General features: G+C 53.6%; 56 protein-coding genes (2 of these 56 only partly in view). 19 read left to right on the forward strand and 37 right to left on the reverse strand.

What is annotated here, in order from left to right; all coding sequences use genetic code 11:
• Positions 1-16, reverse strand: partial view of a kdo(2)-lipid IV(A) palmitoleoyltransferase gene (gene lpxP, locus NMC31_RS16540; protein ID WP_253898559.1) — the 5' end (the start) only. 917 nt of this gene lie to the left of the window's left edge; only the first 16 of its 933 coding nucleotides appear in the window; its start codon is at positions 14-16; its stop codon lies beyond the left edge, outside the window.
• Between the two features lie 693 nt (positions 17-709).
• On the opposite strand from lpxP, the gene NMC31_RS16545 reads away from it, so the two are divergent.
• Both NMC31_RS16545 and NMC31_RS16550 read left to right on the forward strand, forming a co-directional pair.
• Positions 710-1684 carry a glycosyltransferase family 2 protein gene (locus NMC31_RS16545; protein ID WP_253898521.1) on the forward strand — a complete coding sequence of 325 codons (975 nt, stop codon included), beginning with the start codon at positions 710-712 and terminating at the stop codon, positions 1682-1684.
• A 122-nt stretch (positions 1685-1806) separates the two neighbouring features.
• Positions 1807-2361 (forward strand): serine acetyltransferase, encoded by a 555-nt coding sequence (locus NMC31_RS16550; RefSeq protein ID WP_253898522.1) that lies wholly within the window; start codon positions 1807-1809, stop codon positions 2359-2361.
• A gap of 374 nt (positions 2362-2735) precedes the next feature.
• Here the strand turns inward: NMC31_RS16550 and NMC31_RS16555 are convergent, their stop codons facing one another.
• From NMC31_RS16555 to yobA, 3 genes are read right to left on the reverse strand one after another with little or no spacing between them, the layout of a single operon-like run.
• Positions 2736-3074, reverse strand: coding sequence for a YebY family protein (locus NMC31_RS16555; RefSeq protein ID WP_253898523.1), 339 nt, complete (start codon positions 3072-3074; stop codon positions 2736-2738).
• 14 nt (positions 3075-3088) lie between these two features.
• A complete protein-coding gene (copD, locus tag NMC31_RS16560; protein ID WP_253898524.1) occupies positions 3089-3958 on the reverse strand; it encodes a copper homeostasis membrane protein CopD in 870 nt (289 codons plus the stop codon).
• A gap of 1 nt (position 3959) precedes the next feature.
• Positions 3960-4334: a CopC domain-containing protein YobA gene (gene yobA / locus NMC31_RS16565; RefSeq protein WP_253898525.1), complete on the reverse strand. Its 375-nt coding sequence runs from the start codon at positions 4332-4334 to the stop codon at positions 3960-3962.
• A gap of 136 nt (positions 4335-4470) precedes the next feature.
• Between yobA and NMC31_RS16570 the strand changes: the two genes are divergently transcribed.
• The 3 genes from NMC31_RS16570 to exoX all read left to right on the forward strand — a co-directional run bounded on the left by NMC31_RS16570 (position 4471) and on the right by exoX (position 6152).
• The gene (locus NMC31_RS16570) at positions 4471-4701 is read left to right on the forward strand and encodes a DNA polymerase III subunit theta (RefSeq protein ID WP_149462806.1); all 231 of its coding nucleotides are present in this window, start codon (positions 4471-4473) and stop codon (positions 4699-4701) included.
• A gap of 99 nt (positions 4702-4800) precedes the next feature.
• Positions 4801-5469, forward strand: a complete 669-nt coding sequence (locus tag NMC31_RS16575; protein WP_149462807.1) for a carbon-nitrogen hydrolase family protein — start codon at positions 4801-4803, stop codon at positions 5467-5469.
• A 23-nt stretch (positions 5470-5492) separates the two neighbouring features.
• A complete protein-coding gene (gene exoX, locus NMC31_RS16580) occupies positions 5493-6152 on the forward strand; it encodes an exodeoxyribonuclease X (protein ID WP_253898526.1) in 660 nt (219 codons plus the stop codon).
• Position 6153: 1 nt separating this feature from the next.
• Here the strand turns inward: exoX and ptrB are convergent, their stop codons facing one another.
• Both ptrB and NMC31_RS16590 read right to left on the reverse strand, forming a co-directional pair.
• Positions 6154-8214 (reverse strand): oligopeptidase B, encoded by a 2061-nt coding sequence (gene ptrB, locus NMC31_RS16585; RefSeq protein ID WP_253898527.1) that lies wholly within the window; start codon positions 8212-8214, stop codon positions 6154-6156.
• Positions 8215-8296: 82 nt separating this feature from the next.
• A complete protein-coding gene (locus NMC31_RS16590; RefSeq protein WP_149462810.1) occupies positions 8297-8938 on the reverse strand; it encodes a tellurite resistance TerB family protein in 642 nt (213 codons plus the stop codon).
• Between the two features lie 180 nt (positions 8939-9118).
• On the opposite strand from NMC31_RS16590, the gene purT reads away from it, so the two are divergent.
• The gene (purT, locus tag NMC31_RS16595) at positions 9119-10297 is read left to right on the forward strand and encodes a formate-dependent phosphoribosylglycinamide formyltransferase (RefSeq protein ID WP_253898528.1); all 1179 of its coding nucleotides are present in this window, start codon (positions 9119-9121) and stop codon (positions 10295-10297) included.
• A gap of 165 nt (positions 10298-10462) precedes the next feature.
• On the opposite strand, the gene NMC31_RS16600 is transcribed toward purT, so the two are convergent.
• The 3 genes from NMC31_RS16600 to zwf all read right to left on the reverse strand — a co-directional run bounded on the left by NMC31_RS16600 (position 10463) and on the right by zwf (position 14661).
• The gene (locus tag NMC31_RS16600; RefSeq protein WP_253898529.1) at positions 10463-11104 is read right to left on the reverse strand and encodes a bifunctional 4-hydroxy-2-oxoglutarate aldolase/2-dehydro-3-deoxy-phosphogluconate aldolase; all 642 of its coding nucleotides are present in this window, start codon (positions 11102-11104) and stop codon (positions 10463-10465) included.
• Between the two features lie 37 nt (positions 11105-11141).
• Positions 11142-12953: a phosphogluconate dehydratase gene (edd, locus tag NMC31_RS16605; protein ID WP_149462812.1), complete on the reverse strand. Its 1812-nt coding sequence runs from the start codon at positions 12951-12953 to the stop codon at positions 11142-11144.
• 232 nt (positions 12954-13185) lie between these two features.
• Positions 13186-14661, reverse strand: coding sequence for a glucose-6-phosphate dehydrogenase (gene zwf, locus NMC31_RS16610; RefSeq protein ID WP_253898530.1), 1476 nt, complete (start codon positions 14659-14661; stop codon positions 13186-13188).
• 346 nt (positions 14662-15007) lie between these two features.
• Between zwf and NMC31_RS16615 the strand changes: the two genes are divergently transcribed.
• On the forward strand, positions 15008-15877 hold the full coding sequence (locus NMC31_RS16615) for a MurR/RpiR family transcriptional regulator (RefSeq protein WP_253898560.1): 870 nt from the start codon (positions 15008-15010) through the stop codon (positions 15875-15877).
• Positions 15878-15997: 120 nt separating this feature from the next.
• Positions 15998-17440, forward strand: a complete 1443-nt coding sequence (gene pyk / locus NMC31_RS16620) for a pyruvate kinase (protein ID WP_015964035.1) — start codon at positions 15998-16000, stop codon at positions 17438-17440.
• A gap of 127 nt (positions 17441-17567) precedes the next feature.
• Here the strand turns inward: pyk and lpxM are convergent, their stop codons facing one another.
• From lpxM to znuA, 3 genes are all read right to left on the reverse strand, one after another.
• Entirely contained in the window at positions 17568-18536 is a 969-nt protein-coding gene (gene lpxM / locus NMC31_RS16625) for a lauroyl-Kdo(2)-lipid IV(A) myristoyltransferase (protein ID WP_253898531.1), read from the reverse strand.
• Between the two features lie 131 nt (positions 18537-18667).
• The gene (gene mepM / locus NMC31_RS16630; RefSeq protein ID WP_253898532.1) at positions 18668-19978 is read right to left on the reverse strand and encodes a murein DD-endopeptidase MepM; all 1311 of its coding nucleotides are present in this window, start codon (positions 19976-19978) and stop codon (positions 18668-18670) included.
• Between the two features lie 15 nt (positions 19979-19993).
• Positions 19994-20950, reverse strand: coding sequence for a zinc ABC transporter substrate-binding protein ZnuA (gene znuA / locus NMC31_RS16635; protein ID WP_253898533.1), 957 nt, complete (start codon positions 20948-20950; stop codon positions 19994-19996).
• A 77-nt stretch (positions 20951-21027) separates the two neighbouring features.
• Here znuA and znuC point away from each other — a divergent pair, with 77 nt between their 5' ends.
• Entirely contained in the window at positions 21028-21783 is a 756-nt protein-coding gene (znuC, locus tag NMC31_RS16640; RefSeq protein WP_253898534.1) for a zinc ABC transporter ATP-binding protein ZnuC, read from the forward strand.
• The gene (gene znuB, locus NMC31_RS16645) at positions 21780-22565 is read left to right on the forward strand and encodes a zinc ABC transporter permease subunit ZnuB (protein ID WP_149462817.1); all 786 of its coding nucleotides are present in this window, start codon (positions 21780-21782) and stop codon (positions 22563-22565) included. The genes znuC and znuB overlap by 4 nt, the downstream gene beginning before the upstream one ends.
• A gap of 99 nt (positions 22566-22664) precedes the next feature.
• On the opposite strand, the gene ruvB is transcribed toward znuB, so the two are convergent.
• From ruvB to NMC31_RS16660, 3 genes are all read right to left on the reverse strand, one after another.
• Complete coding sequence (ruvB, locus tag NMC31_RS16650; protein ID WP_253898535.1) at positions 22665-23675, reverse strand: Holliday junction branch migration DNA helicase RuvB; 1011 nt, start codon at positions 23673-23675, stop codon at positions 22665-22667.
• An 8-nt stretch (positions 23676-23683) separates the two neighbouring features.
• Positions 23684-24295: a Holliday junction branch migration protein RuvA gene (ruvA, locus tag NMC31_RS16655; protein ID WP_149462819.1), complete on the reverse strand. Its 612-nt coding sequence runs from the start codon at positions 24293-24295 to the stop codon at positions 23684-23686.
• Positions 24296-24427: 132 nt separating this feature from the next.
• Positions 24428-25252 (reverse strand): hypothetical protein, encoded by an 825-nt coding sequence (locus NMC31_RS16660; RefSeq protein ID WP_253898536.1) that lies wholly within the window; start codon positions 25250-25252, stop codon positions 24428-24430.
• Between the two features lie 89 nt (positions 25253-25341).
• On the opposite strand from NMC31_RS16660, the gene NMC31_RS16665 reads away from it, so the two are divergent.
• Both NMC31_RS16665 and NMC31_RS16670 read left to right on the forward strand, forming a co-directional pair.
• Entirely contained in the window at positions 25342-25926 is a 585-nt protein-coding gene (locus NMC31_RS16665) for a YebB family permuted papain-like enzyme (protein ID WP_436650533.1), read from the forward strand.
• A gap of 55 nt (positions 25927-25981) precedes the next feature.
• Complete coding sequence (locus tag NMC31_RS16670; protein ID WP_253898537.1) at positions 25982-26977, forward strand: DUF4034 domain-containing protein; 996 nt, start codon at positions 25982-25984, stop codon at positions 26975-26977.
• 47 nt (positions 26978-27024) lie between these two features.
• Here NMC31_RS16670 and ruvC read toward each other — a convergent pair whose 3' ends face one another.
• The 4 genes from ruvC to aspS are packed head-to-tail and all read right to left on the reverse strand — an operon-like array spanning position 27025 to position 30580.
• Complete coding sequence (gene ruvC / locus NMC31_RS16675) at positions 27025-27546, reverse strand: crossover junction endodeoxyribonuclease RuvC (RefSeq protein WP_006176048.1); 522 nt, start codon at positions 27544-27546, stop codon at positions 27025-27027.
• Positions 27547-27579: 33 nt separating this feature from the next.
• Complete coding sequence (locus tag NMC31_RS16680; RefSeq protein ID WP_015964020.1) at positions 27580-28320, reverse strand: YebC/PmpR family DNA-binding transcriptional regulator; 741 nt, start codon at positions 28318-28320, stop codon at positions 27580-27582.
• A 27-nt stretch (positions 28321-28347) separates the two neighbouring features.
• The gene (nudB, locus tag NMC31_RS16685) at positions 28348-28791 is read right to left on the reverse strand and encodes a dihydroneopterin triphosphate diphosphatase (RefSeq protein ID WP_253898538.1); all 444 of its coding nucleotides are present in this window, start codon (positions 28789-28791) and stop codon (positions 28348-28350) included.
• Position 28792: 1 nt separating this feature from the next.
• A complete protein-coding gene (aspS, locus tag NMC31_RS16690; RefSeq protein WP_253898539.1) occupies positions 28793-30580 on the reverse strand; it encodes an aspartate--tRNA ligase in 1788 nt (595 codons plus the stop codon).
• Positions 30581-30824: 244 nt separating this feature from the next.
• Here aspS and NMC31_RS16695 point away from each other — a divergent pair, with 244 nt between their 5' ends.
• Genes NMC31_RS16695 through cmoB form a run of 5 tightly spaced genes read left to right on the forward strand, consistent with a single transcriptional unit; the run spans position 30825 to position 34402 of the window.
• Positions 30825-31391 carry a hydrolase gene (locus tag NMC31_RS16695; protein ID WP_253898540.1) on the forward strand — a complete coding sequence of 189 codons (567 nt, stop codon included), beginning with the start codon at positions 30825-30827 and terminating at the stop codon, positions 31389-31391.
• A complete protein-coding gene (locus NMC31_RS16700) occupies positions 31388-32206 on the forward strand; it encodes a DUF72 domain-containing protein (protein ID WP_253898541.1) in 819 nt (272 codons plus the stop codon). Before NMC31_RS16695 ends, NMC31_RS16700 begins: the two co-directional genes overlap by 4 nt.
• Before the next feature lie 52 nt (positions 32207-32258).
• Positions 32259-32654, forward strand: coding sequence for an MAPEG family protein (locus NMC31_RS16705; protein ID WP_113857109.1), 396 nt, complete (start codon positions 32259-32261; stop codon positions 32652-32654).
• 39 nt (positions 32655-32693) lie between these two features.
• Entirely contained in the window at positions 32694-33437 is a 744-nt protein-coding gene (cmoA, locus tag NMC31_RS16710; RefSeq protein ID WP_253898542.1) for a carboxy-S-adenosyl-L-methionine synthase CmoA, read from the forward strand.
• Positions 33434-34402, forward strand: a complete 969-nt coding sequence (cmoB, locus tag NMC31_RS16715; RefSeq protein ID WP_149462828.1) for a tRNA 5-methoxyuridine(34)/uridine 5-oxyacetic acid(34) synthase CmoB — start codon at positions 33434-33436, stop codon at positions 34400-34402. The genes cmoA and cmoB overlap by 4 nt, the downstream gene beginning before the upstream one ends.
• 182 nt (positions 34403-34584) lie before the next feature.
• Here the strand turns inward: cmoB and NMC31_RS16720 are convergent, their stop codons facing one another.
• The 4 genes from NMC31_RS16720 to NMC31_RS16735 form a co-directional block, all read right to left on the reverse strand.
• Positions 34585-35280: an RES family NAD+ phosphorylase gene (locus NMC31_RS16720; RefSeq protein ID WP_253898543.1), complete on the reverse strand. Its 696-nt coding sequence runs from the start codon at positions 35278-35280 to the stop codon at positions 34585-34587.
• A complete protein-coding gene (locus NMC31_RS16725) occupies positions 35277-35678 on the reverse strand; it encodes an MbcA/ParS/Xre antitoxin family protein (protein ID WP_253898544.1) in 402 nt (133 codons plus the stop codon). Before NMC31_RS16725 ends, NMC31_RS16720 begins: the two co-directional genes overlap by 4 nt.
• A 195-nt stretch (positions 35679-35873) precedes the next feature.
• Entirely contained in the window at positions 35874-36617 is a 744-nt protein-coding gene (gene cutC, locus NMC31_RS16730; RefSeq protein ID WP_253898562.1) for a copper homeostasis protein CutC, read from the reverse strand.
• Between the two features lie 75 nt (positions 36618-36692).
• Complete coding sequence (locus NMC31_RS16735; protein ID WP_253898545.1) at positions 36693-37259, reverse strand: VOC family protein; 567 nt, start codon at positions 37257-37259, stop codon at positions 36693-36695.
• A 232-nt stretch (positions 37260-37491) separates the two neighbouring features.
• Here NMC31_RS16735 and argS point away from each other — a divergent pair, with 232 nt between their 5' ends.
• A complete protein-coding gene (gene argS / locus NMC31_RS16740) occupies positions 37492-39225 on the forward strand; it encodes an arginine--tRNA ligase (RefSeq protein WP_253898546.1) in 1734 nt (577 codons plus the stop codon).
• A gap of 150 nt (positions 39226-39375) precedes the next feature.
• Here argS and bglB read toward each other — a convergent pair whose 3' ends face one another.
• The 11 genes from bglB to tar form a co-directional block, all read right to left on the reverse strand.
• Positions 39376-40515, reverse strand: coding sequence for a beta-galactosidase BglB (gene bglB / locus NMC31_RS16745; protein ID WP_253898547.1), 1140 nt, complete (start codon positions 40513-40515; stop codon positions 39376-39378).
• 5 nt (positions 40516-40520) lie between these two features.
• On the reverse strand, positions 40521-42104 hold the full coding sequence (locus tag NMC31_RS16750; RefSeq protein WP_253898548.1) for an MFS transporter: 1584 nt from the start codon (positions 42102-42104) through the stop codon (positions 40521-40523).
• Between the two features lie 252 nt (positions 42105-42356).
• Positions 42357-42749 carry a flagellar protein FlhE gene (flhE, locus tag NMC31_RS16755; RefSeq protein ID WP_253898563.1) on the reverse strand — a complete coding sequence of 131 codons (393 nt, stop codon included), beginning with the start codon at positions 42747-42749 and terminating at the stop codon, positions 42357-42359.
• A complete protein-coding gene (gene flhA / locus NMC31_RS16760; protein ID WP_149462836.1) occupies positions 42749-44827 on the reverse strand; it encodes a flagellar biosynthesis protein FlhA in 2079 nt (692 codons plus the stop codon). Before flhA ends, flhE begins: the two co-directional genes overlap by 1 nt.
• Entirely contained in the window at positions 44820-45968 is a 1149-nt protein-coding gene (gene flhB / locus NMC31_RS16765) for a flagellar biosynthesis protein FlhB (protein WP_253898549.1), read from the reverse strand. The genes flhA and flhB overlap by 8 nt, the downstream gene beginning before the upstream one ends.
• Before the next feature lie 133 nt (positions 45969-46101).
• Entirely contained in the window at positions 46102-46746 is a 645-nt protein-coding gene (gene cheZ, locus NMC31_RS16770; protein WP_253898550.1) for a protein phosphatase CheZ, read from the reverse strand.
• Between the two features lie 10 nt (positions 46747-46756).
• Positions 46757-47146 carry a chemotaxis response regulator CheY gene (gene cheY, locus NMC31_RS16775; RefSeq protein ID WP_253898551.1) on the reverse strand — a complete coding sequence of 130 codons (390 nt, stop codon included), beginning with the start codon at positions 47144-47146 and terminating at the stop codon, positions 46757-46759.
• Between the two features lie 14 nt (positions 47147-47160).
• Positions 47161-48210: a protein-glutamate methylesterase/protein-glutamine glutaminase gene (locus tag NMC31_RS16780; protein WP_149462839.1), complete on the reverse strand. Its 1050-nt coding sequence runs from the start codon at positions 48208-48210 to the stop codon at positions 47161-47163.
• The gene (cheR, locus tag NMC31_RS16785) at positions 48207-49061 is read right to left on the reverse strand and encodes a protein-glutamate O-methyltransferase CheR (protein WP_149462840.1); all 855 of its coding nucleotides are present in this window, start codon (positions 49059-49061) and stop codon (positions 48207-48209) included. The genes NMC31_RS16780 and cheR overlap by 4 nt, the downstream gene beginning before the upstream one ends.
• Before the next feature lie 20 nt (positions 49062-49081).
• Positions 49082-50683 carry a methyl-accepting chemotaxis protein gene (locus NMC31_RS16790; protein WP_253898552.1) on the reverse strand — a complete coding sequence of 534 codons (1602 nt, stop codon included), beginning with the start codon at positions 50681-50683 and terminating at the stop codon, positions 49082-49084.
• Positions 50684-50722: 39 nt separating this feature from the next.
• Entirely contained in the window at positions 50723-52366 is a 1644-nt protein-coding gene (tar, locus tag NMC31_RS16795) for a methyl-accepting chemotaxis protein II (protein ID WP_253898553.1), read from the reverse strand.
• 243 nt (positions 52367-52609) lie between these two features.
• Between tar and NMC31_RS16800 the strand changes: the two genes are divergently transcribed.
• Entirely contained in the window at positions 52610-53881 is a 1272-nt protein-coding gene (locus tag NMC31_RS16800; RefSeq protein ID WP_253898554.1) for a dicarboxylate/amino acid:cation symporter, read from the forward strand.
• A 162-nt stretch (positions 53882-54043) separates the two neighbouring features.
• Here the strand turns inward: NMC31_RS16800 and cheW are convergent, their stop codons facing one another.
• The 3 genes in view from cheW to motB are tightly spaced (at most 17 nt apart) and all read right to left on the reverse strand, a layout consistent with a single transcriptional unit that may run on beyond the window.
• Positions 54044-54547: a chemotaxis protein CheW gene (gene cheW / locus NMC31_RS16805; RefSeq protein WP_015963995.1), complete on the reverse strand. Its 504-nt coding sequence runs from the start codon at positions 54545-54547 to the stop codon at positions 54044-54046.
• 17 nt (positions 54548-54564) lie between these two features.
• Positions 54565-56502 (reverse strand): chemotaxis protein CheA, encoded by a 1938-nt coding sequence (gene cheA, locus NMC31_RS16810; protein ID WP_253898555.1) that lies wholly within the window; start codon positions 56500-56502, stop codon positions 54565-54567.
• Positions 56503-56506: 4 nt separating this feature from the next.
• A protein-coding gene (gene motB, locus NMC31_RS16815) for a flagellar motor protein MotB (protein ID WP_253898556.1) crosses the window boundary here: on the reverse strand, positions 56507-57190 show its 3' portion. Its footprint extends 237 nt past the window's final position; 684 of the gene's 921 nt are visible here — the last part of the coding sequence; its start codon lies off the right edge, out of view — the gene reads right to left on this strand; its stop codon occupies positions 56507-56509.

A 57190-nucleotide genomic window follows, 5' to 3' on the forward strand; every position in this document is an offset into this window, starting at 1 on the left:
CAAATTCTTTAGACATCATTTTTTCCTGAAGCATGAAAAAGTAACGCGTAAGGGAAAAATGAATCCTTCATTTGTCTTTATGCGTACGTATAAGAGTTTGACAGTAATACGTTCGGCAAATTCACTTTCAGGACAAGACTTTACAAAAAAGTACCTGAATCGGAATAAAACTTACTGGAAGGCTGTAACTTAACTCAAGGCAAGCATGCGCTATTTTCAGCAAAATTGATAGTGAGATTTGTACCCACCACACGATTACCTTAAAACCTGAACCCCGCGCAGGACGGGGCCTGCATCGATTTTACCCATCCCACAGATGATTAATCAGGCATTTCCGAAAACTGTGGCCTGAGCCTATTCCAATAAAGCTTAGGACACATTCACAAAATAAATATTCGATAATTTCAGTATAATCTTAGACAACCACTAATAACGTGGGTTATGACAGCGATAAGGTTCTTTTCCGATGACGTTCCAGGCTGTGACGTTGATAGAAACTAACGAACGATACAAAATAATAACAGGCTAATAATTAGCTATGAAACCGAATGCATCAAGAACTGGTTACATCGATATTTCTCTGATACGATTCAGTTAATCGAGATTTTCATTAGTGTAAGAATGAATTCCCTGAAAACTCCGAGGGAAAGAAGTTGCAACATCACTTACACATTAAATTAACACTACAATAACCATTGTGAATTTCATTATGCTCGACAAGCCAACAGTTTCCATTATCATACCCGCTTACAACTCTGGCACGTTTATCCATATCCTCCTTGATTCTTTAATTGTTCAAACCTATAAAAATTTTGAAGTTATAGTTGTGAATGATGGTTCCTCGGATAACACCATAGAGGTGGTCGAAAATTATTCGAGAAGTAGTCAACTTACTGTCAATCTCATCACGCAAAATAATGCGGGTGTATCAACTGCGAGAAATGTCGGGCTTGATAATGCGCAAGGCGAATTTTGTATATTTATCGATAGCGACGACCATGTCGCCCCTCAATTCCTGGAAAAATTACTCCATAAGCAAAAAGAAACATCCGCTAACATCGTGTATTGTGGATGTAATCAGGGAGGAAAAAACTGCGTCAGGCCGCAGCCTGCAGCATTCCAGGACGGCGATTTATTACGTCAGCGCATTGCGCGAGAATTACTTTTCCATCTTGGCGGCGTACTGATCAGAAGAGATTTTTTAATACGTGAGAATATAAGATTCAACACAGAACTTGCGTTAGGTGAAGATCTGCTTTTCACCTATACGATTCTTGCTAAACAACATCTGCATGCTGTTCCTGAATATTTATACAACCAAACCTACCGTGAAGATTCCGTAATGAATAGCGCATGGTCGAAGGAAGATTATGAACATAATGCGCATGCAATGGACATTATTTACAGCACGATGATAACACTATGTCATGACTCACAAAAAGAGACTGTAGCCCCACTCCTTAAAAATATGGCTATTACTGCCAAAATTAAATTTTTATGGGGATTATTACAATCAGGCAAATACGATCAGACGCTAAAATATCTCAATAGTACATATCTCACCTTGTCTCAGTCAGACATTGCATCTTTAAAATCTAAAGAAAGAAAAAAATATCGTGTAATTATGTCAAAGAATACATTTTTATGGAGGCTGTACTTTTTATTCCGCAAGAAAAAATTTTGAATTCCGATAGTTAACCCGTAAAATCTGATTCTCAGAACCCTCTGCCCTTACTTACACATGGCGTGACACACCTGTGATAGGGCAGCTCGTAGCCATACCGTTCGACGTTTGAGGATTTGCTGGTGCATTACACATTTTTGAAAGAGTGTCTTAGGGTTGAAGTGATAGGCGGGAAAGATAAAAAATTCTCCTGGCCTCGCGCTATCCGTCATGCGTGGCGCCAACCCAAGCGCCGCTTTCTGTTTTGGTGGCGCATTGCATCACATTTGCACGCTGTCGGTGGCAAAAATAGCAAGAAATTCGCGGCTTATCTCAACAGACGCCTGATCAGAAATTATCACACTGAAATAGGGCTGGCCGCCAGGATTCAGCCTGGGTTATTTATCGCCCACTATAATGGAATCGTGGTCACATCCTATTGTGAGATAGGCAAAAATTTTACGCTACGCCAAAACACCACTATTGGGATTAAAACCCTGGGTAAACGTGATGATGAATATAAAATCATCATCGGCGATAATGTAGCCCTTGGCGCAAACAGTTGCATCATTGGTGATAATCTCAGCATTGGTAGCAATGTCATCGTTGGGGCAATGTCTTTTATTAGCAAGGATATCCCGGATAACTGTACCTATTACACCAAAAAAGAGAACGTCATCGAGCGGTATGAAGTATAGCCCCCTGTCTTCATCATGGTTCAATAACGATACGTGTGAAAGATAGAGTTGTAAGATAATTGTTAATGCATTTTTGTTGTGGTATAACCAACAGGAATGGCCCGGATGCCACATAAAAAGAGACCGAATACGATTCCTGTATTCGGTCCAGGGAAATGGCTCTTGGGAGAGAGCCGTGCGCTAAAAGTTGGCATTAATGCAGGCTAAGTCGCCTTGCACTATAAGAATAGATGACCGTGCCAGGTTTTCCAGTCCGCGACGAAAGCGGTCAGAAAATTTCGGCGTCAGAAAACGGCAGCCCCTAAAAAAACCGCTCGCACATTCACAGAATGGCGGCGGTTTTTTATTTGGAATCAATTAGATATTTTTGACAATCAGCAGAGCTTTTCGGCGCGTTCGATAAACGGCGCCAGGCTCATTTTCTCTCCCGGACGCGCTGGATCATCAATTTGTATGATGCTCAAAGGCTGAGCGGTGGTCTTCCCGGCCTTGACCTGCTCTTCAGCAATGGCGTTCAGCGGATACTGGACCAGGGTACTTGGGTTAATCACATACAGCGCATTGCCCGGACGACAGGTCAGCATCACCTCTTCCCTATTAAACGCCCAATTTTCCTTCCCCACCTCAAAGCGGCTCACGGTGATAATTTGCGGGGCGGCCAGCGCGGAACCCGCCGCCGTTAACAATAAAAGAGTCAGAACGATTTTTTTCATATCTTCGCCATTGTTTAAAAAGGTTCCCAGGTGGCAAACAGACTGACACAGGCCAGTACCAGCGCCCCAAGAACAAGTTCTACCTGCGTTGCTCGCAGGAAAAAGCGTTGCGTGGCGGGCTCTGCCATCACCATTCGCGGCACGACAACATAGCGGTTCACCAGCGCGATAACCACCATCATGGCGACCAGCGCACATTTTAGCAGTAGCATACGGCTATAAGGTGTATCCAGCGGCCAGCCATGCTGAATCAATAATGCGTTAACGATCCCCGTCAGCACGACGCCCGCCACTGCGAGGTGCCCGTACCGCGAAAAACGCATCATGGTATAGATTGCTGCCTGCCGCCAGCGCCCCTTTGCCAGCCTCAGGCAATAGAGAAACGGCAATAAGCCGCCAAGCCAGGCTGCCGCCAACAGCAAATGCAGCGCATGATTCCCGCGCTGTAGCGCACCGATAGCACCGTCACGCATTGCGGAATGTCCGGTGCCTGCCAACAGGATAAACTGCGCCGCCGTCAGGAACAGCAGCAACCGCATCATCTGACGCGGTTTCACCCAACCAATGGTGAGCGCCACACCCGCCAGAATGATTTGCCACAGCCAGACACCGCCAAATTGCGTCGCCGCCACCGCTAGCCAGACTTCAGGCTTCCAGACGTCGCGCCAGCCATCGCCCATCAACCCACCCTGCACCATCAGCATCAACAGTGCCGATGCAGCGCAGGCCAGCAGCGAGAGATGAATCAGCGGAGTAAAGCGCTGGCTGAAAAGGCGACGCAGCGGTCGTGGTGCCCACCATCCGCCATAAAGCGCACATCCCAGTACCGCCATCAGCGCGGCAAAATGCACGAATCGCAGCCCGACATAGAGCGTCGTCAGCATCTTATTTCACGCGGAACTGGTACTGGCCCTGGGTTTTATGCCCATCCACTGACACCACGTGCCAGTTAACGGTATAGAGCCCGGATGCCAGCGGTTGGTTAATCGGTACCATCAGTTCCGTTTTGTCGGTTTCACTGCGTACCGCTTTGCCCGTTTCGACTTTTTTAGCATCTTCTCCGATCACTGTGACGCCGCTGAAGCGCGATTCGACGCCTTCAGAGAAATGCAGCGTGATAGATTGCGGTGCGGGGCTCACTTCACTTTCCGCGGCAGGCACCTGTTGTTTGAGGTGGGCATGCGCCCAGACAGCCGGAGCAGAGAGGGTGCAGGTTAAAAACAGCGAAGTGCAGAGTATGCGAACGATGTTGGATCCCATATTCTTCATTCCCTTTTGTTATGGATGTAGCTGAAAGAATAACCTTGTATAATTCCTGAGTCGAGATGTGCCGCCATTAAGCTTGCCATTCTACGAGACTCTTAGTAACGTTGCGCCCTGAAAAGGAGAGAATCTGATGCAGACTAATCTGGCTAAACTACCTCAAGACGAAATGGATAAAGTTAACGTCGATCTTGCCGCGGCGGGCGTCGCTTTTAAAGAGCGCTATAACATGCCGGTGGTGGCCGAAGTCGTGGAACGCGAACAGCCAGAACACCTTCGCGACTGGTTCCGCGAGCGTTTAATTGCCCATCGTTTGGCCTCGGTATCCCTGTCTCGTTTGCCTTACGAACCGAAACAAAAATAATCCTTACGGATTGATACACTTCCTTACGGCAATCGGTGTAAACTTCTTCAGGAAAATCTGAAGTGACGACCCACTGACCTCTTGTTGAAGGAAGCAACTATGCTGGCATGGTCTATTGCAGCGGCGCAATTCGCGCCGCAGAACGGCAGCCTCGCCGAAAATATTATCCACCATCTGCGTTTTATCCGCGCCGCGGCAAAACTGGAATGTAAGGTATTAATTTTTCCAGAACTCTCCCTGACAGGCCTGACGGGCGAGCCCGGGCTCCCCTCACCGCCCAGTAACGACCAATTGCAACCGCTCACCGATGCCGCCCGCCAGCATCAGATAACCATTGTGGCCGGCTTACCCGTTGAGGAAAACGGTCAACGCAGCAAAGGTGTGGCCATATTCTCCCCCGACACGGCGAAACCGTATACCTGCGCGCAGGGCAACGGCACCTGCCTGACGCCGGAATCGCGCTATATCAGTGTATTGAATCTGAATAACGATGGCTGCGATCTTTCGCCTCAGGCGTCGCTGTTAGCCACGCTCACCAGCACCGCAGAGTCACAGCAGAGCCTGAATACCCAACGGTTACAATGGTTTGCCCGCAAGCATGCCATCGCGGTACTCAAGTCGAATTACAGTTGCGATGACTTTTCCGGCGGCAGTGCCTTATGGGATGAAACCGGGCAACTGATCGTCCGGGCGGACCAGGGTGAACTCCTGGTTACCGGCAGAAAAAGCGCTCAGGGTTGGCAAGGCGACATCATTCCATTACGCTAGCTTCTTTTGGCCGGGAGTATGCCATGTTACGCGTGATCGATACCGAAACCTGCGACCTTCAGGGGGGCGTCGTTGAAATAGCGTCTGTCGATGTCGTGGATGGGAAAATCACCAACCCAATGAGCCACCTCGTGCGCCCCGATCGCCCGATCAGCGCACAGGCGATGGCAATTCACCGCATTACGGAAGAGATGGTTGCCGATCAGCCGTGGATTGAAGAGGTGCTGCCGTTTTACCAGGGAAGCCCGTGGTATGTCGCGCACAACGCCAGTTTCGACCGTCGCGTTCTGCCAGAAATGAACGGTGAGTGGATTTGCACCATGAAGATGGCGCGTCGGTTATGGCCCGGTATCAAATACAGCAACATGGCGCTATATAAGTCACGCAAACTGAGCGTCGCTACGCCGCCGGGGTTGCATCACCACCGCGCGTTGTATGATTGCTATATCACTGCCGCATTACTGATTGATATCATCGATGTTTCTGGCTGGTCGCCCGAACAAATGGTCGATGTCACCGGACGCCCGGCGCTGCTGCGCACCTTTACCTTTGGTAAATATCGCGGCAAAGAGGTTTCGGAAGTGGCGGAGAACGATCCAGGTTATTTACGGTGGTTGTTCAACAACCTGGATCGAATGAGCCCGGAATTGCGCCTCACGTTAAAGCACTATCTGGGCGAATAACTTAGCGGACGCTTCTGCCGGGTAAGGTACCCTGAGCCAGCGCAATCAAAAACGTGAATTCGAGCGCCACGCCTTCATAACTTTTGAAGCGCCCCGACTTCCCACCATGCCCGGAGTCCATATCCGTACACAGCAGCAGAAGGTTATCATCCACCTTCTGCTCGCGCAGTTTGGCCACCCATTTCGCGGGCTCCCAGTACTGTACCTGAGAATCATGCAACCCGGTGGTGACCAGCAAATGCGGATAGGCGTTCGGCTGCACATTGTCGTAGGGGCTGTACGACTTCATGTAATGATAATAGGTCTCATCCTGCGGATTTCCCCACTCCTCAAACTCCCCGGTGGTCAGCGGAATAGACTCGTCCAGCATCGTCGTGACGACATCAACAAACGGCACCTGCGCCACCACGCCGTGGAACAGCTCAGGACGCAGATTAATGGCGGTCCCCATTAACATCCCGCCCGCGCTGCCGCCCATGCCGTAACACAGTTTGGCATCACCATACCCCTGAGTCAGCAGCGCATCGGTCACATCAAGGTAATCATTGAAGGTGTTCATCTTCTTAAGGAATTTGCCGTCTTCGTACCACTGCTGCCCCAACTCACCGCCGCCGCGAACGTGGGCGATAGCATAGACAAAACCGCGATCCAGAAGACTCAGGCGGCTGCTGCTGAAGTCGGCGTCCATACTCGCGCCATAAGAACCATAGCCATACACCAGTAGCGGATTTTTCCCTTTGCGGAAGTGTTCACGGTGATACACCAGCGAAACGGGGACTTCCACGCCATCGCGCGCGGTGATCCACAGGTGTTCGCTCTGATAATGCGAGGCGTCAAAGCCTTTGACCTCCTGCTGCTTCAGCACCTTACGCTCCCCGGAATCCATATCCAGTTCAAACAGCGTATCCGGCGTGGTCATGGACGAATAGCCATAGCGCAGCCGCGACGTTTCCGGCTCAGGATTATAGGCCACCCAGGTGACATAGGCCGGGTCATCAAAGGCAATTCCGCTCTCTTCACGCGTATGGCGATTAATTTGCCGCAGGCTGGTCAGACCGTGTTGACGCTCCTCGAGCACCAGCCAGTCGGTAAAGAGTGTGAAGCTCTCCAGCATCACATCATTGCGTGCTGGAATTAGCGTTTGCCACTCTCTCTCATCGCGTACGCTACTGCGATAAAGACCAAAGTTTTTACCTTCGCGGTTGGAGCGAATATAAAAATGATGCTGGAAATGATCGATGCTGTATTCATGATCTTTGCGACGTGGCAGGAACACGATCGGTTCGGCATCCGGCAGCTCAGCATCGAGCAACCGCATTTCGCTGGTTGTGGCGCTCGAGAGCGCAATCACTACATAGTGTTTCGAGGACGTTTTATGCAGGCTGACGTAAAACGTATCATCTTTCTCTTCATAGACCAGCGTATCCTGCGCCGCAGGCGTGCCAATGCGATGTCGCCACACCTGCCACGGCAGAAGCGTCGTGGGGTGCTTGCGAACATAATAGAGCGTTTGTGAATCATTGACCCAGACAATGCCAGGAGAGACATTCTCCAGCACTTCAGGGTACCAGTTCCCGGTACGCAAATTGCAAAATCGCAGGCCGTACTGACGACGCGAAAGATAATCTTCAGTGATCGCCAACAGATCGTTGTCCGGTGAAACCGTCAGCCCACCGAGTGTGTAAAATTCACTGTGCGCAGCGCGCTGATTGGCGTCGAGTAACAGATCCCAGGGTTCCCACTCCCCCTTCTGCACCGATTGACGCTGATATATCGCGTACTCGCAGCCCGGCTCATAAACCTGGCGATAGCGATAACCTTTTTTGGTATAAGGCGCGGACTCTTCTCGCTGGGGAATACGGTCGACTATCTCCTTTAGCACGCGCTCCTGAAGGGCGTGCTGAGAGTCCATCACACTTTTTCCGTAATCATTTTCCTGATGCAGATAATCGAGGACCTCTGGCGCTGCGCGATTGTCGTCGCGCAGCCAGAAATAGTTATCAATACGCGTATCGCCATGAAGCGTCATGGCGTGAGGAATTTGTTTCGCTTTTGGCGGCATGTCATTGTTCTTCTGTATTAGTCACACCCTATAAGGGTGGACAAATTAAACGACGATGCAAGCGAAACCTGTGACAAGACGTTTAAAGTTGCTGTTTTTGTTGCTGCAAATCCTGCTCGATGCCTTCTCGCACTTCCGGCGGCAGCTTCAGCGCATCACCCAGGGCATTAAGATAACTGCGCTCCATAAAGTGGTCGATATCTATCGCCGCGCAGCTCACAAAGTAAAGCTCTAAAGCCTCTTCTTCGTTATGCACATCACGCGCCAGACGCTGGGGATCGAGCGGCTGCTCGATAGCCTGCGCGATCAGCGCACGTCCCTGCTCTTCAACACCCGCTTCACGCAGTTGCTGTTCTATCGCCGCCTGCTCTTTGGCATCAATATGCCCGTCGCTCTTCGCGGCAAACACCAGCGCCAGAATCAGTCGCTCTGTACGCACATCCAGCGGAGCGGCAGGTTCACCGTATTTCTGTTCTGTATGCGGATTACCCTGAAGCTTTCCTTTATATTTGTTCCACAACACGCTACCCGCCACCGCGCCGCCGCCGACTAACAACGCTCCGGTGCCGTATTTCGCCAGCATTTTGCGCGAGGATTTACTGGCGACCAGCAAACCCGCCAGCCCGCCCAGCGCGCCAGGCACCAGCATTTGGCTGAGATCTTTCTTTCCCTCACCCGATTTTTGCCCCAGCAGCGATTGCAGTTGATTAAGCCAGCCAGACATATAACCTCCGATAGATTTGTACCAGTTAATCAGCCTAGGCGAACCGATGTCAGGATATGTCTGCTCTGCATAAAGATGCGCAAATTTAACGTGATAGCGCCGCATTAACGTCGACAGCAAGACAGACGCAAACGTTTTCGTTTATAATGCGCGAAATTTTGACAGACGATGGAAAATGCAATGACTTTACTCGGCACAGCCCTGCGTCCTGCGGCGACGCGCGTAATGCTATTAGGTTCCGGCGAACTCGGAAAAGAGGTTGCCATTGAGTGTCAGCGACTGGGAATTGAGGTGATTGCTGTCGATCGCTATGCCGATGCGCCTGCCATGCACGTCGCTCACCGCTCTCACGTCATTAACATGCTGGATGGTCAGGCGCTGAAAGCACTGGTAGAAGCGGAAAAGCCAGATTTCATCGTGCCGGAAATTGAAGCCATCGCGACCGACATGCTGGTTGAGCTGGAACATCACGGCCAAAACGTGGTGCCCTGCGCGCGTGCCACGCAGCTGACCATGAACCGTGAAGGCATTCGTCGTCTGGCCGCCGAAGAACTCAAGCTCCCCACCTCGGCATACCGCTTCGCCGACAGCGAAGCCACATTCCGCGATGCCGTCACGGAAATTGGCCTGCCCTGCATCATCAAACCCGTAATGAGTTCATCCGGCAAAGGCCAGAGCTTCATTCGCAGCGAAGCGCAGCTTACTGACGCCTGGCAGTATGCCCAACAGGGCGGTCGTGCGGGAGCGGGTCGCGTCATCGTCGAAGGGGTGGTGAATTTTGATTTTGAAATCACTCTGCTGACTGTGAGCGCGGTGGATGGCGTTCACTTCTGTGCGCCGGTCGGTCACCGTCAGGAAGATGGCGATTATCGTGAATCGTGGCAACCCCAGCAGATGAGCCCGCTCGCCCTGGAACGTGCGCAGGCTATCGCACGCGACGTCGTGCTGGCGCTGGGCGGTCATGGTTTATTCGGTGTGGAACTGTTTGTCTGTGGTGATGACGTTATCTTCAGCGAGGTTTCCCCACGCCCGCATGACACCGGAATGGTGACACTGATTTCACAAGACCTCTCCGAGTTCGCCCTGCACGTTCGCGCTTTCCTGGGCCTCCCGGTTGGCGCAATTCGTCAGTATGGCCCGTCTGCCTCAGCGGTTATTCTGCCGTGTTTACAGAGCCAGAACGTCACCTTTGATAACGTAAATGGTGCGGTAGGTGCGGGTCTGCAGGTTCGTTTGTTTGCTAAACCGGAAATCGACGGTACGCGTCGAATGGGCGTGGCGCTGGCAACCGCCGATTCGGTTGATGACGCCATCGAGCGGGCAAAAGTAGCTGCCGCCGCGGTGATTGTGAAGGGATAAAAAAAGCGGGCCGTTGGGCACGCTTCTGGTTGCTTGCAAAGTGCGTTTTGTTCTTGCCGGATGCGGCGTAAACGCCTTATCCGGCCTACAATTTATGCAAATTCAATACATTGCAGATGCCTTATAGGCCGGGTAAACACAGTGCCACCCGGCATAGTTACGCACTTACAGCGTTGCAGCTTCTACTGCTTCACGAGCCAGTTTGGTGATACGATCGTAATCGCCAGCTTCCAGCGCATCCGCCGGAACCAGCCAGGAACCACCGACGCACAGAACGCTTTTCAGCGCGAGGTAGTCGCGGCAGTTTTTCAGTGAGATACCGCCAGTCGGGCAGAAACGAATATGAGAGAACGGACCTGCAATCGCCTGCAGCGCTTTCACGCCACCGTTAGCTTCCGCCGGGAAGAATTTGAATTCTTTCAGACCGTGATCCATACCCAGCATCAGTTCAGAAACAGAGCTGATACCCGGGATCAGCGGGATAGTGCCTTCGGTAGCCGCTTTCAGCAGAGAGTCAGTCAGGCCCGGGCTGATGGCGAACTGTGCGCCAGCTTCGGTGACTTCTTTCAACTGCTGCGGGTTGGTTACGGTACCCGCACCTACGATAGCGTCCGGCACTTCTTTCGCAATAGCGCGGATAGCGTCCATTGCGCACGCGGTACGCAGGGTCACTTCCAGCACGCGTACACCGCCTGCAACCAGCGCTTTTGCCATCGGCACAGCGTGTTCCAGCTTGTTCACTACGATAACCGGTACAACAGGACCAGTCGTCAGGATTGCTTCTGCAGTGGTTTTCCAGTTTTTCATCAGATTATTCTCTCGCCAGGTCTAAAAACGTATCATCTTAAAAAGTAATGCAGGTTGCGCCCTGCTCTGCGCCGGAGAGTTTCTCACGCAGCGCGCTGAACATTTCGCGGCCAGTACCGACACGGGAGGCGCTCATATCAGGAATGTGCGGTTGACGTGCGGCCAGCTCGGCTTCATCGACCAGCAGCGTTAATTCGCCGGTCTGCCCGTTGACACGGATCATATCGCCGTCACGTACTTTTGCCAGCAAACCACCATCATAGGCTTCCGGGGTGACATGAATTGCTGACGGCACTTTACCTGATGCACCAGAGAGTCGTCCATCGGTGACTAACGCAATTTTGAAACAGCGGTCCAATAATACACCAAGTGGCGGCATGAGTTTATGTAATTCTGGCATTCCGTTCGCTTTTGGCCCCTGATGGCGCACTACAACCACGCAATCTTTGTCCAGAAGGCCCGCTTCGAAGGCTGGCAGAACGTCATGCTGGCTCTCAAAGACCACGGCTGGCGCTTCAATAACCTGGTTTTCTACCGGCACGGCAGAGGTTTTCATCACTGCGCGGCCAAGGTTTCCGCTCAGTACTTTGGTGCCGCCATGTTTGGAGAACGGTTTGTCGAAGGAGGCGATGATGTTTTCATCCAGAGACGCGGTTGCGCCTTCACGCCAGTCCAGCTTGCCGTTATTCAGCCACGGCTCCATGGTGTAGTGAGACAGACCGAAGCCCGCCACGGTGTTCACGTCTTCGTGCAGCAGACCGCCTTTCAGCAGTTCGCGCACCAGAACCGGCACACCGCCCGCCGCCTGGAAGTGGTTAATATCTGCAGGGCCGTTCGGATACAGACGCGCCATCAGCGGTACAACGTCGGAGATTTCAGAGAAGTCATCCCAGTTGATGATGATACCCGCAGCACGCGCCATAGCCACCAGGTGCATGGTGTGGTTAGTTGAGCCGCCCGTTGCCAGCAGGGCGACGATACCGTTGACCACAACCTTTTCGTCGATCATCTGACCGAGCGGCATCCATTCGTTACCGTTACCGGTCATGCGGGTCACCTGACGTGCGGCAGCCGCCGTCAGTTCTTCACGCAGCGGCGCATCCGGGTGAACAAATGAAGAGCCCGGCAGCTGCATCCCCATGAATTCAATCACCATCTGGTTAGTGTTCGCGGTGCCGTAAAACGTACAGGTACCTGGCGCATGGTAAGAAGCCGCTTCGGATTCCAGCAGCGCGTTACGATCAACTTTACCTTCCGCATACAGCTGACGAATACGGACTTTTTCTTTATTCGGCAGGCCGCTTGCCATCGGGCCTGACGGAATGAAGACGGACGGCAGGTGGCCGAAAGAGAGCGCCGCCATAGCCAGCCCCGGGACGATTTTGTCGCACACGCCGAGATAAAGCGCGCCATCAAACATGTTGTGAGACAGGCCCACCGCGGCAGACATGGCGATCACTTCACGGCTCAGAAGGGAAAGTTCCATCCCGTCCTGGCCCTGCGTGACTCCATCGCACATTGCTGGTACGCCGCCCGCAACCTGACCGACCGCGCTGACGCTGTGCAGGGCTTTACGAATGATATCAGGATAGTGCTCATACGGCTGATGGGCGGAGAGCATGTCGTTATAGGAGGTGATGATCGCAATATTGTTACGCAGCATGCTTTTCAGCGACGCTTTATCCTCTGCGCCGCAAGCCGCAAAACCGTGCGCCAGGTTACCGCAGGCCAGCTGGGAGCGATGCACGGTTTCGGTCTTCGCACGCTTGATGCGTTCAAGGTAGGCAGAACGGGTATCGCGTGAGCGGTCGATAATGCGATTTGTTACGCGTAACAATACAGGATTCATAAAAGCTCCTCAAAAATTTTCTGTCCAGGCTCCAGCGACATAAGGTTTTGATTAGCATTTTCTGCCACAAAACCCCCGTATTCTGTAGCTTAGGGGCAAACATCTGAAGATAGTGTAATAAAAAAAGCCCCGGGGGTGAATCCACCCGGGGCTTAAATGCGTAAAAATAGCACTACATGCTGTGTTAGATCATGTTACCGGTAAAATACCCCAATGGGATTACCGTCATACGTTACTCAAACTCGTTCCAGGAACGGCCATCGCGGGTGATCATCGCAACGGACGCTACCGGCCCCCAGATGCCAGCCTGGTACGGTTTCGGCGGGTCCTGATCGGCGGCCCACGCTTCAGTGATGGAGTCGACCCACTTCCACGCTTCTTCCACTTCATCGCGGCGCACGAACAGCGCCTGAATTCCGCGCATGGTCTCCAGCAGCAGGCGCTCGTAAGCATCCGCCAGGTGCGTTTGATTGAAGGTTTCGGAGTAGCTCAGATCCAGCTTGGTGATCTGCAGGTTATGTTTGTGGTCCAGACCAGGTACTTTGTTCAGCACCTGGATATCCACACCTTCATCTGGCTGCAAGCGGATCGTCAGTTTATTCTGCGGCAGCTCCTGCCAGGACTCTTTAAACAAATTGAGTTCCGGGTTTTTGAAATACACCACCACTTCAGAGCATTTAGTCGGCAGTCGTTTACCGGTGCGCAGGTAGAACGGCACGCCCGCCCAGCGCCAGTTATCGATATCCACGCGAATAGCGACGAAGGTTTCCGTATTGCTCTGCTTGTTGGCGCCCTCTTCTTCCAGGTAGCCCGGCACTTTTTTGCCCTGCGCAAAACCTGAGGTGTACTGACCGCGTACGGTTTTTTCGCGAACGTTAGAACGGTCGATACGACGCAGAGATTTCAGTACTTTCACTTTGGCATCGCGAATGCTGTCGGCAGTCAGATCGGATGGCGGCGACATCGCAATCATGCACAGAATTTGCAGCAGGTGGTTCTGAATCATATCGCGCATCTGACCGGCCTGATCAAAGTAGCCCCAACGGCCTTCGATGCCGACTTCTTCTGCCACGGTGATTTCGACGTGATCGATAGTGCGGTTATCCCAGTTGTTCACAAACAGGGAGTTGGCAAAACGCAGCGCCAGCAGGTTCAGCACCGTTTCTTTACCCAGATAGTGGTCGATACGGTAAACCTGGCACTCTTCGAAGTATTCGCCCACCTGATCGTTGATTTCACGCGAGGTCGCAAGCGAGGTACCCAGCGGTTTTTCCATCACCACGCGCGCAGGCTTGGCGTTCAGTTTCGCCTCACCTAACCCTTTGCAAATCGCGCCGAACGTATTAGGCGGCATCGCGAAGTAGTTGATGGTGACACGGTTTTTCTGATCGAGCATGTCGCCAAGGCGGCTAAATGCGCTGGTGTCGTTGACATCCAGATTACAGAAATCCAGGCGGCCGCTCAGCGTTTCCCACAAACCTTCATCTATTTTCTCCTTCATGAAGGTTTCGAGCGCCTCGCGCACCACTTTGGTGTAGGCTTCTTTGTCCCAATCCGCACGTCCTACCCCGATAATACGGGTGTCCGGATTGATCTGACCGGCTTTTTCAAGCTGATACAGGGAAGGCAACAATTTACGACGCGCCAGGTCACCTTTCGCGCCGAAAATGACCAGATCGCATGCCTGGGCCGTTTGCGTTACCGCCATGTCATTCTCCTCAGTTGTATTTCCTGGTTCTTATGCCAGGCTACAGTTGTAATTTTATTACACCGCACTGTACTGTGTTTACTAACTTACCGAAACCTTTTACCGCCTTAGACCGCACAAATGGAAATATATGCGGCTTAACGCCTGGGCAAAGCGCTAATTTTGTTCGTTCTTTCGCCCTGAACGGGTTTGCAAAAATTCGACGTTGATCATGTAATGAAAAAAAACAACATTTTTTGCTGTTGTTTGTCCCCTTTCATCAACCTTGAGGGGTATATTCTTGCTAAAACGCCTGCAGATTTCACCCATTAATGGAATCGTTTCAATCAATGAGCGCCCCATCACGATGAACATGCTGGAAAAAATTCAGTCGCAACTGGAAAACCTTAGCAAATCCGAACGTAAAGTGGCGGAGGTGATCCTCGCCGCACCAGAGCAGGCTATCCACTCAAGTATTGCGGCGCTGGCGCTGGAAGCTGAGGTCAGCGAGCCGACGGTCAACCGTTTTTGTCGCAGTCTGGAAACGCGTGGCTTCCCCGATTTTAAGCTTCATCTTGCCCAAAGTCTGGCCAACGGTACACCGTATGTTAATCGTAATGTGGATGAAGATGACAGTGTAGAAGCCTATACCGGGAAAATATTCGAGTCGGCGATGGCAAGCCTGGCGCATGTCCGCCAGTCGCTGGAGATGTCGGCGGTCAATCGGGCGGTCGATCTCCTGACTCAGGCTAAACGTATCGCCTTCTTCGGATTGGGCTCATCCGCCGCTGTCGCCCATGACGCCATGAACAAATTCTTCCGATTCAACGTTCCGGTGGTCTATTCCGATGACATCGTCCTGCAACGGATGAGCTGTATGAATTGCAGCGAGGATGACGTTGTGGTGCTCATTTCACACACGGGCAGAACCAAAAGTCTGGTGGAACTGGCACAGCTGGCACGTGAGAACGATGCCATGGTGATTGCGCTGACGTCGGCAAATACGCCGCTCGCGCGCGAAGCCACGCTGGCCATTACACTCGATGTTCCCGAGGACACCGACGTTTATATGCCCATGGTTTCCAGGCTCGCACAGTTGACGGTCATTGACGTGCTGGCCACCGGTTTTACGCTGCGCCGGGGCGCGAAATTCAGGGATAACTTGAAGCGAGTCAAAGAAGCGTTGAAGGAATCGCGGTTTGATAAAGAACGTATTACACACAGCGATAACCATTAAAATTTGTAAAAGCACTATTGATGAGACATTCGGCGTTATCACTGCACAAGCGGTGCTACCTTAAAGGAGCCGAATCCATGTTCACGCAACACCTGGTTGTTTAAGTTAACGGAGTATTACATGTCCAGAAGGCTTCGCAGAACCAAAATCGTTACCACGTTAGGGCCAGCCACTGACCGCGACAATAATCTTGAGAAAGTCATTGCCGCCGGCGCCAACGTTGTACGAATGAACTTCTCCCACGGCACACCGGAAGATCATAAGCTTCGCGCTGATAAAGTACGCGAAATCGCGGCAAAACTGGGTCGTCATGTAGCTATTTTAGGCGATCTCCAGGGTCCCAAAATCCGTGTTTCAACCTTCAAAGAAGGCAAAGTTTTCCTCAACATCGGCGACAAATTCCTGCTCGACGCCAACCTGGGTAAAGGTGAAGGCGATAAAGAAAAGGTCGGTATCGACTATAAAGGCCTACCTGCTGACGTCGTTCCAGGCGACATTCTGCTGCTCGACGATGGTCGCGTACAGCTGAAAGTGCTGGAAGTTCAGGGCATGAAAGTGTTCACCGAAGTGACCGTCGGTGGCCCGCTTTCTAACAACAAAGGTATCAACAAACTGGGCGGCGGCCTCTCTGCTGAAGCCCTGACTGAGAAAGACAAAGCAGATATTGTCACGGCGGCAAAAATTGCGGTGGACTATCTGGCGGTCTCCTTCCCGCGCTGTGGCGAAGACCTCAATTACGCTCGTCGTCTGGCACGCGAAGCAGGCTGCGACGCGAAAATCGTCGCTAAAGTTGAACGTGCGGAAGCCGTTTGCAGCCAGGACGCGATGGATGACATCATTCTGGCATCTGACGTGGTAATGGTTGCGCGTGGCGACCTGGGTGTTGAAATCGGCGATCCGGAGCTGGTGGGAATTCAGAAAGCGTTGATTCGCCGCGCGCGTCAGCTGAATCGTGCCGTGATCACGGCAACCCAGATGATGGAATCGATGATCACCAACCCAATGCCAACACGTGCGGAAGTTATGGACGTGGCGAACGCCGTGCTGGATGGTACCGATGCGGTGATGCTCTCTGCAGAAACCGCCGCGGGCCAGTATCCGTCTGAAACCGTCGCGGCAATGGCGCGCGTGTGCCTGGGTGCGGAAAAAATCCCCAGCATTAACGTTTCTAAACACCGCCTGGACGTACAGTTCGACAACGTGGAAGAAGCGATCGCGATGTCGGCGATGTACGCGGCAAACCATCTGAAAGGTGTGAGCGCCATCATCACCATGACCGAATCTGGCCGTACCGCGCTGATGACTTCACGTATCACCTCCGGTCTGCCGATTTTCGCCATGTCTCGTCATGAGCGCACCCTGAACCTGACCGCGCTGTATCGCGGCGTGACGCCGGTGCATTTCGATAGCGAAAGCGACGGCGTTGCGGCAGCCCATGAGGCCGTTAATCTGCTGCGCGACAAAGGCTATCTGGTTGCCGGCGACCTGGTGATTGTGACTCAGGGCGACGTGATGGATACCGTGGGTTCCACCAACACCACGCGTATTTTGACTGTCGAATAAAAAATATCTTTTATCAGAACAAAGGCCTCTTCATAGGAAGAGGCCTTTTTTTTGGCAACGAACTGGCGGTAAATTGCCTGATGGCGCTTCGCTTATCAGGCCGACGGGATAGGTTACGTGTGTAAAACTACTCCGGATATCTCTCGCTGGGTTTATACGGCTTAATATCACCCGGTTTACGCGTTTTGAGCAGTTTCAGGATCCAGGTGTATTGTTCCGGATGCGGGCCGACAAAAATCTCCACCTCTTCATTCATCCGACGCGCAATGGTGTGATCGTCGGCTTCCAGCAGATCGTCCATCGGCGGGCGCACCAGGATGGTTAAACGATGTGTTTTGCCATCATAGACCGGGAACAGCGGCACCACGCGTGCACGGCACACCTTCATCAGACGACCAATCGCCGGGAGCGTGGCTTTATAGGTCGCGAAGAAATCAACGAATTCGCTGTGCTCCGGGCCGTGATCCTGATCCGGCAGATAGTAGCCCCAGTATCCCTGACGCACCGACTGGATAAACGGCTTGATGCCGTCGTTACGCGCATGCAGGCGACCACCAAAACGACGGCGCACGGTATTCCACACGTAGTCGAATACTTTGTTGCCCTGATTATGGAACATGGCGGCCATTTTCTGCCCCTGTGACGCCATCAGCATGGCCGGGATATCCACCCCCCAGCCGTGCGGCACGAGGAAAATGACGTTCTCGCCCTTCTCGTGCATTTCGTCGATGATCTCTTTGCCCTGCCAGTCGACGCGCGGCAGAATTTTCTCTGGCCCGCGAATCGCCAGTTCAGCCATCATCGCCATCGCCTGCGGCGCAGTGGTATACATACCATCGATGATAGACTCGATTTCCGCATCGCTTTTTTCGGGGAAGCAATAGCGCAGGTTAATCTGCGCGCGGCGACGAGCACTTTTACCCAGACGCCCGGCTAAGCGGCCAAGCGTCCCCAGTAACGGGTCGCGAACTTTCGCGGGTAAACACGCGGCTCCCGCAAAGGCGAACACGCCCAACCACGCGCCCCAGTTCTGCGGGCGGCGAAACTCTTTTTCGAATTCAGGAATGTATTCACTATTCTTTTTGTTTGTTTCCATGCTTATTCCATGAAGAGCACTACTGGTGCGAAACGATTACCGATAGTGTAGCGAGGCGCTCAGTTTCACACAAAAGAAAAAGCCGGCGACACTGAGTGCACCGGCTTTAATTGTCTATAAGTTAAGCGAAATTAATCAAAGCGCAGTTGCGGAAGGACCTGCTTAACCTGTGCCAGATAATCCGTACGATCGGAACCGGTCAAGCCTTCCGTACGTGGCAATTTCGCCGTCAGTGGGTTGACTGCCTGCTGGTTAATCCACACTTCATAGTGCAGGTGCGGGCCAGTAGAACGTCCGGTATTTCCGGAAAGCGCGATACGGTCACCACGTTTGATTTTCTGCCCTGGCTTCACGAGGATTTTGCGCAGGTGCATGTAACGGGTGGTGTATGTACGACCATGGCGAATCGCCACATAGTAACCTGCCGCACCGCTACGCTTCGCCATCACCACTTCACCATCACCCACCGCCAGTACTGGCGTACCTTGTGGCATCGCGAAATCTACGCCACGGTGTGGCGCGACGCGACCGGTAACCGGGTTCAGACGACGCGGGTTAAAGTTAGATGAGACACGGAACTGACGCGCGGTTGGGAAACGCAGGAAACCTTTTGCCAGCCCGGTACCGTTACGGTCGTAATACTTACCGTCTTCAGAACGAATTGCGTAATAATCTTTTCCTTCTGTCCTGATTCGTACGCCAACAAGTTGGCTCTGCTCGCGTTTGCCATCCAGCATTTCGCGCGACATCAGTACAGCGAATTCATCATCTTTTTTCAGCTTGCGGAAGTCCATCTGCCACTGCATCGCTTTGATGACCGCGCTCACTTCTGTGCTGGTAAGGCCGGCATTGCGCGCGCTGGTCACAAAGCTGCCCCCAACGGTACCTTTCAGCAGATTGTTCACCCACTCGCCCTGCTGCGTTTCCGCGCTCATTTTAAAGCCGTTAGCAACGCGGTCATAGGTACGGGTTTCGCGACGGGACATTTCCCAGGTGAGCTGTTGTAAATCGCCATCCGCCGTCAGCGTCCAGGAGAGCTGCTGGCCGATTTTCATATTACGCAGGTCTTTATCTGCCGCCGCAAGACGACTGATATCACCCATATCGATACCATACTGATTGAGGATGCTGCTGAGCGTGTCACCTGTCGAGACGACATATTCATGCTGATTATCAGTTTTTTCGTCCAGCTCATCCTGTGGGATAGCTTCATCTTCCTGTGCTGCCTGGTCGATAGGCTCGCTTGCTTCCGGCAACAGGGAACGTATTTCTTTCTGTTCCAGCTCGATGGTGCGCACAATCGGGCTAGATGTTGGGTGATAAACGTATGGTCGCCATACGGCGACCGCTAAAGTCAGGACTGTCAACGACCCCAGCATAACGCGGTGGGGTCGCGGCAAATTGTTAAACGCCAGGGCGACAGAGCGGGCTATCTGTTGCACGTATTCACTTCCTCATTAATCTCCTTTCAGGCAGCTCGAATATTGGTTCGCGAGTTGACGAAGAAACGTCGCGTAACTCTCTTTGCTCAGTTGAATGTTTGTCCCCAGCGGATCTAACGTGCCCATACGCACAGAAGTTCCCCGGGCCACCGCTTCAACGACCGCTGGCCTGAACTGTGGCTCAGCAAAAACGCAGGTTGCTTTTTGCTCAACCAACTGTGTTCTGATTTGATGTAAACGCTGCGCACCGGGCTGGATTTCAGGGTTTACGGTAAAGTGGCCAAGCGGCGTTAAACCGTATTGTTTTTCATAGTAGCCATAGGCGTCATGAAAAACGAAATACCCCTTCCCTTTCAGCGGTGCCAGCTCGTTGCCAACCTCTTTATCGGCTGTGGCTAATTGTGCCTCAAAATCCTTCAGGTTGGCGTCGAGTTTGGCTCGACTCTGCGGCATAAGTTCCACTAATTTGTCATGGATTGCAACCGCTGACAGCCGCGCTATCTCTGGCGAGAGCCACAGATGCATGTTGTAGTCGCCGTGATGGTGATGTGCGTCACCTTTTTCACTCTCATGGCCTGCGTGATCGTGGTCACCTTCATGGTCATGGTCATCATCATCGCCACCTTTCATGAGCAATGGTTTCACACCGTCAAGCTGGGCAATGGTGACTTTATTTTTGTCAGAAATACTTTGCGTTGACTTATTCATGAACGCTTCCATTTCCGGCCCAATCCAAACGACTAAGTCCGCGTTCTGTAAGCGTTTTACATCCGAAGGGCGTAAAGAATAATCATGTTCAGACGCACCGTCAGGCAGTAAAACCTGCGTGTCGGTGACGCCATCGGTGATAGCTGAAGCGATAAATCCAAGCGGTTTTAATGAGGCGACCACAGCCGCGTCAGCGTGCTGAACGGCGGCACCGCTGAACGCAATCGATAAAGCAGCGAAAAGAAGCGTATTTTTCTGTAACATAATGCGTCTGATAATCGTAATGAATAAGTGGAGTGTGATATTATAACATTCACTCACTTGTGCAACCCTTAATTGCTATGACGAATCTTGTAACACTGGAAAATGTTTCGGTCTCATTCGGCCAGCGCCGCGTGCTGTCTGACATTTCACTGGCCCTGAAGCCAGGACGCATTTTGACGTTACTCGGGCCGAACGGTGCGGGTAAATCCACGCTGGTACGCGTGGTTTTAGGCCTGGTAGCACCCAATGAAGGCGTGATCAAGCGCGAGGGCAAACTGCGCATTGGCTATGTGCCGCAGAAATTACACCTGGACGCGACACTGCCGCTGACGGTTGAGCGTTTTTTACGTCTGCACCCGGCAACCAAAAAAGCGGATATCCTTCCGGCGCTGAAACGCGTGCAGGCAGGTCATTTGCTTAACGCGCCAATGCAGAAACTGTCTGGCGGCGAGACGCAACGCGTCCTGCTGGCGCGCGCGCTGTTGAACAGTCCGCAGTTGCTGGTGCTGGACGAACCGACGCAGGGCGTTGATATTAACGGTCAGGTCGCGCTCTATGATCTGATTAACCAGCTACGACAGGAACTGGACTGCGCGGTGCTAATGGTTTCGCACGACCTGCACCTGGTGATGGCAAAAACTGACGAAGTTTTATGTCTGAATCATCACATCTGCTGTTCCGGCACGCCGGACGTTGTGTCAATGCATCCTGAATTTATCTCGATGTTCGGCCCGCGCGGCGCTGAGCAACTCGGTATCTACCGCCATCAGCATAACCATCGCCACGATTTACAGGGTCGTATTGTTTTGCGTCGGGGAAATGGTCACTCATGATTGAATTATTACTGCCCGGCTGGCTGGCCGGGATGATGCTGGCGTGCGCCGCGGGCCCACTGGGTTCGTTTGTGGTCTGGCGTCGCATGTCCTATTTTGGCGATACCCTGGCCCATGCGTCATTGCTGGGTGTCGCCTTTGGCCTGCTGCTGGATGTCAATCCTTTCTATGCGGTTATCGCCGTTACGCTCTTCCTGGCCGGCGGGCTGGTATGGCTGGAAAAACGCCCTCACCTTGCGGTCGATACCTTGTTAGGGATTATGGCGCACAGTGCGCTGTCGCTGGGTCTGGTGGTCGTCAGCCTGATGTCGAATATCCGCGTGGATCTGATGGCGTATTTGTTTGGCGACCTGCTGGCGGTGACGCCGGAAGATCTGGTTTCCATCGCGATTGGCGTGGTGATTGTGCTGGCCATTCTCTTCTGGCAGTGGCGTAACCTGCTGTCGATGACCATCAGCCCGGATCTGGCGTTTGTTGATGGCGTGAAACTTCAGCGCGTGAAGCTGCTGCTGATGCTGGTGACGGCGTTAACCATCGGCGTGGCAATGAAGTTTGTGGGGGCGCTTATCATCACATCATTGCTGATTATTCCCGCCGCGACGGCACGTCGTTTTGCCCGCACGCCGGAGCAAATGGCGAGCATCGCCGTTGGTGTAGGGATGATCGCGGTTACCGGTGGCCTGACCTTCTCGGCGTTTTATGACACACCCGCTGGCCCGTCAGTCGTTCTGTGTGCAGCGGTGCTGTTTATTTTCAGTATGATGAAAAAGCAGGCTCAGTGAGCCGTTGAGATGCCGGATGGCGGCTTCGCCTTATCCGGCCTACGAATACGGTTTTGTCGGTCGAATAAGATGCGTAAGCATCGCCATCCGACACGGTTCTCAGGGCATTTCCGGCGGCGTAATGCCGAAGTGATTCCACGCACGCACCGTCGCCATACGTCCACGCGGCGTACGTTGCAGGAAGCCCTGCTGAATCAGGTAGGGCTCCAGCACATCTTCAATGGTTTCCCGCTCTTCGCCAATCGCCGCCGCCAGGTTATCTAACCCCACCGGGCCGCCGAAGAATTTGTCGATAACGGCAAGCAGCAATTTGCGATCCATGTAATCAAATCCTTCCGCATCGACGTTAAGCATATCCAGCGCCTGCGCGGCGATCTCCGCTGAAATGGTGCCATCGTGCTTTACTTCCGCGAAGTCGCGTACGCGACGCAGCAGGCGGTTGGCGATACGCGGCGTACCGCGTGCGCGGCGAGCAACTTCCAGCGCGCCCTCTTCGCTCATCTCCAGCCCCATATAGCGGGCGCTTCGGCCAACGATATGTTGCAGGTCAGGCACCTGATAAAATTCAAGACGCTGAACAATACCGAAACGGTCACGCAGCGGCGAGGTTAACGACCCCGCGCGCGTGGTCGCGCCAATCAGGGTAAACGGCGGCAAGTCGATTTTAATCGAGCGCGCGGCCGGGCCTTCGCCAATCATGATATCGAGCTGATAATCCTCCATCGCCGGATAGAGCACCTCTTCCACCACCGGTGACAGTCGATGGATTTCATCGATAAACAGCACGTCGTGCGGTTCGAGATTCGTCAGCATTGCCGCCAGATCGCCCGCTTTCTCCAGCACCGGGCCAGAGGTTGTGCGTAAATTCACACCCATTTCATTGGCTACAATATTAGCCAGCGTGGTTTTACCAAGCCCCGGCGGGCCAAAAATCAGCAGATGGTCGAGCGCATCACCACGCAGCTTCGCAGCCTGGATGAAAATCTCCATCTGCGAGCGCACCTGCGGCTGACCAATATACTCCTCCAGCAATTTTGGCCTGATGGCGCGGTCTGCCACATCTTCTGGCAGTGTGCTTTCTGCACTAATCAGGCGATCTGCTTCAATCATCCTCTACCTCACAGCGCAGCGCGTAACGCTTCGCGGATCAATGTTTCGCTATTGGCATCCGGACGCGCGATTTTGCTGACCATCCGGCTGGCTTCCTGAGGTTTATAGCCCAGCGCCACCAGCGCAGCAACCGCTTCCTGCTCTGCATCGTCCGTCGCCGGGCTTGCCGGAGAGGTGAGCACCAGATCGGCAGCAGGTGTAAACAGGTCACCGTGTAGCCCCTTGAAGCGGTCTTTCATTTCGACAATCAAACGCTCGGCGGTTTTTTTACCAATACCCGGCAGTTTCACCAGTGCGCCAAGTTCTTCACGCTCAACGGCATTAACAAACTGTTGCGCCGACATGCCAGAGAGGATCGCCAGCGCCAGCTTCGGACCAACGCCGTTGGTTTTAATCAATTCTTTAAACAGGGTACGTTCCTGTTTGTTATTAAAGCCGTAGAGCAACTGTGCATCTTCGCGTACCACAAAGTGGGTGAAGATGATGGCTTCCTGCCCCGCTTCCGGCAGCTCATAGAAGCAGGTCATCGGCATATGCACTTCATAGCCGACGCCGCCCGTCTCCAGCAGTACTAACGGGGGTTGTTTTTCAATGATGATGCCTCTGAGTCTGCCTATCACATGACGCTCCTGCGTTAATGGCTCTGATACAAAGGTGTATCATAAAAAAATGCTGGATAGATATCCAGCGAGGGATGAAACAAAAGTTGATGTGTGGTGGTTTTTCTGGATAGCCGATAGTCAAGATGAATGCTACTCACCCACTCCCTGCACGTTAAATTTTTTCGGAGTAAGTCCATTCTCAATTCGCCATTGATACGCCTGTGTATGTTCTAAATCGTTACCATCAAGAGTAATCGAGGCCTGGTTTGAGTAAATAAAATATTCTTCCCCCCTTTTAGCAGGTTGAGTGCCAGACAGAGCATAAGTCCCCGCCAGCAAATCCCCCTCTGACACCATTTCATAACTTTTTAACACGTAGCCATATCGCCAGTTAATCAAATTAAAAAGTATTCTTTCAGCCGCCTCTCTTGCAAAAATATCATTCCCAACTTTGATGGAAAAACTGCTTGAGTTAATTTTATAATGATGTTTCCCGGGTAAGAATTCAAAAGCCTGAGTCAGTGAAAACGATCTCTTATAATGCCCACCCGGCGGAATAACTTGCCAGCCATCGACACCATCATAAATTCCACACATCCCATCAAGGACAATATTACTCGTTGAAACGTTAAATGCAGCGTTGCAGGGTAGCAATCCACCTTTAAATATATAAGCAGGTTGATTATTGCGATTGTAGAAATCCAGAAATGCATTCACCACGCGTCCTTGCTGTATGACGCCAAGCCTCACGGCTACTCCACTTTTGGCCATTCTCGCATTGTTGATACTCGTACCAACTTCACCCACGCCGTAGATGTCATCACTTATATGAATGATTCGCGGAACAATTTCCCCTTTATCATTTAAAGAAACGCGTCCATAGCGATAGGGGTAGCGAATAACATTGTCATTAGCGAATGCATTCACACAATAACTTATTAAAAGTAAACCCATCACCTTCATTAAGGATTTCATAAAACTTGCCTTGTTATTAACCTAATACAATGTTAATTCTTTATTCTTAGAAAAGAAAGATTATAGATTATATATAAACAATGGATTAAATGGTGAAAATAAATTACCCAACCAAATATGAAACCGGCGATATTGTCTTCACCTGCATCGGCGCTCGCCTGTTTGGGCAAATCTCCGCTGCCTCACAGTGCTGGAGCAACCACGTCGGCATTATTATCGGTCACGATGGCGAAGACTATCTGGTCGCCGAAAGTCGCGTACCGCTCTCAACGGTGACAACGCTGGCACGCTTTATTCAGCGCTCGACCGATCAACTCTACGCCGTCCGTCGCCTGACAGGGGGATTAACCACGGAACAGAAGCTTGCGCTGGTCGAGAAGGTCCCTGGTCGCCTGCTTAAACTCTATCACACCGGTTTTAAATATGACTCCGCGCGTCAGTTTTGTTCGAAGTTCGTCTTCGATATTTATAAGGAGGCGTTATGTATTCCTGTCGGGGAAATTGAAACGTTTGAAAATCTGTTGCGCCGCAACCCTAACGCAAAACTCGCGTTCTGGAAGTTCTGGTTTTTAGGTTCAATTCCGTGGAATCGCAAAACTGTGACACCAGCCAGCTTGTGGCATCATCCGAGCCTGGATCTTATTTTCAACAGCAGTAATCAGAACATAAAGTAAACCCCAATTATTCGACTGCAAATCAAGCTACTTTCGTTAGAGAAAAGGATGTTCTATGAATATTAAGAAATTTATATTTTCAGCATTAATACTTTCCCCGGTTATTGCTTCAGCAAGTACTACAACTGAAATGACAGAGCGTGGAGTTATTGAACAACAAGTAATGGACCTTACCTATAAAAAAGACTGGGTACAGTTGGAATCAATAATTAAAGAATATAATACTAATTTCCCTGCAACCAGCGGAGGAACGCAAAAACTAGAAATATTTTGGGGAAGCATGTACGACATCTATAAGAATGATGTCAGCGATGGTGGTTTTACTGATGAGACAATTAATGAATGGCTGAAAGCAGTACCCAACTCTTCCGGTGCAAGGATACTTAAAGCATTTAAATATAATGCTCAGATTGTCGAACTCCGGGGTGAAGGTCCGGCGGACTCTGTTGATCCCAGCGTATGGCCAAAATATAAAAAACTTGTCAACCAGCAAAAAGAATATCTACTAAAAAACAAGGACCTGGCTGATAAAGACGCTGAATGGTATCCCATCATGATGATGGTTGCCAGAAACCTTGAAGATAAAGACTTATTATATAAAACCTTTTATGAAGGAATCGAAAAATACCCTACTTATCAGGATAATTATTTACAGGCAATGGAGGGTCGATTACCTAAGTGGGGCGGCAGTTATGAAGAAATAGAAAAGATCGCGCGAATTGCTGCGGATAAAAATAAAACACAATCTGGTTTATCTATGTATGCTTACATCTGGCATAATGCTTTCTTCTTTCAACCAGATAGCATGAATTTATTGCGAAATAAAAAAATAGTCTCCTGGAACGACCTTCTACAAGGTTGGAGAGACCGCTACGTGCAATACCACTCTACAAGAACGCTGAATGGTGTATTGATCGCCTCTTGCATAGCTGATGATAAAGAGACGTTTACCCGTGCAAATGCCATGATTGATGGTCAAGTCGAACGCCAAAGCTGGCCAATGGGGGTAACATGGCAACAATGCAAAGACTATTTTAAACAGCAGAATTAATATCAAAACGATAATGCCTCTTTCTGAGTCAGTAGAGGCATTCAAATTTAACGCAGTCGCCCTCTCGCCAGATTCAGCCGCGATTCGCTCATTTGCATCGCGTTCTGGCTGACATGGCAGTGGGTGATGGCAATGGCCAGCGCATCGGCGGCATCGGCCTGTGGATTCGCGGGGAGCTTCAGCAGCGTGCGCACCATGTGCTGCACCTGGCTTTTCTCCGCGCTACCAATGCCCACGACGGTCTGCTTGACCTGACGGGCGGCATATTCAAATACCGGGAGATCCTGATTCACCGCCGCGACAATTGCCACGCCGCGCGCCTGCCCCAGCTTTAACGCGGAGTCGGCATTCTTCGCCATAAAGACCTGCTCAATGGCAAAATAATCAGGCTGGAACTGGGTGATGATTTCGCTGACGCCAGCGTAGATTAGCTTCAGACGGGACGGCAGATCATCCACCTTAGTTCGAATGCAGCCGCTACCGAGATAGGTAAGCTGCCTGCCAACCTGGCGGATGACGCCGTAACCGGTGATGCGTGAGCCGGGGTCAATCCCGAGAATAATCGACAACACGCACCTCCGGTTGTTGAGTGAACGGCTCCATTACAGAGTCGCTGCTACCTCATCAGAGATCTCACCGTTATGGTAGACTTCCTGCACATCGTCGCAGTCTTCCAGCATATCGATCAGACGCAGCAGTTTCGGCGCAGTTTCTGCATCCATATCTGCCTTGGTCGATGGGATCATGGAGACTTCTGCTTCGTCGGCTTTCAGGCCAGCCGCTTCCAGCGCATCACGTACCGCGCCCATCTCTTCCCATGCGGTGTAGACGTCAATGGCACCATCGTCGAAGGTCACAACGTCTTCGGCACCCGCTTCCAGCGCCGCTTCCATGATCGCGTCTTCATCACCTTTCTCGAAGGAGATCACGCCTTTTTTGCTGAACAGGTAGGCAACGGAACCGTCAGTGCCCAGGTTACCACCGGTTTTGGTGAACGCATGACGCACTTCCGCTACGGTACGGTTACGGTTGTCAGACAGACATTCAACCATCACCGCAGTACCGCCAGGGCCGTAACCTTCATAAATGATGGTTTCCATGTTCGCATCATCATCACCGCCCACGCCACGTGCGATAGCGCGGTTCAGGGTGTCACGCGTCATGTTGTTAGACAGCGCTTTATCAATTGCCGCACGCAGACGCGGGTTGGAACCAGCGTCGCCACCGCCCAGACGCGCAGCCGTTACCAGCTCACGAATGATTTTGGTGAAGATTTTACCGCGCTTGGCATCCTGTGCCGCTTTGCGGTGTTTGGTGTTGGCCCATTTACTATGACCTGCCATAAATATTTCCTCAAAAAGCGCGCCCTATCAGGCGGCGTTAATTACAAACTCTTCAATCGCCTGCCGGTTGCTCCACGACTTGGTTAAGGCCGCGGCGTCCACAGCATTAACCCAGCGGTAGGTCAGATGTTCAGTGAACACGATCTCCCGTTCGTGAGGGAGCGCAAGGCAAAACCAGGATTCGGTATTGCGCATGACCCCCGGCGCATAGCGATGACGTAAATGACTAAAAATTTCAAACTCCACCGTACGCTGACAATCCATAAGATTCAGACGCTCTGCGATAATATCGACAGAGACCTCTTCCTTTACTTCACGCGCGGCAGCCTGCGGCGCGCTTTCACCCTCTTCCACGCTGCCGGTAACCGACTGCCAGAAATCAGGATCATCACGCCGCTGTAGCATCAGCACCCGCTTCGTGTCCTCGGCATAAATCACCACGAGAATCGACACGGGACGCTTGAATGACATATTACTTGTTCTCCGCAGACTCTTTTGCTTCCTTCGCCACGACCTGAATGTTCAGTTCAGCCAGAGAAGCCGGATTCGCGAAGCTTGGCGCTTCAGTCATCAGACAGGCTGCTGCCGTGGTTTTCGGGAAGGCGATAACGTCACGGATGTTATCGGTGCCGGTCAGCAGCATGGTCAGACGGTCAAGACCGAATGCCAGGCCTGCGTGCGGCGGCGTACCGTATTTCAGTGCGTCGAGCAGGAAGCCGAATTTCTCACGCTGTTCCTGTTCGTTAATGCCCAGAATGCCGAACACGGTCTGCTGCATTTCACCACGGTGAATACGCACGGAACCACCGCCCACTTCATAGCCGTTGATAACCATGTCGTATGCGTTCGCTACCGCGTCTTCCGGTGCCGCTTTCAGTTCGTCAGCGGTCATGTCTTTCGGCGAGGTGAACGGGTGGTGCATCGCGGTCAGGCCGCCTTCACCGTCGTCTTCAAACATCGGGAAGTCGATAACCCACAGCGGCGCCCACATGGACTCGTCGGTCAGATTAAGGTCTTTACCCAGTTTCAGGCGCAGTGCACCCAGCGCGTCGGCAACCACTTTTTTGTTGTCCGCGCCGAAGAAGATCATGTCGCCGTCTTGTGCGCCGGTGCGCTCAAGAATCGCTTCTACGATTTCTGCATTCAGGAATTTCGCTACCGGGCTGTTGATGCCTTCCAGACCTTTTGCACGTTCGTTGACTTTAATATAAGCCAGACCTTTCGCGCCGTAGATCTTCACGAAATTGCCGTATTCGTCGATAAGCTTGCGGGTCAGTGCCGCACCACCAGGAACACGCAGCGCCGCAACGCGACCTTTCGGATCGTTTGCCGGGCCAGCGAAGACCGCGAACTCAACATCTTTCAGCAGATCAGCAACATCTACCAGTTCCATCGGGTTACGCAGGTCCGGTTTATCGGAACCGTAACGGCGTTCGGCTTCGGCAAAGGTCATGATCGGGAAATCACCCAGGTCCACGCCTTTGATTCCCAGCCACAGCTGACGAATCATCGCTTCCATGATTTCACGCACTTGCGGTGCGGTCATGAAAGAGGTTTCGACATCGATCTGGGTGAATTCCGGTTGGCGGTCAGCACGCAGGTCTTCGTCACGGAAGCATTTTACGATCTGATAGTAGCGGTCGAAGCCGGACATCATCAGCAGCTGTTTGAACAGCTGTGGAGACTGCGGCAGCGCGTAGAATTTACCTTTATGTACGCGAGACGGTACCAGGTAGTCGCGCGCGCCTTCCGGGGTCGCTTTGGTCAGCATTGGGGTTTCGACATCGAGGAAACCGTGATCGTCCATAAAGCGACGCACAAAGCTGGTGATTTTCGCACGGGTTTTCAGGCGTTGCGCCATTTCCGGGCGACGCAGGTCGAGGTAGCGGTACTTCAGACGCGCTTCTTCGGTGTTAACGTGGTTTGAATCCAGCGGCAGTGATTCTGAACGGTTGATGATGGTCAGATCAGACGCAAGCACTTCGATTTCACCGGTGGCCATGTCGGCGTTGACGTTCTTCTCGTCACGTGCACGCACGGTGCCGGTTACCTGAATGCAGAACTCATTACGCAGTTCGGAGGCCAGCTTTAATGCGTCGGCACGATCCGGATCGAAAAACACCTGCACGATGCCTTCGCGGTCACGCATATCAATGAAGATGAGGCTACCGAGATCACGACGACGGTTGACCCAACCACACAGAGTCACCTGCTGCCCAACGTGGGACGGTCGAAGCTGTCCGCAATATTCTGTACGCATGAGATATCCCTTAACTTAGCCGCAGGCACAACTGTCGCAGCTTTAGCTGAATGTCACTACTGGATGAAAAAAGGGGGCTATTATACTGGAAATTCTCGCTGGCGATAAGCCCGGCGCGCTTTATACGCACGTTTGCTGAACGCTTATTGCGCAGACTCACAAAAATTAACAAAATAGATCCCGCTGATAACCGTTCAGGCGTCGTAAGGTATTGCTCTGTTTGCCTGTTTAGATGAGAAACGTGATGTTGAATATTGACGTGAAAAAGACCGCACTGGTGATTATTGACCTGCAGGAAGGCATTTTACCCTTCGCGGGAGGCCCCCATTCTGCGAGTGATGTCGTCACTCGCGCCGCCCACCTCGCGGACAAATGCCGGGCAGTGGGTGCTCCGGTGGTGATGGTGCGCGTGGGCTGGTCTGCGGATTTCGCCGAAGCGCTGAAACAGCCGGTTGATGCGCAGGCTGGCGCACACGCGTTGCCGGACAACTGGTGGACCTACCCGCAGGCGCTGGGCAAACAAGAGCGCGACATTGAAGTCACTAAACGCCAGTGGGGCGCATTTTACGGCACCGACCTGGAGTTACAGCTACGTCGTCGCGGCATCGATACCATTATCCTGTGCGGTATTTCCACCAACATTGGCGTGGAATCCACCGCGCGCAACGCCTGGGAACTGGGCTTTAATCTGATCATCGCTGAAGACGCGTGCAGCGCCGCCAGTACGGAGCAACACCAGGGCAGCATGACGCATATTTTCCCGCGCATCGCCCGCGTGCGCAGCACTGAGGAGATAGCTCAGGCGCTATGATTTATATCGGTCTGCCGCAGTGGTCACATCCCAAATGGGCGCGCCAGGGCATTAGCGGGCTGGAGGATTACGCCCGTTACTTTAACTGCGTCGAGGGGAATACCACGCTCTATGCCCTGCCGAAAGCGGAAATCGTCACCCGCTGGCGCGAGCAGACCGGCGATGATTTTCGCTTCTGTTTTAAATTCCCGGCGACCATTTCCCACGAAGCAAAACTTCGTCACTGCGATGACCTGACTACGGAATTTTTTCAGCGGATGTCGCCGCTGGAAGACAGGATTGGGCAATACTGGCTCCAGTTGCCCGCCACCTTCGGCCCCCAGGATCTTCCCGTTTTATGGGCTTTCCTCGACGGCCTGCCGAAAAATTTCACCTATGGCATTGAAGTGCGCCATCCGCAGTTTTTCGATAAAGGTGCAGCCGAACAGCAACTGAATCGTGGATTGATTGAACGCGGCATCAATCGCACGATCCTCGACAGTCGACCGGTGCATGCCGCCATGCCACACACCGAGGCTATCGTTGACGCACAGCGTAAGAAACCGAAAGTGCCGGTTCACGCTATTGTTACCGCCGGTAATCCGATGGTCCGGTTTATCGGTAGTGATGATATGACGCAGAATCAGTCATTTTTTGCCGCCTGGCTGAAGAAACTTCCCGAGTGGGCAACCACCACAACGCCGTATCTGTTCTTGCACACACCGGATATTGCACAGGCGCTGGAGCTGGTGAACACCCTCTGGCATGACCTGCAAATCGCACTGCCGGAAGTGGGTTCTGCGCCCGCGATCCCACAACAATCTTCTCTTTTTTGATATTCCTACCTATCATAGTGAATGCCATCTGCCAGCGAGAAAGGGAGTTTGTATGGTAAGTGCGCTTTATGCCGTACTGGCCGCACTGTTGTTGATCAAGTTTTCCTTCGACGTCGTTCGTCTGCGCATGCAATATCGCGTTGCCTACGGTGACGGCGGTTTTAGCGAACTGCAAAGCGCGATTCGTATTCACGGTAATGCGGTGGAATATATTCCCATCGGCGTCATTTTATTGCTGTTTATGGAAATGAACGGTGCGGAAACCTGGATGGTTCACCTGTGCGGCATTTTGCTGCTGGCAGGCCGCCTGATGCATTATTACGGTTTTCATCATCGCCTCTTCCGCTGGCGTCGCTCTGGCATGAGCGCGACCTACATTTCGCTTCTGCTCATGGTACTGGCAAATCTGTGGTATCTGCCGTGGGAGTTGGTTTTCTCACTCCGTTAGCGCACAATACGCCGTTTTCGTTTTTTCGGATTTTACGTTATGTCTCACCGCGACACGCTTTTTTCTGCGCCAATTGCCCGTCTCGGCGACTGGACCTTTGATGAACGGGTAGCCGAAGTCTTCCCGGATATGATCCAACGTTCCGTCCCCGGCTATTCCAATATCATCTCGATGATCGGTATGCTGGCGGAACGTTTTGTCCAGCCAGCAACCCATGTCTACGATCTCGGCTGCTCGCTGGGTGCGGCAACGCTCTCCATTCGCCGAAATATCGCCCATGAGAGCAGCAAAATTATCGCGGTGGATAACTCCCCGGCGATGGTGGAACGCTGCCGTCGCCATATTGACGCCTATAAAGCGCCAACGCCGGTTGAGGTGATTGAGGGTGATATCCGCGATATCGAGATTGAGAACGCCTCGATGGTAGTCCTCAACTTTACCCTGCAATTTCTTGAGCCCGCTGAACGTCAGGCGCTGCTGAATAAAATCTACAAAGGGTTAAATCCTGGCGGTGCACTGGTGCTGTCGGAGAAATTCAGCTTCGAAGACGCCACCGTCGGCGAACTGCTGTTTAATATGCATCACGACTTCAAGCGGGCCAACGGTTATAGCGAACTGGAGATCAGCCAGAAACGCAGCATGCTGGAAAACGTGATGCTTACCGATTCTGTCGAAACCCATAAAGCGCGCCTGAGCCAGGCTGGTTTTGAACACAGCGAACTGTGGTTCCAGTGCTTTAATTTTGGTTCGCTGGTGGCATTGAAAGCGGGAGCGGCGGCATGATCGAATTCGGCAATTTTTACCAGCTGATTGCGAAAAATCACCTCTCCCACTGGCTGGAAACGCTACCCGCGCAAATTGCCACCTGGCAGCGCGATCAGCACGGTTTGTTTAAGCAGTGGTCCAACGCCGTTGAGTTCCTGCCGGAAATCACCCCGTGGAAACTCGACCTGCTGCACAGCGTAACCGCCGAGAGTGAAACGCCGCTCAGCGACGGGCAAATCAAACGCATTGATACGTTGATGCGCAATCTGATGCCATGGCGCAAAGGCCCCTACTCCCTTTATGGCGTGAATATTGATACCGAATGGCGCTCCGACTGGAAATGGGAACGCGTACTGCCGCACCTTTCCGACCTCACCGGACGCACTATTCTGGATGTCGGCTGCGGTAGCGGTTATCACATGTGGCGCATGATTGGCGCCGGCGCGCATCTGGCGGTCGGTATCGACCCCACACAGTTGTTCCTGTGCCAGTTTGAAGCGGTGCGTAAATTGCTGGGGAATGACCAGCGTGCACACCTGCTGCCGCTCGGCATTGAACAGCTTCCAGCGCTGAAAGCCTTTGATACCGTGTTCTCAATGGGCGTGCTGTATCATCGCCGTTCGCCGCTGGAACACCTCTGGCAGTTGAAAGATCAACTGGTGAGCGAAGGTGAGCTGGTGCTGGAAACGTTGGTGGTTGAAGGTGACGAAAATACGGTGCTGGTGCCGGGCGATCGCTACGCGCAGATGCGTAATGTTTACTTTATTCCTTCCGCCCCGGCATTGAAGAACTGGCTGGAGAAGTGCGGCTTTGTTGATGTGCGTATCGTGGATATGTCCGTCACGTCCACCGAAGAACAGCGCCGGACCGAATGGATGGTAACCGAGTCACTGGCCGACTTCCTCGACCCGAATGACCCGACAAAAACGATTGAAGGTTACCCGGCCCCGCTGCGCGCAGTATTGATTGCAAAAAAACCTTAATTTCTTCACAACGCCTGATGCGCTTCGCTTATCAGGTCTACAAATCACCGTAGGTCGGATAAGGCGAAGCCGCATCCGACAATGCACCGCCTGCTCCATGCCTGATGTGCTTTGCTTATCAGGCCTACAAAACACCGTAGGTCGGATAAGGTGAAGCCGCCATCCGACAATTGCTCCCACCACTAATCCCCGTACAACCGGATGCTGAGAATGTTGGAAATCGATCTGCCGTTCCAGTGATACTCCAGGTGCTCGGTCTGGAGGATCTTCGTTACCAGACAAGGCCTGTACAGCACATAGCAGGTATGTCCGGCGTGGCGAACGGAGCAATAGTGAATGCCGTCAACGTTCAGCGCCTTTTGCTGCTGCGCAAACGCCTTCGACTGGCTGTAATCCGTGGCATGATAAATCGAAGAAGAGAGGTAAGGTTCCTGCGTGATATCCACCAGCGTGGCATCAAACTCGGTGTAAAGCACCCGCATCTGAACTTTCTGAGCCGGTTCGTTGGTGTAACCAAAAATGCGCTCCTGATGATACACCGTCTCTTTCACCGCCGTATCAAGCTGCGGCGCACAGTAATAACCGCCAAAATCTCCCGTCGTGAAACGTGCGCCCTCAGGATTCACATGCGTAAAAGCCGCCATGACATAGCTACAGCCATTAAGCCCAACAAGCCAGTCTTCTTTTGGCACTCGGGATAACGTGCCTACTTGCTCCTGTAACCGCTCATTGGTGATGGCTTCAACCGCCCATACGGCTTCTAATTCATCGCTACTGGCGACATCTTCGAATAAATCGATAGTGGGATAGCGGCTGGGGATAATGCGATAAGCCGTTGCACGTTCAAAGGGGATGAGGATGGGCGCATCATTCTTCACGCCATTCCCCCTCTCCACGCCTGAAGTCGCGTGGCAACTTCGTAAAGGTCGGCAACGCGACCGCCGCTCATCACGTCCATTGCTGAGCGCCCGGCGAAGAAAGGATGATTATTCGGTTTGCGCACCCAGCCGTAGATGCTGTCATCGGCAGTGAACAACACGCGCAGGCACTTATGAATGTTAAGGATGTAGCTCATCCGCTCAAGCGTATCTGCACTGAGGCGGATGCCACCGCTCACCTCTTTATATTTGTTCAATGTTGAACGCGAACTCACACCCAACAGTTTCAATTGTTCATCAGTACTGCATTGCCATTTATCCAGAATACGGAAGACAACGGGCAGCGCCTTACTGGTATCAATCGCATTATCTTCATGCTGTTTATTGACGATTGCCATCGTCCCCCCTCGCCTGTGCGGCTGCAACGCATATTTCATATACGAACAATAATAGTTCATTCGTTCATTTATGTACACTATCGAATATACCAGCGTTACACCGTCCGTGAGATAAAAAAAGGCCCCTGTTGAATTGGCAGGGGCCTGGTACAAGCAAACATCACATTGGGCGACATGATGCGCGGTAAAAATCGGTTATTCGGCGCGGCGCGCGATAATCGCCTTCATTTGCGCAACGGCGGTTGCGTCGACGGCATAGCGCGAATATTCATCCGCGTCCGGGTCTGTTGACATGGAGAGCCCCGGATTACGGTAACGCATTGCCGACGGGATCCACTGCCCGGCAGAGCTATGAACTTCCTTCACACCTGCCTCAAGAAACAGTTCAAGGTTGCTGGCCCTGACTCCTGCCCCCGCCATAATGATTGGAGCATCGGCACGAGCAATAAGTTCCCGAATTAATGAAAGACCTTTTTCCGCTGACGCTTTTTGCCCGGATGTCAGTACCCTTGCCACGCCCAGTTTTGCCAACGTATCAAAAGCTTGCTGAGGATCCGCGCACATATCAAAGGCGCGATGAAAAGTCACCGCCAGCGGGCCCGCCGCTGCCATAATTTGCTGCATCCGCGCGTTATCGACGTTACCATCTTCATCCAGCACGCCGATCACCAGACCAGGAAAACCCAGTTCTCGGACGGTGTGCACATCGTTGAGCATCGTCTGAAACTCACCGTCGGTGTAGCAAAAATCACCACCGCGCGGGCGAATAATTGGATGAACCGGAATCGACACCTGCTCTCGGGTGGATTTCAACACACCATAAGAAGGCGTCAGCCCGCCTTCCAGCGGCGCGGCACACAATTCGATGCGATCGGCACCGTTTTTTTCTGCGCTCAGCGCGCATTCCATGCTGTAACAGCATATCTCCAGCACTGCCATTCGATTCTCCATCACTCAAGCCTGTGCGGATCATGCCACGGTTAGTGGCTGTAGACCCCGCGTTACTTCACATTGTTACACTGCCTGCTCGCTGGCAACGATCGCTTCAATCGTCCAGGGGTGAAATTTGATGGTCACGTTACCGTCGGTAACGGCCAGAGTCGGATTAGGCAGACGCTCCTTCTCCCCTTTCGGCGAACTGGTTTTGACAAAAATTCCCGGCTGGCTTAGCCCGTCATCGCTCAATAATGCCAGGGCGCGGGCATTCAGGCTCTCTGGCTCTCCCGGCAGCACGATTTCAATATGCTCCCAGCCTTCGTGGGGATAGCGCTTTTCACCCGGCCAGGGAAGCTCGACCACGCTGAACTGCCAGTGCGCCACACAAACAGGCTCACGCAGTTTAAACAGGCAGATGGGGCGGCCATTGATGGTATTCTCTGAAAGCAGTTCACCGCACTGCTCCAGCCCGCGACGCCAGCGCTCAGCGGTGGCATTTTGGTGACAGCGGAGCGAAATATGGTCGGCATCGAGCGGGGCAATATGTAAACCCAGACGAGTGGACAGTTCTGTTAACGCCTGAATGAAACGCGGGAGATCCGCAGAAATATCCTTCAGTTCTTCAATTGTCTGCCAGTTAGCCATTTTCCCACTCCCGTTTGCAATAAAGGCGCTAATCTACCCTGTTGTTCGCAGTGAACCAAGACCGTCGACAACATGAGTGGTTATTCATTAATCGTGCAGGCGCATCTGGCGGTTTGTAACGCGTCCCTGATGCTGACGCCATCAGGCAAATGCAGTATACTCCCGCCTTAATTTATCCACACCCGACGCGGCTCTTAACGCGATGCCACGTCTTTCAATGTAAGGTATTTCGGTGAATATTCAGGCTCTTCTCTCAGAAAAGGTTAGCCAGGCCCTGATTGCGGCAGGCGCGCCTGCCGATTGCGAACCGCAGGTTCGTCAGTCAGCAAAAGTACAGTTCGGCGACTATCAGGCTAATGGCGTGATGGCGGTTGCGAAAAAACTGGGCATGGCGCCGCGACAACTGGCAGAGCAGGTCCTGTCTCACCTCGACCTTACCGGTATTGCCAGCAAAGTTGAAATCGCCGGCCCGGGGTTTATCAACATCTTCCTCGACCCGGCATTCCTGGCCGAGCACGTCAACAACGCGCTGGCCTCCGATCGTCTGGGAATTACCCAGCCCGCACCGCAAACCATCGTGGTGGACTACTCTGCGCCTAACGTCGCAAAAGAGATGCACGTGGGTCACCTGCGTTCCACCATCATCGGTGATGCCTCTGTTCGTACCCTGGAACTGCTGGGCCATAAAGTCATCCGCGCAAACCACGTTGGTGACTGGGGTACCCAGTTCGGCATGCTGATCGCGTGGCTGGAAAAACAGCAGCAGGAAAACGCCGGTGAAATGGAACTGGCTGACCTCGAAGGTTTCTATCGCGATGCTAAAAAACACTACGACGAAGACGAAGCGTTTGCCGAGCGCGCGCGTAGCTACGTGGTGAAACTACAGGGCGGCGATGAATATTTCCGTGACATGTGGCGCAAGCTGGTCGATATCACCATGACTCAGAACCAGATCACCTACAACCGTCTGAACGTCACCCTGACGCGCGACGACGTTATGGGTGAAAGCCTTTACAACCCGATGCTGCCGGGGGTTGTTGCTGACCTCAAAGCAAAAGGCATGGCTGTAGAGAGCGAAGGCGCAACCGTGGTGTTCCTTGACGAGTTCAAGAACAAAGAAGGTGAACCTATGGGCGTCATCATCCAGAAAAAGGATGGCGGCTACCTCTACACCACTACCGATATTGCCTGTGCGAAATACCGTTATGAAACCCTGCATGCCGATCGCGTGCTGTACTACATCGACTCCCGTCAGCATCAGCACCTGATGCAGGCGTGGACCATCGTGCGCAAAGCGGGTTACGTGCCGGAATCCGTTCCGCTGGAACACCACATGTTCGGCATGATGCTGGGCAAAGACGGCAAGCCGTTCAAAACCCGTGCCGGCGGTACCGTTAAACTGGCGGATCTGCTGGATGAAGCACTGGAACGCGCCCGTCGCCTGGTTGCCGAAAAGAACCCGGATATGCCTGCCGATGAGCTGGAAAAACTGGCCAATGCGGTCGGTATCGGCGCGGTGAAATATGCGGATCTCTCTAAAAACCGTACCACCGATTACATCTTCGACTGGGACAACATGCTGGCGTTCGAAGGTAACACTGCGCCGTATATGCAGTATGCCTACACCCGCGTGCTTTCCGTGTTCCGCAAAGCGGGCATTGAAGAGAGCGAACTGCTGAACGCAACGGTTGAGATTAAAGAAGATCGTGAAGCCCAGCTGGCTGCGCGTCTGCTGCAATTCGAAGAAACCCTGAACGTGGTTGCCCGCGAAGGCACGCCGCACGTCATGTGCGCTTACCTGTACGATCTGGCAGGTCTGTTCTCTGGCTTCTACGAACACTGCCCGATCCTGAGCGCAGAAAGCGAATCTGTTCGCAACAGCCGTCTGAAACTGGCGCTGCTGACCGCGAAAACGCTGAAAACCGGTCTGGATACGTTGGGTATTGAGACGGTAGAACGGATGTAATAATGAAACCCGGCATCAGCCGGGTTTTTCAATTGCAGCCATGGTGCGCGTTGTTCTTGCCGGATGCGGCGTAAACGCCTTATCCGGCCTACAAATTATGCAGAGACTCTGTAGGTCGGATAAGCGAAGCGCATCCGGCACGTTGCACCATCAAAAATACTTACGCAAATATTCCGTCAGACACAGAATCGCCATCGCCTGGCCATATGGCATAGAGGTCAGCGGGATCTCCCGATAGAAATCGAGATTCGAACCCATCCCGGTACCAAATGAGGTTTGCAGCAATTCCCCTTCCGGCGAGATGTGTTTCACAATTCCTTTAATCGCTTTTTCCGCCACTTCCGCATACTCCGCCCCGACGTAGCGCTTACGCACAGCCTTGAGAATCCCATAGGCAAATCCCGCTGTTGCAGAGGCTTCCAGGTAAGAGTTTGGATCGTCGAGCAGCGTGTGCCACAGGCCGCTTTCATCCTGGCATTTCGCCAGCGCGGCAATCTGCGCATTCAGTACCTGCACCAGATAACGACGCACAGCGTTGTTTTCCGGCAGATCCACAAGTTCCAGGAAGTCAGGGATCACAATCGTCAGCCAGCTATTGCCTCGCGCCCAGCGAGCGTTGGCAAAGTTATGCTGACCGTCATAGGTCCAGCCGTGGAACCAGAGACCGGTCTCCCGGTCCATCAGGTTCTGTACGTGGAGCAGGAACTGATATACCGCTTCTTCAACATATTCCGGGCGATTGAGCAATTTGCCAATTTTCGCCAGCGGCAGAACCGTCATCATCAGTGTGTCATCCCACATCTGTTGATGGTTTTCCTCCGCCAGCGTAATGTGCTGCATGCCGCCGTGATTAGTGCGTGGCATTTCGTTCATCGCCCACTCAGCCCAGCTATCCAGCCACGGCAGATACGCGGCGTTACCGGTCTCTTCGTAGCGATACGCCAGCGTCAGGAACGGCGCCATGGTGTTGACGTTTTTGGTGGTTGCGCCCTCGGCAAAGCGGTCAGCGAACCAGTTGTCGATGATGTCGCGCATCGCCACATCGCCGGTCTGCTGGAAGTACTGGTGAATACCGTACAGGCCGACGCCGTGCGTCCACTCCCAGCCCGCCCAGCCTTTGGTGTCAATCACTCGGCCATCGTCAAGGCGCAGCAGGAACTGACCTGTTTCATCCTTAATGTTGACCAGATTGTTGGTCACCGTCTGGATCAAACCCTTCAGTTCTTCCCGGGAGATAAAACGCTCCGGTTGACGTAATAACGCGCTGTGTTTTACCGGCCAAACTTTCATATCCATTAACCTCTGTGATAAGTCGAATTTAATGTGACACCCTGCTGAAGTGATGGCGCAGCAGGTTTGTTACGATTCAGATAACCAATATTGTTGTTGCCCCACAGGGATTCATACGGCATCCCTGCCAGCATTTCGACCGTGGCGCGGGCAGCCGGGGTGATGCTTTCCGGCATCGCGCGGCCCGACTCACGCATTTTCGCGGTCTCTTCACGCAGGACGCTGTGGGTTTTCAGATTCAGTTTGAAACGCAGGGAGACCAGGAAGCCGAAGGCCAGTACCAGAATGGTGCCGAAGCTTAAGATCATCAGAATAGTGTGGCTCACTTCCGGTGGCTGAACTTTCTGGCCAGAGACAAAGCCTGACATCTGCATGATGATACCCACCATCATAACCGCTCCCGCCTGAGACGCTTTACGTGTCAGGGTCATGATGCCCGCAAAGATACCTTCACGGCGCTGGCCGGTAATCACTTCATCGACGTCAGAAATATAGGTGTAGGTGTTCCACGGCACATAGTTGATACCACCGCGTCCCAGACCGGCAATGGCTGAAATCAGCAGCAACAGGGAATAAACATCGCTCATGCCCGCGTAATACAGCATCGCATAGGAGAGTGAACCGAGGCCAAACAGTATCACCACCATGCGGTAAGACGGCGCGGGCCCAAAGCGGATACACAGCGGGATCATGGCGATAACCGCGATAAACTGGAAGATAGCCATAGTGCCCAGCAGATTAGACGCCATGGAGGCTTCCTGCATCAGCACGAAGACCACGTAGTAGGTAAACACTGCGTTAAAGACGTCTTGTGCAATATAGCCACCGAGGTACATTCCCAGGTGCTGGCGGAAAATTTTAATCCGCAGTGTGGAGGTCAATTCGGTAATTAACCGGCTCATGCTCTGCGCAAATGTCAGGTGCTTTTTCTCTTCTTCCGCACGCAGCGCCGCCTCCGTCCACTCCTCACGCGGGCGCTCCCAGGTGAAGAACCAGACAAAGGTCAGCATCATCGCGCACAGCACCGAGAAGACCAGGCTTGCGTAGAAAAAGGAGATAGCGTTGTCTTTGCCGAAAGTGGTCAACAGAATGCCCGGCAGGAAAGAGGCCAGAATCGCCGACATCTGCGCCATAGAAATACGCGCGCCGGAGAACTTGGTTTTCTGTTTGAAGTCGTCGGTCATTTCCGGCACCAGGGTTTCATACGGCACCAGAATCATGGTGTAGACGATATCGAAGATCAGGTACGTCAGCAGGTAATACCAGAATCCCATGTCTCCGACCCACATGAAGGAGTAGCTGAAGACGCAGGGAATACCGAGCAGAATAAAGAACTTACGGCGACCAAAGCGCTTGCCAAGCCAGGTCGAACCGAAGTTATCGGTCAAGAAGCCCATCAGTGGACTGACAACGGCATCCAGCACGCGTGCCGTCGCGAAAATGAACGTGGCTTCAATCGGCGTTAAGCCGCAGAAGGTCGTGTAGAAGTAGAGCAGCCAGGCTGCGGTTAACGCAGTCGTGCCTGCGCCGAGAAAATCCCCTGACCCGTAAGCAAGGTAATTAGCCAAACCTATTTTTCGTGTTTTCATCGCCGTGGATCCTGTGTTTTTTACGGCCCCTCTCAGAAGACAAGAGAGGACTGACACGGCTACAGTAAAATCATGCAAAGCTTGATACCTTTCCATTATTGCCAGCGGAATCCATTCACTGGCAAAAATGCAAAGAGTGGTGGCACGTGCTTCACTGATTTATAAAACAACGTTTCTTTTCAATCAAAAGAAGGGACCGAAAATGCGAGGCGCGCTACAGATTAACGCGGCATACGGCGAAAGAAAGTACAACTAGCGGTAATTCGCAATCACCTCATAACGGCGGATCTTCAACGCCGGCACCAGTCTACCGCCCCCCGGCACTTGCCAGATAAAACGTAGTGATTCCCTGGCGGATATGCCACTGAACGCGTGCGTCGTTCCGCTCTGACCGTCCAGCTCGATGCAGCGCGCAGAAGTGCACAAGCGTGTTTGTAACCCGGCGGGCGTCGGGCCGATAAGCTCGTAGCGCCACGCGACCAGCGTCATTTTACCCGTGACCGACTGAGTCGCGCTCAGCGGTAAAGATGATGCCGACTCACCGCGATAATTCAGCGTCATCCCCGCGCGACTGGCCTGCCAGGCCCCCTCTCCCGCCGCATGAACGGTGAGGGGAAAACACAATAACAGCAGAAACTTAATCATCATTTACCGCCAATCGTCGCAGTCATGCGGATGTTACGGTTGTCTGACAGTTCCAGGCTGGAGAGCACCACTAATTGCGGCAGACTACGGCGTAAGAAGCGCGACAACAGCGGACGCAATGCATGATTCACCAGCAGCACCGGCGGCGCACCGAGCATCTCCTGACGCGCCAGCGCCTCCTGGGTTTGCGCCAGTAATCTGTCCGCCAGCCCCGGCTCCAGCCCCCCTCCACTCTGCAAGGCCTGCAACAATAAGCGTTCCAGCGGCGCATCCAGGCCAATCACCTGCACTTCATCACTGCCAGGGAACCAGCGCTGCGTGATAGCTCTACCCAGCGCCACGCGCACCACCGCCGTCAGTTCATTCGGATCGTGTTGTATCGGCGCGTGTTCCGCCAACGTCTCCAGGATGGTACGCATATCGCGAATCGGCACTTTCTCATCAAGCAGATTTTGCAGCACTTTATGCAGCGTAGTGAGCGTGACCACGCCCGGCACCAAATCCTCCGTCAGTTTTGGCATCTCCTGGGTGACGCGATCCAGCAGTTGCTGCGCTTCCTGACGCCCAAACAGCTCTGCCGAGTGCTGGCTTATCAAATGGTTAAGATGTGTGGCGACGACGGTACTGGCCTCCACCACCGTAAAGCCCTGAATTTGTGCCTGCTCTTTTAGTGCATTCTCAATCCAGATTGCCGCCAGCCCAAACGCGGGATCGACCGTCACTTCGCCGGGCAGCGTCCCCGCCGCCGTACCGGGATTAATCGCCAGCCAGCGCCCCGGATAGGCTTCACCGCTGCCAATCTCTACGCCTTTGAGTAAGATGCGATAGCGCGCGGGCGGCAAATCCATATTGTCGCGGATGTGCACCACTGGCGGCAGGAAGCCCATCTCCTGGGCGAATTTTTTACGGATGCTGCGAATACGCCCCAGCAGCTCGCCATCCTGCTGGAAATCCACCATTGGGATCAGGCGATAGCCGACCTCCATGCCCAATGTATCTTCCAGTTGTACGTCATTCCAGGTAGCTTCGACCGCCTGTGTATTCTCCACAGGTTTGGTTTGCGGTGCTGGTTCCGGGGCTTTCATTTCACGCCCGCGCAGCCACCAGGCAAGCCCAAGCAGCGCAGCAGTAAACAGCAGGAAAACAAAGTTTGGCATACCTGGCACCAGCCCAAGCAGGCCCAACACAGCGGCACTCAGCATCATCACGCGCGGGTTGCTGAACAGCTGGCCGACCATCTGCTGCCCCACATCCTGCTCGGTGCTGACGCGGGTCACAATCACCCCCGCAGCGGTAGAAATAACCAGCGCCGGGATCTGCGCGACCAGGCCATCACCGATAGTCAGCAGCGTGTACGATTCCGCCGCTTTGCCCATCGGCAGCCCGTGCTGTAAGACCCCCACCAGCAGGCCACCGATGATGTTTATCACCATTATCAGGATCCCGGCAATGGCGTCGCCACGCACAAACTTACTCGCCCCGTCCATCGAACCGTAAAAATCGGCTTCCTGCGTCACTTCGGTACGACGCTTTTTAGCCTCCTCTTCGCCGATGATCCCGGCGTTGAGATCCGCGTCAATCGCCATCTGTTTACCCGGCATGCCGTCCAGCACAAAGCGTGCGCCCACTTCGGCAATACGCCCGGCACCTTTGGTGATCACCATAAAGTTGATAATCACCAGGATGATGAACACCACAATCCCGATAGCAAAGTTACCGCCGACGAGGAAGTGGCCGAAGGCCTCCACGACTTTCCCCGCCGCCGCGCCGCCGGTATGCCCTTCCATCAGGATGATACGCGTGGATGCCACGTTGAGCGCCAGACGCAACAGCGTCGTGAAGAGCAGAATAGTGGGGAATGCGGCAAACTCCAGCGTCCGCTGGGTGAACATCGCCACCAGCAGCACCATAATCGATAGCGCAATGTTGAAGGTAAACAGCAGGTCGAGAACAAATGCCGGTAGCGGCAGCACCATCATCGACAAAATCAGCAGGATCAGCACCGGCCCGGCGAGAACCTGCCATTGGGTTGATTTAAAATTGTCGGGCAGACGCAGCATTGCAGCCAGATTAGCCATCAGAGTCCTTCTCATTCAAAAAATCCAGCGCCTCAGGCACCGGCAGGTTATCAGGTTTTTTCGGGGGTGTTCCGCCCGCCAGACGCCAGCGTTTAAGCTGCCATACCCAGGCGAGCACCTCCGCAACCGCGGCATATAGCTGGCCGGGAATTTGCTGCCCCACTTCCGCGTGACGATACAGCGCACGCGCCAGCGGAGGGGCTTCCAGCATCGGCACGCGGTTTTCTTCGCCCAGTTCACGAATACGCAGCGCCACCAGCCCGGCGCCTTTTGCCACCACGCGCGGGGCGCTCATTTTGTTTTCGTCGTATTGCAACGCCACCGAATAGTGGGTCGGGTTATTGACGATAACGTCGGCTTTCGGGACGTCGGCCATCATGCGTCGACGCGCCGCTGCGCGCTGCATCTGGCGAATTCGCCCTTTCACATGCGGGTCGCCCTCGCTCTGTTTAAATTCATCACGAATGTCCTGGCGCGACATGCGTAGTTTTTTCAGGTGGCTATAGATCTGCCAGAAGACGTCAAACCCGACCATCGGGATAATCGCCAGCACCACCAGCAGGGCGCAAAAACCGACCATATTTAGTGCGTTACCCATCGCCACCAGCGGGGATTCGCTGATAAGCCGCATCATATCCGGCCAGTGCAGCCATAAGAACAGCCCGGCCATACTGCCAATCAGTAGCGATTTCATCACCGCTTTCATCAGTTCCGCCGCCGTTTGCGCCGAGAACATGCGCTTAATGCCCGGCAACGGGTTAAGTTTGTCGAGTTTGAATGCCAGCGATTTGGTGCTGAACACCAGCCCGCCGAGCATCACCGGGGCCACCAGCGCCACCACCACCACGCCAACAATCAGTGGCATCAGCGCCAGCATCGCCTCTTTCAGCAGCAGGATTATCTGCCCCAGAATGAGATTGGGATCGTTGATAATTGAGTGGTCGAAGCGTAGGCCGGAAGAGAGCAAGCTGGCTAAACGTCGGGCGAGCGATTCCCCGCCAAGCCAGATGACGCAGACGCCCACCAGCAGGATCAACAGCGACGTTAATTCTCGGGAACGCGGAATTTGCCCCTCTTCCCGGGCTTTCTCTAACCGTTGGGGTGTGGGGTCTTCTGTTTTGTCGTCGTTTTCTTCTGACACGCGGTGGCTCTCGCAGACTCATCCACGGTCATTATTACGCGAGGTGAAAAGAACAATCGGAGGAAAAGCGGCGTAAAACGGGGGGAACTCCCCCGTTTACGCTACGGTCAGTACACCGACCGCCCGGCATCAATCAGAACCCTAAACTGTCCAGCAGGTCATCCACCTGATCCTGGCTTGCGACCACGCCCGCTTTTGAGGTGTCCACTTGTGGGCCATTGAGCAGGCTTTCGTTTTCGCGTTTAGCGCGTGATGCAGGTTCAGGCATATTCTCCAGCAGCACCATTAACAGCTGGCGCTCGATCTCCTGGATAACATCCATCATCCGCTTGATAACCTGCCCGGTCAGATCCTGGAAATCCTGCGCCATCATAATTTCCAGTAGCTGGGCATTGGTAAAACGGGTGTGTTCGGGCACGTCGCGAAGATACTGGCGCGTGTCGGTGACCAGCTCACGCGCATCCGATAGCGCAATCGGATTGTCAAACCACGCATCCCAGCGCGTACTGAGCGCGTTAGCATTTTTCTCCAGCGCGTCCTGGTGAGGCTGCGATGCCTCGACGCTATTCAGCGCGCGCTCGGCTGCCTGCGCGGTCATCTGCACCACATAGTCCAGACGATCGCGCGCATCAGGAATCGCTTCCGCCGCTTCAGCAATCGCTTGATCAAGCCCCAGTTCACGCAGGCTGTCGCGCAGCATGCGGGTCAGGCTGCCGATACGCGCAATGATATCAGCAGCAGAATGTTCGTCATCGGGCTTAATGGGGGGGTGTATCATGGTCATCTCCTCACATGCCCAGCTTCTCGAAAATCTTATTCAGCTTTTCTTCGAGCGTCGCTGCGGTAAACGGCTTCACCACATAGCCGCTGGCGCCGGCCTGTGCAGCAGCAATAATGTTCTCCTTTTTCGCTTCTGCGGTCACCATCAGCACCGGCAGTGCGGACATAGCGCCATCGCCGCGAATCGTTTTCAGCAGATCCAGTCCGTCCATATTTGGCATGTTCCAGTCAGAAATCACAAAGCCAAAGCCGCCCGCCTGCAGTTTATTCAACGCATCAACACCGTCTTCCGCTTCTTCGACATTATTAAACCCCAGCTCTTTAAGCAGGTTTCGCACAATGCGGCGCATGGTGGAAAAGTCATCCACAACCAAAAACTTAAGCTCTTTATCCGCCATTCACTTCTCTCCTGTTATATACGTATTGCCTGTCCGGCACTGATTTTCGCCAGCATTTGCTGGCTTATCTGACTGAGATCGACCACTTCGCTGACGCCACCCATATTGATGGCTTCGCGCGGCATGCCGAACACCACACAACTGGCTTCGTTCTGGGCGATGGTCCACGCACCCGCCTGGTGCATCGCCCGCATTCCTGCCGCGCCGTCGTTGCCCATCCCGGTGAGGATCACGCCAACGGCATTGCGCCCTGCGTGCTGAGCAACGGAATGAAACAGCACATCCACCGACGGCCGGTGGCGATTTACCGCCGGCCCGTCGTGAATTTTGATTTGATAGTTCGCCCCGCTACGTGCCAGCTCAAGATGACGATCGCCCGGCGCGATATAGGCATGCCCCGGCAGGACGCGTTCACCGTCTTCCGCTTCTTTCACGCCAATCTGGCACAGCTTATTGAGCCGATCGGCAAAAGATCGTGTAAACCCTGGCGGCATATGCTGGGTGATCAACAACGCCGGGCTGGTCACCGGCAGCGGCTGCAACACATGGCGAATCGCCTCGGTTCCGCCGGTCGACGCGCCAATGGCAATCAGCTTTTCCGAGCTCAGCAATGGCCCGCTTTTTAAGGTGACCGGTGCAGCTACCGTTTTATGCGCGGAAATTTGCGCCCGTGCTGCCGCGCGCACTTTGTCGGCAATCATTTCGCTGTAGGCCAGCATCCCTTCGCGGATACCCAGTTGTGGCTTGGTGACAAAATCCACCGCCCCCAGTTCCAGCGCCCGCAGCGTCACTTCCGACCCTTTTCCCGTCAGCGAAGAAACCATCACCACCGGCATCGGGCGCAGGCGCATCAGCTTCTCAAGAAAGTCGAGGCCATCCATGCGCGGCATCTCAACATCCAGCGTCAGGACATCGGGGTTAAATTTTTTGATCAGATCGCGCGCCACCAGCGGATCTGGCGCAGTGGCAACCATTTCCATATCGCTGTGGCTATTGATAATCTCGGTCATGATTTGCCGCATCAGCGCCGAATCATCCACCGACAGCACCCTGATTTTACTCATGTGTTTTCCTTACCCAGCGCGTAAACCGTTTGCCCCCGCAGGCTGAATTCATGCACGAGGTGGCTAAAGTTCTCCGAATGCCCGGCAAACAGTAATCCGCCGGGTTTAAGCAGCGGAATAAAGCGGCGGAGGATCGCCTGCTGGGTCGCTTTATCAAAATAGATCATCACGTTACGACAGAAAATCGCATCGAATGGCCCCGGAACGTTGTAGTGTCTTTCCAGCAAATTCACGTTAGAGAAATCCACAAAATTGCTCAGTTCCGGACGCACTTTCACCAGCCCGGTATGCGGGCCAGTACCGCGCATAAACCAGTTTTGTAGCTGCTGTTGGGTCAGTGTTTTCAGCTCTTCCTGACGATAGATACCGTTCCGTGCTTTATTCAGCACTTCCGTATCAATATCGCTGGCATGCACTTTCCAGCGCCCCGGTGCATTACCCAGCGTATTGGCGAGCGTCATAGCGATGGAATAAGGCTCCTCACCCGTAGAGGCCGCGGCACTCCAGACCCGGTATTCACCGCGCCGCTTTGCGGCGTGCTCGGCTAGCGTCGGGAAATGGTGCGCCTCACGAAAGAAGGCCGTGAGATTGGTGGTGAGTGAGTTAATAAACGCCTGCCATTCGGTGCTTTCGGTATCCCCTTCCAGCAACGATAAATAGTGACCAAAGTCATCCAGCGCCAGCGTGCGCAAGCGCCGTACCAGGCGGTTGTAGACCATATCGCGCTTGTGATCCGCCAGCACAATACCTGCACGCTGGTGGATCAATTGGCTTATCCGACGGAACTGCGCGTCGGACAGCTCAAGGCGCTGCGTCATCGATGTAGTTAACGACGAGGGAATAGATGTCATAGCGCCTTCTTTCATTACTTTCAGGAAACCGCAGGCTGTGCGTTCTGCACAACTCGCTCAGGAGAAACAGAAGTCAGTTCTTCAATCTTAAATACGGAGACCAGGGCAGTGAGCGTATCCGCCTGCCCGGTCAATTGCTCCGTTGCGGCGGCGCCCTCTTCAACCAGCGCGGCGTTCTGCTGCGTCACCTGATCCATCTGGCTGACGGCAAGCGCGACCTGCTCAATGCCGCGACGCTGTTCATCTGACGCCGAGGCAATCTCGCCCATGATGTCGTTGACCTGAGTAACCGAATGGACAATTTCACCCATCGTTTTGGCGGCGGTATCCACCAGTGCCGATCCTTCCTGCACGCGGGCAACCGACTCTTCAATCAATACTTTGATCTCCTTCGCCGCCTGAGCGCTGCGGCTTGCCAGGTTACGCACTTCACCCGCGACCACCGCAAACCCGCGCCCCTGTTCGCCCGCGCGAGCCGCCTCAACCGCCGCGTTGAGCGCCAGAATGTTGGTCTGGAAAGCGATACCGTCAATCACGCTGATGATGTCGCCGATTTTCTGCGAACTGGTGGCGATGCTTTGCATGGTATGCGCGACGTTTGATGCCTGATCGCCCCCCTGGCGCGCCGTGCGCGCCGCGTTACTGGCGAGTTCGGACGCCTGACGCGCGTTGTCGGCGTTTTGCCCGACGGTGGCGGTAAGTTGTTCCATGCTCGCCGCTGTTTCTGCCAGCGAGGCCGCCTGTTGTTCGGTACGTGATGAGAGATCGTTGTTGCCCGCGGCAATTTCAGAAATGCCCGTATGCATGGCATAACTACTCTGACGGACCTGGCTGACAGTGTTGCGCAACGCATCCTGCATCGCCTTCAGCCCGGCAAAAATCGCGCTGATTTCGTTTTTACCGTATACCGCAATCGGGCGAGCAAGGTCGCCTTTGGCGATGCTGTCGAAATGGTCGCTGACTATTTTCAACGGCGACACAATCATCCGCCGCGACCACAGCAGGGAACCCGCGGTAATCAGTACCGCCAGTACCACCATGGTAAGGAACATGAATTGTGAACGCTGATAATCACGCTGACTTTCCGCCCGCGCATCATCAATGTACGCATCGATGTGGCGCTGCCAGCCCTGGTAATCCGCATCAAATTTGGCCTGCATTTTTTGCACAGGCGAGCCAAGGAAATCGGCAAGCTGATTGGTTTCGAGCCAGGTAGCCTGATGTTCGAGGCCGTTACGCCAGGCGCTGAAGCTGGCTTCCGTCCGCTCACCCAACTGGCGCGACTCGGTTGAACGCTGTTCAATCGATTTAAAGGCAGCAAATTCAGTGTCAGCCAGTTTGAGCGCCTGTCGTGCGTCTACCATTCCGGCTTTGATTTCATCAAGCGGATAGCCCAGCGCGGTCAGCGTGCCCGTGCGATTCAGCACCTGGCTGGTCTGTAGCAGTGCCGCACGCGCCGCCATCAGCGTACTGAGCTGCTGGCCGCTGTGTTCAATTTGCTCAAGGTTTTGTTGGCCGTCGCGAAAGGCCCAAAAAGAGAGGCCGTTGCTGCCAATCTGTAACAGGCCGCAAATTATCAAAATCAAAAACAACGTGGTCGAAATGCGAATACGAGTAAACATCACCACTCCTGTTACGCAGGCAATCGCGCCTGACACAAATTAAAAGGTTTCCCAGTTTTCTTCTGAACGCGCGACCGCAGGCTGAACAACCGGGGCCGACGCTGTTTTTGGCAAGACGGCCGCGCGTTTGAGTGACGCCAGCCGAAATGCGCTGACCGCTTCGCTCAACTTCCCGGCCTGCTCTTCCAGCGCAGCCGCCGCAGCAGCGGATTCTTCGACCAGCGCGGCGTTTTGCTGTGTGACTTTGTCCATTTCGGTGACCGCCAGCGCGACCTGGTCTATCCCACGACTCTGCTCATCAGAGGCGGAGGAGATTTCACCCATAATGTCGGTCACTCGGGTGACGGCGTTGACAATCTCATGCATGGTTTCCCCAGCGCTTTCCACCAGCCGGGAGCCGGCATCCACCCGTTCAACCGAGTTGTCGATCAGGGCTTTAATCTCTTTTGCCGCCTGGGCACTGCGGCTGGCAAGGTTTCGCACTTCGCCGGCGACCACGGCAAACCCGCGCCCCTGCTCACCCGCTCGGGCGGCTTCTACGGCGGCGTTTAGTGCCAGAATGTTGGTCTGGAAGGCGATGCCATCAATGACGCTGGTGATATCAGCGATTTTCTGCGAACTCCCGGCGATATCGTGCATGGTGCTGACCACATCATCGACCACATTGCCGCCGCGACGCGCGGTTTCCGAAGCACTTTGCGCCAGCCGTGAGGCCTGACGCGCGTTATCGGCGTTCTGTTTTACCGTCGCAGTGAGCTGTTCCATGCTGGCGGCGGTCTCTTCCAGCGAGGCAGATTGTTGTTCAGTGCGTGAAGAGAGGTCGTTATTTCCGGCGGCGATTTCGCTGGTGCCGCTGTAAATAGCATCTGTGCCCTCGCGAACGCGGGTGACCGTATCAATTAACGCGTGCTGCATATGGTTAACGGTATCCGCCAGTTGGGTCAGTTCATTGCGTCCTTTCAATACCAGCTCGGGCGTCAGGTCGCCATTGGCGATGTGGCGGATGTGGGTCATGACATGGTTAAGCGGCGTCAACAGAATGCGGCGAATACCAAACCACACAGCCAGCAGCACCGCCGCCAGCACCAGCGCCAGGATCATTAACTGCCAGCGGGCAAACTGATAATCATGGCTACTGGTTGTGAAGGCCTGTTGATAGAGCGACTCACTTTGCGCGCGATACACACCCATCGCCTCGCCCATGGCGTTCTGTTTACCCTGGGTCGGCTGAGCAAAGTAGGCGTCCATGTTTCCCTGCTCCAGAAAACCAATCAGCTCCTGTAAGGCCGCGAAATAGGCCTGGGCTTGTTGCGCAACACGCTGGCTGGCCTGCGCCATTTCCGGCTCAACCGCCACCTGATTAAATCGTGTGATATGCGCCTGAGCCTGCGCCAGCGTTGATTTGGCATTCTTCAGTAAATCGGTTTTAGCGCTGCTTTGAAGATTGCTGGTGTCCATCATCATGCGCGCCGAGGAGCGGCTGAGGTTGATACGCGTTTGCAGCATCAGATCCCAGGCGTCTGTCAGCTCGGCCTGCTGAGTACGAAGGGCGTTAGAGAGCGCAAAACTGTGCTGGTTTTGCGAAAGAGACGAAAAAAGTAATCCCCCGGAGAGCAATTGCAAAAGTGCGAATACGACCAGCACCAACATCAGCAGGGTGACAACGCGGATACGGTTTAACATACAACACCTTCTCGATGACGTGATATCGTTGTTATCGGCATCGGGAAGTGAAACTTTAAGCAGAGAAACAGGGTTTACCCGCACGAATGCGCAAAATTACAACATTTCCGATAAACCCTAAAAAATAGTTGTAAATCTGTCCGCTTTAATCCAATTTATACTACGAATGAATTAATGGAATTACATAATAAAAAATCATTGATCATCATGTTAATTATTCGTAACACGACGGGGAAATATTAAGTGGCAAACGCAAATAAACTCACGGTATTTATCGTGATTTTCATGCTGGCGGGGATTCTCACCGGCGCAATGATCCATTCCTACGCATCAGCAGATTCCATTACCGCATGGTCCGATAACATCACCCTGCTCACCGATATCTTCCTGCGCCTCATCAAAATGGTTATTGCGCCGTTAGTGTTCAGCACGCTGACCGTGGGGATTATGCGCCTGGGTGAAACCTCGACGATTGGCCGCGTTGGCGGTAAAGCCATGGTGTGGTTTATCAGCTCATCCGTGCTCTCCATCCTGGTGGGGCTGTTTATTGTCACTCTGGAGCAGCCGGGTAGCGGAATGAATCTTGCCATCCCTGCCGGTACGGTTGAGACCGGGCTCGCCACCAGTGGCATGTCGCTGAAAGCATTCCTGGCGCACACCATTCCAACAAGCATCGCGGGCGCGATGGCCGATAACGAAATCCTGCAAATTGTGGTCTTCTCAATGTTCTTCGGTATTGGCGGCGCATCGTTGGGGCAGAAATTCAATGCGCCGCTGGTTGCTGCACTGGATGTCGTTTCGCATATTATGCTGAAGGTGACGGGCTATGTGATGTACGTCGCTCCGCTGGCCATTTTCGCCGCCATCTCTTCGGTTATTGCGAAAGAAGGTCTCGGCATTTTGCTGAACTATGCCTCTTTCATCGGCGGTTATTACCTGGCGATTCTGCTCACCTGCCTGGTATTGATCGGCGTGGGTTACATGGTGCTGAAGAAAGAGATTTTTCGCCTGGTCAATATGCTTAAAGATCCGGTGCTGGTGGCGTTCACCACCAGCAGCTCTGAAGCAGCCTATCCAAAAACACTGGAACAGCTGGCGAAATTTGGTTGCTCGCCGAACATCGTCTCTTTCGTTCTGCCGATCGGTTACTCCTTTAACCTGGTGGGGTCGATGGTGTACTGCTCGTTTGCCTCAATGTTTATCGCCCAGGCCTACAATATTCAGCTGAGCTTCTCTGAAATTACCGTATTGATGCTGACGCTGATGCTGGCATCAAAAGGTATCGCCGGGGTTCCGCGCTCTGCGCTGGTGGTGCTGGCGGCGACCATTCCGAGCTTTAACATTCCGGTGGCGGGCATTCTGCTGTTAATGGGGATTGATCACTTCCTCGATATGGGGCGTTCCGCCATTAACGTACTGGGTAATGGCGTGGCGGCGGCGATGCTGTCGCAGAATGAAGGGATGCTGAGTGAAGGCGAAGCGGAAGAAGTGGAGCAGCAGGAAGTGCAGGCTTAACGTATCTGGCATTGTGCGGTTTGTGGGATTGCCGGATGGCGGCTACGCCTTATCCGGCCTACAAATCGCACCTGACTCGTACATCGAGCAAACCACACTACCCGTAGGCCGGATAAGCGAAGCGCATCCGGCATTGCACAAACCGCACCTACCCGGCATTTTTTACGCAGCTTGCGTCGCCGTACTGTCCAGCAGCGCCATCTCATCGCTACTCAGCAACTTTTCGATATTCACCAGAATCAGCATGCGGTCGCCCAACGCACCAAGACCGGTCAGGTACTCCGTCGATAGCGTCACAGCAAATTCCGGCGCGGGACGAATTTGATCTGCCGCGAGCGACAGCACGTCAGACACGCCATCCACCACAATCCCCACCACCCGCTGGCCGAGATTCAGCACAATCACTACCGTATTGTCGTTGTACTCCACGTCCTGCTGGCTGAACTTCACGCGTAAATCGACAATCGGCACAATTACGCCGCGTAAATTGGTGACGCCTTTAATAAACGCTGGCGTATTGGCAATACGGGTCACCTGATCGTAACCGCGAATTTCCTGCACTTTCAGAATATCAATGCCGTACTCTTCATCACCAAGGGTGAAAACCAAAAACTCCTGGCCCGAGGGCTCGCCCGCCAGTTTTGCTACGCTGTTCATACCGGTCATTTTATTTCCTTCTCTATTCAGGCGGCGATGTACGCCAGACGTTTTTCACGATTAAGACTTTGCAGGGCCGCAACATCCACAATCAGCGCTACGCTGCCGTCGCCGAGAATGGTGGCGGCGGAAATGCCCGGCACTTTGCGATAGTTACTCTCCAGGTTTTTGACCACCACCTGATGCTGCCCAATCAGTTGATCGACCAGCAACGCATAGCGTCGCCCGGCGCTTTGCAGAATGACCACAATGCCCTGCGTCGCTTCGGTTTTGGCCCCCTGCACATCAAACACTTTCCACAATTCCACCAGCGGCAGGTATTCACCGCGCACTTCCAGCACGCGCTCCCCGCCCGCCAGCGGGTGCAAATCTTCATCGCGCGGCTGGAGCGATTCCATCACCGCATTGAGAGGCAGAATAAAGACTTCGTCGCACACCTTCACGGACATGCCGTCGAGGATTGCCAGCGTCAGCGGCAGCAGAATTCGAATGGTGGTGCCTGCGCCCTGTTTTGATTGGATCTCGACGTGGCCGCCCATCTCCTGAATGTTGCGTTTCACCACGTCCATACCGACGCCGCGCCCGGAAACGTCCGTCACCTGCTCGGCGGTTGAAAATCCAGGCGCAAAGATCAGCATGCCCACTTCGTCGTCGGTCATGTTGTCGTGAACCGCCAGCCCCTGCGAGAGGGCTTTCGCCAGAATGCGCTCGCGGTTCAGCCCTGCGCCATCGTCGGTCACTTCGATACAGATGTTGCCGCCCTGATGCTCCGCCGACAGAATAAGATTACCGACCTCTGATTTTCCTGCCGCGATACGTGTTTCCGGCAGTTCAATGCCGTGATCCAGACTGTTACGCACCAGGTGTGTCAGCGGGTCAATAATCCGCTCAATCAGGCTCTTATCGAGTTCGGTGGAACTGCCCTGTAGCGTGAGTTCAACCTGCTTACCGAGCTTGCTCGCCAGGTCACGCACCAGACGCGGGAAGCGGCTGAATACATACTCCATCGGCATCATGCGAATAGACATCACCGATTCCTGCAAGTCACGGGCGTTGCGCTGAAGCTGGCCCATGCTGGTGATGAGATCGCCATGCTGCACCGGGTCGAGTTCCGTCGAGCGTTGCGCCAGCATCGACTGGGTGATCACCAGCTCCCCCACCAGGTTGATAAGCTGATCGACTTTCTCCACTGCCACACGAATGCTGGTCGATTCACTGGCGCGCGCCGGTTTCTCGCGTTCTGCGCGCGCGGGCGCGACGGGCACCAGTGTCGGCGCTGTCGCGGGTACGGTTTCCGCCACAGGCTCAGCGTCAAACGTTATCTGATCCGCCTCAATAACAAAACAGAGTACCGCCACGATATCGTCCTGGTTCACATCACCTTCCAGGGTCGCGCTCAGGCTATCAACGCCCAGCGTGACGTCGCTAAGCGTCGCAAGGTTCCCGAGCTCTTCCTTGAGCATCTCCGGCTCGCCGGGTTTCAGGCGTGAAAGGGTGATCCGTGAATTTCCCTGCGGCGGCTCCGCTTTCTCGACCACGGTCAGACGAGTCGCTGGCGGCGCACTCTCACCTTTCGCTTCCAGCGCCAGCTGACGCAGCGCCTGGCAGATGTATTCAAAACTGGCGGCATCTGGCTCCTGTGAGCTTTTATAGGCGTCGAGCTGTTCCTGCATAATATCTTTGGTTTCCAAAAACAGGTTGATAATGTCGGTATTGAGCGGCATTTCCCCACGACGAGCATCGTCGAGCAGGTTCTCCATTAAATGGGTCGTTTCCTGCAATACAGAAAAACCGAACGTACCCGCGCCTCCTTTGATGGAGTGCGCCGCCCGAAAGATGGCGTTCATCTGTTCGGTATCGGGATCGGACGGGACAAGATCCAGCAGGTGCTGCTCCATGTCCGCCAACAGTTCGTCGGCTTCATCAAAGAAAGTCTGATAAAAATCGCTGATATCCATGCTCACGCAATCACCTCTGATCGGATTGTGGCGGTGTTGGGCTTTGTGTCGCCGACGGCGACGGTAATACACTTAACGGTTCGTTCTGGCTCTGCGCGTTCTCGTTCAGAATCGCCTGCTCGGCCTGGTTGTTGAGCACCAGCAAACTGATGCGACGGTTAATCGCGTCATCCCCTCCATGGCTGGATAGCCGCATGGTGTTTGCCATCCCCACCACGCGCAGCACTTTGCCTTCACTCAGACCGCCAATCACCAACTCGCGCCGGGAAGCGTTAGCGCGGTCTGCTGAGAGTTCCCAGTTACTGTAGCCGCGCTCACCGCCCGCGTAGGGATAATCATCCGTATGGCCGGAGAGACTGATTTTATTAGGGATTTCATTCAACACCGGGGCAATACCGCGCAGGATATCGCGCATGTACGGCTCCACCTCGGCGCTGCCGGTTTTAAACATCGGCCGGTTCTGGCTATCGATAATCTGAATGCGCAACCCCTCCTGGACGAGGTCAATTTTCAGGTGCGGGCGCAGGGCTTTCAGTTTGGGATCGGCCTCAATGAGTTGGTCCAGCTCACCGCGAATGCGCTTCAGGCGGTTAGTTTCCATCCGCTTTTTCAGTTCATCCATGTTGGGCTGTTTATTCACTTCGCCCTGTTGCTGGGTGACATCATCGCCACCGCCGGGAATCGGGCTGTCGCT

The sequence above is a fragment of the Pseudocitrobacter vendiensis genome, from assembly GCF_943590815.1.
Taxonomy (GTDB): domain Bacteria; phylum Pseudomonadota; class Gammaproteobacteria; order Enterobacterales; family Enterobacteriaceae; genus Pseudocitrobacter; species Pseudocitrobacter vendiensis.

What these genes read in the sequence shown, in the direction of transcription:
- cutC (WP_253898562.1), bottom strand. Translation starts at nt 36,617, where the DNA reads ATGGCAGTGCTGGAGATATGCTGTTACAGCATGGAATGCGCGCTGAGC.
- znuA (WP_253898533.1), bottom strand. Translation starts at nt 20,950, where the DNA reads ATGTTACAGAAAAATACGCTTCTTTTCGCTGCTTTATCGATTGCGTTC.
- NMC31_RS16705 (WP_113857109.1), top strand. Translation starts at nt 32,259, where the DNA reads ATGGTAAGTGCGCTTTATGCCGTACTGGCCGCACTGTTGTTGATCAAG.
- znuB (WP_149462817.1), top strand. Translation starts at nt 21,780, where the DNA reads ATGATTGAATTATTACTGCCCGGCTGGCTGGCCGGGATGATGCTGGCG.
- znuC (WP_253898534.1), top strand. Translation starts at nt 21,028, where the DNA reads ATGACGAATCTTGTAACACTGGAAAATGTTTCGGTCTCATTCGGCCAG.
- NMC31_RS16725 (WP_253898544.1), bottom strand. Translation starts at nt 35,678, where the DNA reads ATGGCAATCGTCAATAAACAGCATGAAGATAATGCGATTGATACCAGT.
- NMC31_RS16780 (WP_149462839.1), bottom strand. Translation starts at nt 48,210, where the DNA reads ATGAGTAAAATCAGGGTGCTGTCGGTGGATGATTCGGCGCTGATGCGG.
- NMC31_RS16680 (WP_015964020.1), bottom strand. Translation starts at nt 28,320, where the DNA reads ATGGCAGGTCATAGTAAATGGGCCAACACCAAACACCGCAAAGCGGCA.
- NMC31_RS16600 (WP_253898529.1), bottom strand. Translation starts at nt 11,104, where the DNA reads ATGAAAAACTGGAAAACCACTGCAGAAGCAATCCTGACGACTGGTCCT.
- ptrB (WP_253898527.1), bottom strand. Translation starts at nt 8,214, where the DNA reads ATGCCGCCAAAAGCGAAACAAATTCCTCACGCCATGACGCTTCATGGC.
- bglB (WP_253898547.1), bottom strand. Translation starts at nt 40,515, where the DNA reads ATGAAAGTTTGGCCGGTAAAACACAGCGCGTTATTACGTCAACCGGAG.
- cheW (WP_015963995.1), bottom strand. Translation starts at nt 54,547, where the DNA reads ATGACCGGTATGAACAGCGTAGCAAAACTGGCGGGCGAGCCCTCGGGC.
- ruvB (WP_253898535.1), bottom strand. Translation starts at nt 23,675, where the DNA reads ATGATTGAAGCAGATCGCCTGATTAGTGCAGAAAGCACACTGCCAGAA.
- copD (WP_253898524.1), bottom strand. Translation starts at nt 3,958, where the DNA reads ATGCTGACGACGCTCTATGTCGGGCTGCGATTCGTGCATTTTGCCGCG.
- NMC31_RS16735 (WP_253898545.1), bottom strand. Translation starts at nt 37,259, where the DNA reads ATGGCTAACTGGCAGACAATTGAAGAACTGAAGGATATTTCTGCGGAT.
- NMC31_RS16570 (WP_149462806.1), top strand. Translation starts at nt 4,471, where the DNA reads ATGCAGACTAATCTGGCTAAACTACCTCAAGACGAAATGGATAAAGTT.
- zwf (WP_253898530.1), bottom strand. Translation starts at nt 14,661, where the DNA reads ATGGCGGTAACGCAAACGGCCCAGGCATGCGATCTGGTCATTTTCGGC.
- NMC31_RS16790 (WP_253898552.1), bottom strand. Translation starts at nt 50,683, where the DNA reads ATGTTTACTCGTATTCGCATTTCGACCACGTTGTTTTTGATTTTGATA.
- exoX (WP_253898526.1), top strand. Translation starts at nt 5,493, where the DNA reads ATGTTACGCGTGATCGATACCGAAACCTGCGACCTTCAGGGGGGCGTC.
- flhE (WP_253898563.1), bottom strand. Translation starts at nt 42,749, where the DNA reads ATGATTAAGTTTCTGCTGTTATTGTGTTTTCCCCTCACCGTTCATGCG.
- cmoA (WP_253898542.1), top strand. Translation starts at nt 32,694, where the DNA reads ATGTCTCACCGCGACACGCTTTTTTCTGCGCCAATTGCCCGTCTCGGC.
- edd (WP_149462812.1), bottom strand. Translation starts at nt 12,953, where the DNA reads ATGAATCCTGTATTGTTACGCGTAACAAATCGCATTATCGACCGCTCA.
- cheY (WP_253898551.1), bottom strand. Translation starts at nt 47,146, where the DNA reads ATGGCGGATAAAGAGCTTAAGTTTTTGGTTGTGGATGACTTTTCCACC.
- NMC31_RS16555 (WP_253898523.1), bottom strand. Translation starts at nt 3,074, where the DNA reads ATGAAAAAAATCGTTCTGACTCTTTTATTGTTAACGGCGGCGGGTTCC.
- aspS (WP_253898539.1), bottom strand. Translation starts at nt 30,580, where the DNA reads ATGCGTACAGAATATTGCGGACAGCTTCGACCGTCCCACGTTGGGCAG.
- NMC31_RS16695 (WP_253898540.1), top strand. Translation starts at nt 30,825, where the DNA reads ATGTTGAATATTGACGTGAAAAAGACCGCACTGGTGATTATTGACCTG.
- nudB (WP_253898538.1), bottom strand. Translation starts at nt 28,791, where the DNA reads ATGTCATTCAAGCGTCCCGTGTCGATTCTCGTGGTGATTTATGCCGAG.
- tar (WP_253898553.1), bottom strand. Translation starts at nt 52,366, where the DNA reads ATGTTAAACCGTATCCGCGTTGTCACCCTGCTGATGTTGGTGCTGGTC.
- NMC31_RS16665 (WP_436650533.1), top strand. Translation starts at nt 25,342, where the DNA reads ATGGTGAAAATAAATTACCCAACCAAATATGAAACCGGCGATATTGTC.
- yobA (WP_253898525.1), bottom strand. Translation starts at nt 4,334, where the DNA reads ATGGGATCCAACATCGTTCGCATACTCTGCACTTCGCTGTTTTTAACC.
- cheR (WP_149462840.1), bottom strand. Translation starts at nt 49,061, where the DNA reads ATGACATCTATTCCCTCGTCGTTAACTACATCGATGACGCAGCGCCTT.
- NMC31_RS16700 (WP_253898541.1), top strand. Translation starts at nt 31,388, where the DNA reads ATGATTTATATCGGTCTGCCGCAGTGGTCACATCCCAAATGGGCGCGC.
- NMC31_RS16545 (WP_253898521.1), top strand. Translation starts at nt 710, where the DNA reads ATGCTCGACAAGCCAACAGTTTCCATTATCATACCCGCTTACAACTCT.
- lpxM (WP_253898531.1), bottom strand. Translation starts at nt 18,536, where the DNA reads ATGGAAACAAACAAAAAGAATAGTGAATACATTCCTGAATTCGAAAAA.
- purT (WP_253898528.1), top strand. Translation starts at nt 9,119, where the DNA reads ATGACTTTACTCGGCACAGCCCTGCGTCCTGCGGCGACGCGCGTAATG.
- cheZ (WP_253898550.1), bottom strand. Translation starts at nt 46,746, where the DNA reads ATGATACACCCCCCCATTAAGCCCGATGACGAACATTCTGCTGCTGAT.
- NMC31_RS16670 (WP_253898537.1), top strand. Translation starts at nt 25,982, where the DNA reads ATGAATATTAAGAAATTTATATTTTCAGCATTAATACTTTCCCCGGTT.
- pyk (WP_015964035.1), top strand. Translation starts at nt 15,998, where the DNA reads ATGTCCAGAAGGCTTCGCAGAACCAAAATCGTTACCACGTTAGGGCCA.
- NMC31_RS16615 (WP_253898560.1), top strand. Translation starts at nt 15,008, where the DNA reads ATGAACATGCTGGAAAAAATTCAGTCGCAACTGGAAAACCTTAGCAAA.
- NMC31_RS16590 (WP_149462810.1), bottom strand. Translation starts at nt 8,938, where the DNA reads ATGTCTGGCTGGCTTAATCAACTGCAATCGCTGCTGGGGCAAAAATCG.
- NMC31_RS16575 (WP_149462807.1), top strand. Translation starts at nt 4,801, where the DNA reads ATGCTGGCATGGTCTATTGCAGCGGCGCAATTCGCGCCGCAGAACGGC.
- NMC31_RS16660 (WP_253898536.1), bottom strand. Translation starts at nt 25,252, where the DNA reads ATGAAATCCTTAATGAAGGTGATGGGTTTACTTTTAATAAGTTATTGT.
- flhA (WP_149462836.1), bottom strand. Translation starts at nt 44,827, where the DNA reads ATGGCTAATCTGGCTGCAATGCTGCGTCTGCCCGACAATTTTAAATCA.
- NMC31_RS16750 (WP_253898548.1), bottom strand. Translation starts at nt 42,104, where the DNA reads ATGAAAACACGAAAAATAGGTTTGGCTAATTACCTTGCTTACGGGTCA.
- cmoB (WP_149462828.1), top strand. Translation starts at nt 33,434, where the DNA reads ATGATCGAATTCGGCAATTTTTACCAGCTGATTGCGAAAAATCACCTC.